Here is a 55,009-nt window from a genome sequence, read left to right on the forward strand (position 1 = left end):
GGGCCAGGAGGTCAAGGAAGGCGATCTCATCGTCGTCCTGGAGGCCATGAAGATGGAACAGCCCCTCAACGCCCACCGCTCCGGCACCGTCAAGGGCCTGAGCGCCGAGGTCGGCGCCTCCGTCACCTCCGGCGCCGTCATCTGCGACATCAAGGACTGACCGGCACACCGAGTACGGTACGAAGGGCCCGCAGGCAGCCGCCTGCGGGCCCTTCGTCGAGGGGAGGCGACTCACCAGCCATGCGAGCCGACGCACGCCGCAACCACGAACGACTGCTCACCGAAGCCCGTGTCACCTTCTCCGAGCAGGGCGCCGACGCGCCCCTTGAGGAGATCGCCCGCCGCGCGGGCGTGGGCATCGGCACCCTCTACCGCCACTTCCCCACCCGGGCCGAGCTGCTGAGCGCCGTCTTCCAGGAGGCCCTGGCGGAGCTACTGCGCCGCTCGGGAGAGCTCGCCGAGGCCGAGGAGCCGTGCCGGGCGCTCGTGGAGTGGCTGCGGGCCCTGATCGCCCACGCGGGCGAGTACCGGGGGCTCGCGCACGCGCTGATGTCCGCCTCGTACGACCGGAGTTCGGCGCTCGCCCAGTGCAGCGAACCGCTGCGCGCGGCGGGCGAGCGGCTGCTCGGGCGTGCCAGGGAGGCGGGCCAGGTGCGCGCCGACGTGTCGATCGGCGATCTGATGCAGCTGACCAACGCGATCGCGCTGGCGGCGGAGCAGTGCCCGGAGGACACGGAGCTGGCGGACCGTCTGCTCGCGCTGACGCTCCGGGGAATCAAGGACTGAGCGGGAGGCGCCGCCAGGGCGCCGGGTGTCCGGCGGGCGGCACACGGGACCCCTGGGGGAGGGTCCCTCGTGGCTGGGGGACGTCGGAACCCACGAACCGCGCCGACGGCCGGCCGGCTCAGCGGCGGCGCATGTCCGCGACCCGCGCCGTGCGCTCCAGTGTCTCGGCGGCCATCCCTCCGCCCGGTCCCCGGAACTGACCGGCCGCCATCCGGCCGCGCTGGACCGGAAGCGGCATGTCACGGCGGGGCCGGGCGCCCGGGGGGACGTGGTCTCCTCCCGTGGGGCCGGTGGCACCGCCCGTACCGGCGACGGCGATCTGTACGCCCTGGTCGGCGAGGGCCTGGAGCTCGGTGGCCGCCCGGTCGTCGTGGGCGGGCGGTTCGTCGGTCACCAGGCGGGTGATGACGTCCGTGGGCACCGTCTGGAACATGGTGTCGGAGCCGAGCTTGGTGTGGTCGGCGAGGACCACGACCTCCGCGGCCGCCTGGACGAGTGCCCGGTCCACGCTCGCGGAGAGCATGTTGGACGTGGACAGGCCGCGCTCGGCGGTCAGTCCGCTCCCGGAGAGGAAGGCGCGGGAGACCCGGAGGCCCTGGAGGGACTGCTCGGCACCGCTGCCCACGAGGGCGTAGTTGGAGCCGCGCAGGGTGCCCCCGGTCATGACGACCTCGACCCGGTTGGCATGGGCGAGGGCCTGGGCGACCAGGAGCGAGTTGGTGACCACGGTCAGACCGGGCACGCGGGCGAGCCGGCGTGCCAGCTCCTGCGTGGTCGTCCCGGCGCCGACGACGATGGCCTCGCCTTCTTCGACGAGGCTCGCGGCGACGTCGGCGATGGCCGTCTTCTCCGCGGTCGCGAGATGGGATTTCTGCGGGAAGCCGGATTCTCGCGTGAATCCGCCCGGCAACACCGCACCGCCGTGCCGGCGGTCGAGGAGTCCTTCTGCCTCAAGGGCCCGTACGTCTCTCCGTACGGTCACTTCCGAGGTCTGGACGACGCGGGCGAGCTCGCGGAGCGACACGGCCCCATTGGCTCGCACCATTTCGAGGATCAACTGGCGACGTTCTGCAGCGAACACGAAACTGACAGTAACGTGACCGGCCGATAGTTTTCAGCAGTATGCGCCGAATTGCAGAAGATGCACACAGACGGGGCCCCCAACTGATATAGGGAGCCCCGCCTTTGGCCCGACCCGCGTCAGGGCTTGCCCTGCCTTGCCGGGGGTTGTCCGAGTCGGCGAACCGTTCCCGCAGGCGGGAGCCGCACACCGGCCGGGTGTTACGCCTCGCCCGCGGACTTCCGGGTGTGCAACTGCCGTGCCACTTCCGCGATCGATCCCGACAGGGAGGGGTACACGGTGAAAGCGTTTGCGATCTGTTCGACCGTCAGATTGTTGTCGACCGCGATCGAGATCGGATGGATCAGCTCGCTCGCCTTCGGGGCGACGACACAGCCGCCGACCACGATGCCGGTGCCCGGACGGCAGAAGATCTTGACGAAGCCGTCCCGGATGCCCTGCATCTTCGCGCGCGGGTTGCGCAGCAGCGGCAGCTTGACGACCTTGGCGTCGATCTTGCCCGCGTCCACGTCGGCCTGCGTGTAGCCGACGGTGGCGATCTCGGGGTCGGTGAAGACGTTCGACGAGACCGTCTTCAGGTTGAGCGGGGCCACCGCGTCGCCGAGGAAGTGGTACATCGCGATACGGCCCTGCATGGCGGCCACCGAGGCGAGCGCGAAGACGCCGGTGACGTCACCGGCCGCGTACACGCCGGGGGCGCTCGTGCGGGAGACCCGGTCGGTCCAGATGTGACCGGAGTCCTTCAGCCTGATCCCGGCCTCCTCCAGACCCATTCCGGCCGAGTTCGGAATCGCGCCGACCGCCATCAGGCAGTGCGTGCCGGAGATGACCCGGCCGTCCGCCAGGGTGACCTCGACCCGGTCGCCGACCCGCTTGGCGGACTCGGCGCGGGAGCGGGCCATGACGTTCATGCCGCGGCGGCGGAAGACGTCCTCCAGGACGGCGGCGGCGTCCGGGTCCTCGCCCGGCAGCACCCGGTCGCGGGAGGAGACGAGGGTGACCCGGGAGCCGAGGGCCTGGTAGGCACCGGCGAACTCGGCGCCGGTGACACCGGAGCCGACCACGATGAGCTCCTCCGGGAGCTCCTTGAGGTCGTAGACCTGGGTCCAGTTCAGGATGCGCTCGCCGTCCGGCTTGGCGTCCGGCACCTCGCGCGGGTGGCCGCCCGTCGCGATCAGCACGGCGTCCGCGGTCAGCGTCTCCTCCGTGCCGTCGGCGGCGGTGACGATCACCTGGCGGGAGCCGTCCATCGCCTGCCGGCCGGAGAGCCGGCCGCGGCCGCGCAGCACCCGGGCGCCGGCCCGGGTGACGGAGGCGGTGATGTCGTGCGACTGGGCCAGCGCGAGGCGCTTCACCCGTCGGTTGACCTTGCCGAGGTCCACGCCGACGACACGGGCGGCCTGCTCCACGTGCGGGGTGTCGTCCGCGACGATGATGCCCAGCTCCTCGTAGGAGGAGTCGAAGGTGGTCATCACCTCGGCCGTGGCGATCAGGGTCTTGGAGGGGACGCAGTCGGTCAGGACGGACGCGCCGCCGAGGCCGTCGCAGTCGACGACGGTCACCTCCGCGCCGAGTTGGGCGCCCACCAGGGCCGCCTCGTATCCGCCGGGTCCGCCGCCGATGATCACGATCCGGGTCACTGGGATCTACGCCTCGCGCTCTCGTTCTGCCGGGGGGTCCCCCCGCTGGGATGCAGTGCGTACGCCATTGTCCCGCACGCTTCAAGTGCGTACCCCATTCTCCCGCACGCCCGGCGCGGTCTCACGCCGGGGCCTCCGAAGGGGGCAATCCGCCGCTCCGGCCCCCCGCGGCACCCACCCCGCGGTCCCCACCTCGGAGTTCGCCGGACACCCCGCCCCCTCCCGTACCCTCGGTCCCATGTCGCTCTACGCCGCTTTCGCCGGCAACCTCGACGCGCGGCTGATGAGCCGCCGCGCACCGCACTCCCCGCTGCGCGGCACCGGCTGGCTGAACGGCTGGCGGCTCACCTTCGGCGGAGAGCAGATGGGCTGGGAGGGAGCGCTCGCCACGATCGTGGAGGCCCCCCGCTCCCAGGTCTTCGTGGCGCTGTACGACGTCGCGCCGATGGACGAGGACTCCATGGACCGGTGGGAGGGCGTGGGGCTGGACATCTACCGCCGGATGCGGGTCCGGGTGCACACCCTGGACGGCGAGGAGCCGGCCTGGGTCTACGTCCTCAACGCCTACGAGGGCGGGCTGCCCTCCGCGCGGTATCTGGGCGAGGTCGCCGACGCCGCCGAGTCGGCGGGCGCGCCGCACGACTACGTGATGGAGTTGCGCAAGCGCCCCTGCTGACGGTGCCCGCCGGGGGTGTACGAACTGCCGACGCGCGGGACGGGGGTGAGCGTGCGCCATTCGTCGGAAACGACAAGACAACGATCGCATGTCCGTCGGCATCGTCATCTACGCGCGTAGGCAAACTCCGGATACGCTTCTGCGCGTATCAAATCCGTCCGGGGCCCGCCTCGGACCCCCCTCCCCGAGGCGAGAGAGTCAGTGAACGCAACTGCCACCCCGTACGAGGCCGCCGAGGCCGCTGCCGCACGTCTTCGCGAGCTGACCGGAGTCGAGAACCACGACGTCGCCCTGGTCATGGGCTCGGGCTGGGCGCCCGCCGTCGACGCGCTCGGAGCCCCCGAGGCCGAGTTCCCGGTCACCGACCTGCCCGGCTTCCCGCCGCCCGCCGTCGAGGGCCACGGCGGCAAGATCCGCTCGTACAAGATCGGCGAGAAGCGCGCGCTGGTCTTCCTCGGCCGCACCCACTTCTACGAGGGCCGGGGCGTCGCATCCGTCGCCCACGGCGTCCGCACGGCCGTCGCCGCCGGCTGCGAGACGATCATCCTCACCAACGGCTGCGGCGGCCTGCGCGAGGGCATGCGCCCGGGCCAGCCGGTCCTCATCAGCGACCACCTCAACCTGACGGCCGCCTCCCCGATCGTCGGCGCGAACTTCGTCGACCTCACCGACCTGTACTCGCCGCGGCTGCGCGCGCTGTGCAAGGAGGTCGACGAGACCCTCGAAGAGGGCGTCTACGTCCAGTTCCCCGGGCCGCACTACGAGACCCCGGCCGAGATCAACATGGTCCGCGTGCTCGGCGGCGACCTCGTCGGCATGTCCACCGTCCTGGAGGCCATCGCCGCGCGCGAGGCCGGCGCGGAGGTCCTCGGCATCTCCCTGGTCACCAACCTGGCGGCGGGGCTCTCGGGCGAGCCGCTGAACCACGAGGAGGTCCTCCAGGCGGGCCGCGACTCCGCGGCGCGGATGGGTGAGCTGCTGACCCGGGTCCTCGACCGGATCTGAGTCCTGACCGCGCCCCTCGCACCGCTCGGCCCCCGGGCCGAGGAGGCTTCGGGGCGCTGCGGCGGCCTCCGGCCGACGGGGTGGTCGACGACCGCCCGTCGGCCGGTCCGCCGCGCGGGGCGTCTTCCCCGCCCCGCCCCTTCCCGGACCGGGATCCCGCACCGGACCCCGCGCCTCGATCACCGTCGGGGCCGAGACGGCCGCCCGGGCGGACCGTCGGCCCGCCCGGCGTTCGAGGGGCACGGCCGCGGACCGTACGGGGTCCGGGGGCCCGCCCCCGGTTTCGGGAAGGGGTGGGGCGGGGGAAGGCTCCGCGCGGCGGCGCCTTCCCCCGCCCCACCCGCACCCACCCCTCCCCCGCCGACTCCCCGAAAGGCACACCGTGACGCAGGACGATCTCCTCGCCCAGGCCCAGGCATGGCTCGCCGAGGACCCCGACCCGGAGACCCGGGAGGAGCTGGCCGCGCTCCTCGACCGCGGCGCGACCGACGAGCTCACGGCCCGTTTCGCCGGCACCCTCCAGTTCGGCACCGCCGGGCTCCGAGGCGAGCTGGGCGCCGGGCCCATGCGGATGAACCGCTCGGTGGTCGTCCGGGCCGCCGCCGGCCTCGCCGCCTACCTCAGGGCCAAGGGCCAGGAGGGCGGCCTCGTCGTCATCGGCTACGACGCGCGCTACAAGTCCGCGGACTTCGCCCGCGACACCGCCGCCGTGATGACCGGCGCCGGGCTGCGCGCCGCGCTGCTCCCGCGCCCGCTGCCGACGCCCGTCCTCGCGTTCGCCATAAGGCATCTGGGCGCCGTCGCCGGTGTCGAGGTGACCGCCAGCCACAACCCGCCGCGCGACAACGGCTACAAGGTCTATCTGGGCGACGGCTCCCAGATCGTGCCGCCCGCCGACGCGGAGATCGCCGCCGAGATCGACGCGATCCGCTCGCTGCACGACGTGCCCCGCCCGGAGACCGGCTGGGAGACCCTCGGCGACGAGGTCCTGGAGGCGTACCTGGCGCGTACGGACGCCGTCCTGACCCCCGGCTCCCCCCGCACCGCGCGGACCGTCTACACGGCCATGCACGGCGTCGGCAAGGACGTCCTGACCGCCGCGTTCGCCCGCGCGGGCTTCCCGCCGCCGGCGCTCGTCGCCGCGCAGGCCGAGCCGGACCCGGCCTTCCCGACGGTCGCGTTCCCGAACCCGGAGGAGCCGGGCGCCATGGACCTCGCCTTCGAGGCGGCCCGGGCCGTGGACCCCGACCTGGTCATCGCCAACGACCCGGACGCCGACCGCTGCGCCGTGGCCGTGCCCGACCCGACGATCGTGGGCGGCTGGCGGATGCTCCGGGGCGACGAGGTGGGCGCGCTGCTCGCCGCGCACCTGGTGCACAAGGGCGCGACGGGTGTGTTCGCCGAGTCGATCGTGTCGTCCTCGCTGCTGGGCCGGATCGCGGAGGCCGCGGGCGTCGGGTACGAGGAGACGCTGACCGGCTTCAAGTGGATCGCCCGCGTCGAGGGCCTGCGGTACGGGTACGAGGAGGCGCTCGGCTACTGCGTCGACCCCGAGGGCGTCCGCGACAAGGACGGCATCACGGCCGCGCTGCTCGTGACCGAGCTGGCGTCGGTGCTCAAGGAGCGGGACCGGACGCTGACCGACCTGCTCGACGACCTGGCCGTCGAGCACGGGCTGCACGCCACGGACCAGCTGTCGGTGCGGGTCGAGGACCTGAGCGTCATCGCGAACGCCATGACGGCGCTGCGCGAGCGTCCGCCGGTCTCGCTGGCCGGTCTGACGGTGGTCACCGCGGAGGACCTGACGAAGGGCACGGAGTCGCTGCCCCCGACGGACGGGCTCCGCTACCACCTGGAGGGCACCTACAAGGCCCGGGTGATCGTCCGCCCGAGCGGCACCGAGCCCAAGCTCAAGTGCTACCTGGAGGTCGTGGTGCCGGTCGCCGCGGCGGTCGACCTGGCTCCGGCGCGGGCGACGGCCGCGGACGTACTCGTCTCGATCAAGCGGGACCTGTCGGCGGCCGCGGGGCTCTGAGCTCTGGGCGGCAGCCGTGAAGGGCCGGTACGGGATCTTCCGTACCGGCCCTTCCGTGTGTTCCCGCCCCGTTCACCCGTTCACCCGTCCGGGTGAGGTCGGCGCGGGGCGTCGTCATGCGCGCCGGGGTGCGTCAGCCCGTCGCCATCAGGATCACGAGGAGCAGCAGCCCGGCCACGGCGGGGCCGACGATCTCGTACGCCCAGCGCACCCGCGCCTCGCCCTGCGCGCCCGGGGTCCCCCCGCGGCGCTCGGCCAGCTCGCGCAGATCGGCGACGGTCTGGTCGGTGGGCGCGGTCCGTGAGGCGCTGTCCCGGACGTTGGCGGACACCGAGGTACGGCCGTGCGGGTCGTCCTGGGAGGCGCGGGCGGCCTTGCGGGCGGCCCTCTTGCGCTGGCGCAGCGAGACGGGCACGGCCCACAGCTGGTACTTCGTGCCGTCCTGGGTGAAGACCTCGCTGGAGTAGCCGGCGCGGACGTCGGCGACCGACGCCCAGGGCAGCGTGATCGACCGGAACGGGTTGCGGATCCGGAGCCGGTCGTCGTTCGCGTACACGGCGGGCCGGATCGTGAAGGCGACGATCAGCGGCACAGCGAGGACGAGACCCGCGAGCGCGAGCCAGGGCGACCGGCCCTCGCCGCGGAACATCACGTCACCGGCGAACAGGGCCGCGAGGATCAGCAGGAACACCCCGCTCGCGATCCCGAGCGGCGACCGGAAGACCCGGTCGGGGGACTGCTTCCCTGCGGACGGCTGCTCGGGGGTCGACTCGCGGCTCGGCTCGTGGCTGGGCTCGGGGGTCGGCTCGGGGGTCGTCATGGGGCCGATTGTGCCTCAGCGGGCCGGTGGAGACTCAGGCGCCCCGCGTGGCCACCAGATCCGCGTACAGAATGATGTTGTCGGGGCGGTGGCCGTCGACCAGTTCGCCGCCGCAGGTGACGAGGCGCAGCTCCGGGCGCTCGGTGTCGCCGTACACCTTGGACGTCGGGAAGGTGTCCTTGTCGACCTGCTCCAGCTCCCTGACCCGGAAGACCGCGGCGGTGCCGTCGGCCCGGGTCACGGTGATCTCGTCGCCGATCCGGACCTTGGACACGTTCTTCAGTACGGCGGGGCCGCGGACGGTGTCGAAGTGCCCGATGAGGACGGCCGGGCCGGTCTGACCGGGCGTGACGCCCTTGTCGTACCAGCCGATGCGCTCGGCGTCCGCGACCGAGGGCACCTCGACGGTGCCGTCGGCGGCGAGCCCGAGCTCCAGGACGGGCCCGGTGGGCCCGGTGTCCACCCCGGCGGCGGGCACCTGGACGCGGACGGGCAGGGAGCGGGCGAGCGGTGTGACGGGCGCGGCGCTCGCGGTCGGGGCGGGCGCGGCGGTGGCCGCGGAGATCCGCGGGGGCGGGGTGACGGGCTCGGGCCCGGAGGCCGTCGAACAGCCGGTGAGCGCGGCGAGGGCCACCAGGAGGAGGACGGAGGCGGTACGGGTACGGGTTGGGGCGGCGGTTCACGGGCGGGCTCCGGACGGGCCAGCCGGCTTCGCGGCGCCCGGCGCGGCGGCGGCCGACGGGGCGGCGGCCGGGCCGTCGGCGGCGAAGGCGGCTCCGGCGGTGAGGGCCGGGGCGGTGATCGCGACACCCGTGACGAGGGCGACGGCGATGGCGGCGCGAAGGGCGGTGCGCATAACGACTCCTGTGAATTCAGGCAGTTGGATGGGAGAGTCGCATGCCGCTTTTTCTCGGTCCGACTGTTTCCGGTGAGGTCCGGCTGGCTGCAGGAAGAAATCTATTGATCTTGTATTCAGGACTTGTCCACTCCATGTCACGGCCTGTGACAGGGGTCACCACAGTGGCGGACGGGGCCCCTGGCACGGGTCACCACGCCGACCGCCCGCCTGTGACCTCGGGCTCTGCGAAGCCGGTCCCCTGTACAGGTCGCTACGCGCGTAGATATGCTCGACTGGTGACCATGCCCACCACTGCATCCGCAGCATCCGCATTCGCCGACGTGACCGCGTCCGACGGTGCGCTGCGCCGCTTCCTCCACGGGCTGCCCGGCGTCGACGCCGTCGGCCTGGAGGCGCGCGCCGCGTCCCTCGGCACCCGCTCGATCAAGACCACGTCCAAGGCGTACGCCATCGACCTGGCCATTTCCATGATCGACCTGACGACGCTCGAAGGCGCGGACACCCCGGGCAAGGTCCGGGCGCTCGCCGCCAAGGCCGTCCGTCCCGATCCGACCGACCGCACGACCCCGACGACCGCCGCCGTCTGCGTCTATCCGGACATGGTGGCCACCGCCAAGGCCACCCTCGCGGGCTCCGGCGTCAAGGTCGCCTCGGTCGCGACCGCCTTCCCGGCCGGCCGCGCCGCGCTCCCGGTGAAGCTCGCCGACACGGCGGACGCCATCGCGGCGGGCGCCGACGAGATCGACATGGTCATCGACCGTGGCGCCTTCCTCGCCGGCCACTACCTCCAGGTCTTCGAGCAGATCGCCGCGATCAAGGCCGAGTGCGGTGACCGCGCCCGCCTCAAGGTGATCTTCGAGACCGGCGAGCTGTCCACGTACGACAACATCCGCCGCGCCTCCTGGCTCGGCATGATGGCCGGCGCGGACTTCATCAAGACCTCGACCGGCAAGGTCGCGGTCAACGCCACCCCGGCCAACACGCTCCTCATGCTGGAGGCCGTGCGCGACTTCCGCGCCCAGACCGGCGTGCAGATCGGCGTGAAGCCGGCCGGCGGCATCCGCAACACCAAGGAAGCCATCAAGTTCCTGGTCCTCGTCAACGAGACCGTGGGCGAGGACTGGCTGGACAACCACTGGTTCCGCTTCGGCGCTTCCAGCCTGCTCAACGACCTGCTGATGCAGCGCCAGAAGCTGGCGACCGGCCGTTACTCCGGCCCCGATTACGTGACGGTGGACTGATCAACATGGCATCTGCATTCGAGTACGCACCGGCGCCCGAGTCCCGGTCCGTCGTCGACATCGCCCCCAACTACGGCCTGTTCATCGACGGCGAGTTCGTCGAGGCGGCCGACGGCAAGGTCTTCAAGACCGTCTCCCCGTCCTCCGAGGAGGTCCTCTCCGAGATCGCCCAGGCGGGCGCCGAGGACGTCGACCGTGCGGTGAAGGCGGCGCGGAAGGCCTTCGAGAAGTGGTCGGCGCTGCCCGGCTCCGAGCGCGCCAAGTACCTCTTCCGCATCGCCCGGATCATCCAGGAGCGCAGCCGTGAGCTGGCCGTCCTGGAGACCCTGGACAACGGCAAGCCGATCAAGGAGACCCGCGACGCGGACCTCCCCCTGGTCGCCGCGCACTTCTTCTACTACGCGGGCTGGGCCGACAAGCTCGACCACGCGGGCTACGGGGCGAACCCGAAGCCGCTGGGCGTGGCCGGTCAGGTCATCCCGTGGAACTTCCCGCTGCTGATGCTGGCGTGGAAGATCGCCCCGGCGCTCGCGACCGGCAACACGGTCGTCCTGAAGCCGGCCGAGACGACCCCGCTGACCGCCCTGTTCTTCGCGGACATCTGCCGCCAGGCCGGGCTGCCGAAGGGCGTCGTCAACATCCTTCCCGGGTACGGGGAGACGGGCGCCGCGCTCGTCGCGCACCCGGACGTGAACAAGGTCGCCTTCACCGGTTCGACCGCCGTCGGCAAGGCCATCGCCCGGTCGATCGCGGGCACGGACAAGAAGGCCACCCTGGAGCTGGGCGGCAAGGGCGCGAACATCGTCTTCGACGACGCCCCCATCGACCAGGCCGTCGAGGGCATCGTCAACGGCATCTTCTTCAACCAGGGCCAGGTCTGCTGCGCGGGCTCGCGCCTCCTCGTCCAGGAGTCGATCCAGGACGAGCTGCTCGACTCGCTCAAGCGCCGGCTGAACACCCTGCGCCTCGGCGACCCGCTGGACAAGAACACCGACATCGGCGCCATCAACTCCTCGGAGCAGCTGGCCCGCATCACCTCGCTGGTGGCGCAGGGCGAGGCGGAGGGCGCCGAGCGCTGGACCGCGGCCTGCGACATCCCCGAGGCCGGTTACTGGTTCGCCCCGACGCTCTTCACGAACGTCACGCAGGCGCACACGGTCGCCCGCGACGAGATCTTCGGCCCGGTCCTGTCGGTGCTGACCTTCCGTACGCCCGACGAGGCGGTCGCGAAGGCCAACAACAGCCAGTACGGACTGTCCGCCGGCATCTGGTCGGAGAAGGGCTCCCGCATCCTCGCGGTCGCCAACAAGCTCCGCGCGGGTGTCGTCTGGGCCAACACGTTCAACAAGTTCGACCCGACCTCGCCGTTCGGCGGATACAAGGAGTCGGGCTTCGGCCGCGAGGGCGGCCGTCACGGTCTGGAGGCCTACCTCGATGTCTGAATCGGCGACGCGGCTGAGCGTCTTCAAGACCTACAAGCTGTACGTCGGGGGCAAGTTCCCCCGCTCCGAGAGCGGCCGGGTGTACGAGGTGACGGACTCCAAGGGCAAGTGGCTGGCGAACGTACCGCTGTCCTCCCGCAAGGACGCCCGTGACGCGGTCGTCGCCGCCCGCAAGGCCTTCGGCGGCTGGGCCGGTGCCACCGCGTACAACCGCGGCCAGGTCCTCTACCGCGTCGCCGAGATGCTGGAGGGCCGCCGGGACCAGTTCGTCCGCGAGGTCGCCGAGGCGGAGGGCCTGTCGAAGTCGAAGGCGGCCGTCGTCGTCGACGCGGCGATCGACCGCTGGGTCTGGTACGCGGGCTGGACGGACAAGATCGCCCAGGTCGTCGGCGGTGCCAACCCGGTGGCGGGCCCGTACTTCAACCTCTCCACGCCCGAGCCGACCGGTGTCGTCACGGTCGTGGCCCCGCAGGACTCGTCCTTCCTCGGGCTGATCTCCGTGATCGCCCCGGTGATCGCGACGGGCAACACGGCGGTCGTGATCGCCTCGGAGAAGTCCCCGCTCCCCGCCCTCTCCCTGGGCGAGGTGCTCGCGACCTCCGACCTGCCGGGCGGTGTCGTGAACATCCTCTCCGGCAAGGCCTCCGAGATGGGCCCGCACCTGGCGGCCCACCAGGACGTCAACGCGATCGACCTGACGGGCGCGACCGAGGGCGACCTCGCCCGCGACCTGGAGATCGCGGCGGCGGACAACCTGAAGCGCGTCCTGCGCCCGCGCACCGAGGACTTCGCGGAGTCCCCGGGCACGGACCGCATGACCGCGTTCCTGGAGACGAAGACGGTCTGGCACCCGACGGGTTCGCTGGGCGCGAGCGGCTCCGCGTACTAGTACCGAAACATCGGACGGCCCCTCAGGTGCACGCACCCAGGGGGCCGTTCCCCGTTTTCGCGCCTCCTCCGGCCCTTGCCCCGCGGAGCCGGTCGACCGCAAGATCCAGTGGTGATCGATCTCGGAGGGGACATGAAGGGACGGGTCGGTACGTCATGAGTGGACTGATCAAGGGGGACAACGCCTACGTCCCGACGGTGCCGCTGCGCGTCGCCGTACGGAACGGTGTCGACGTCGCGGCGCTGCTGGTGACGGAGCAGGGCAGGGTGCGGGGGGACGGGGACATCGTGTTCCACGGCGCTCCCGTCCATCCGTCGGGCGCCGTGGTGCTGACCGAGGGCGAGGACGGCACGGTGTGGCTGGAGACCGGCCTCACGGCGATCGAGGAGGCGGTCTCCCGTGTGCTCGTCGTCGCGTCGACGGAGAACGGCGCGCTGCGGGACGTGGACGGACTGTCCGTGGAGGCGTTCGCGCCGGACGGCACCGCGGTCGTGCGGTACGCCGTGACCGACGCCGGCGGCGAGACGGCGATGGTGCTCGCCGAGCTGTACCGGCGGGCGGGCGGCTGGAAGTTCCGCGCGGTGGGCCAGGGTTACCTGGACGGCCTCGAAGGGCTGGCCGTGGACCACGGCGTGGACGTGGCGGACGAGGCCCCGGCCGCCGTACCGGCCCCGGCCGCGTCACCGGCCCCGGCCCCGGCCCCAACCCCGACGCCGGACTCTGCCCCGGCCTCTGGCCCTGCCACGTCACCGGGCCCCGCGCCGGCTGACGCACCGGCCCCCGGCCAGTTCCCGACCGTCGTCCAGGGCCCGCCCCTCGTCCAGGCCCCGCCGGCCGTCCAGGCCCCGTCGGCCTTCGAAGCGCCACCGGCCGTCCAGGCCCCGGGCCCTGTGTACGCCCGGCCGACCGTCCACCCCCAGCCGGGTGGCCCGGCCTTCGCGCCGCCTCCCGGTCCCGCCCCTCTCGGGACGGTTCCCCTGCCGGTGCCGGAGCCGAGCCCGCCGGCGTGGACGTTCGGGTCCGTCTTCGAGCCGCGCGAGCTCAGCGGCCGACAGAACGACGTCATCAGCGAGGAGGGCCTTCCGCCCGGCCCGGTGCTGGTCGAACTCGCCGTCGACAGTGACGGTTACACCGGCCTGTGGCCCCTCGACCGGTTCAACAAGGAGGGCAGCAGCCTGGTCAACAGCACGCGGGACAACTTCCGGGGCCGCCTGCTCACCGACGTCCCCAAAAACGGGCGGCTGCGCCTGAAGCTGAGGGCGGACGGACCCTGGCGGATGCGGATCCTGCCGCTGTCGGAGGCCCGGCTCCTGGCGGAGGACACCCTGGAGTGCGAGGGCCCGGACGTCCTGCTGCACACCGGAGGGACGGCCGACGCCGCCTTCCACTACCGCGGCGACAGCAACTTCATCGTCTACCTCTACGAGCTGGCGGACCACGACGACCCCACCACCCTGCCCGAGCCCGGGTCGACCCGCGTCAACGAGATCGGCAGGCGCCAGGAGACCGTGCCGCTGCCCGAGGGCCCCCTGCTCGTCCATCTGATGCGGGCGGACGGTCCGTGGCGGGCGCGTCTGAAGCACCTGGAGCCGCACAGCGGCTGGGTGAGCGGCGGATGGGCGCAGGGCGCGGGCACCCCGGTGAAGCAGCCCGAGCTCCGCAGGGCGCAGGGCTGGCTCCGGCGGCGCGGGCGCTGAGCCTCCGCCCGCCGTCCCCCGCTCCCCCACCTCCCGGCCCCGTCAAGGAAGCAGGGCCCCGGATCGACGGCTCCGCTACGGAAGCGGATCCCGGTTCAACGGCCCCGTTACGGAAGCAGGCCCTGGGTCAGCGGTCCCGCCACCGGCAGATCGGCCACCGCGCCGCCCTTGGTGAGGTGGTCGGTCACCAGATTGGTGCCCACCGGCTTGAAGTCGGAGACCTGGGTGCCGAGGCCGTTGTCGAGCGGGTCGACGCCGGTGTTGGCCAGCGGGTCGAGCTGAAGCCGGGTCAGCGGCCCCAGGCCCTGCGTGACGCCGGACAGCGCGCCCGCGCCGGCCGCTCCGGCGTCCGTCCTGGTCAGCGAGTCGACGGGCAGCGGCACCGGGGCCGCGGCCTGGGCCGCGGCACCCGCTCCGAGCATCGCCGCACCCGCCGCCGTGACGGTGAGACCGGCCTTGAGCAGGGCGCTGCGGCGGGGGTTGCGGGGTTCTGCGTGACGCGCCATGACGATCCTTCCGAGGGGTGAGCGAGCGGACACCGACAGTAGTTGAGGTGTGATGCTCGATACCAACGGGCTTCCTCGGGGGTCCCCTGCACGGGGGAATGGTTCACACTGGTGTCCCGTGAGTTCCCTACCGATTCCGACCCGTGTCGTCCTGCTCGCGGGCCCCTCCGGCTCCGGCAAGTCGTCCCTCGCCGCCGTCGCCGGCCTCCCGGTCCTGCGCCTCGACGACTTCTACAAGGAAGCCGACGATCCGTCCCTCCCTCTCGTCGAGGGCAGCGCGGACATCGACTGGGACTCCCCACTGTCCTGGGACGCGGACGCCGCCGTGGCCGCCGTCGTCGAGCTGTGCCGTACGGGGCGGACGGACGTCCCCGTGTACGACATCGCCACCAGTTCCCGGGTCGGCCGTGAGCGGCTCGACATCGAGCGGACGCCGCTCTTCGTGGCGGAGGGGATCTTCGCCGCGGAGATCGTGAACCGCTGCCGTGAGCTGGACGTGCTGGCCGACGCGATCTGTCTGCGGGGCCGTCCCTCGACGACGTTCCGCCGGCGGCTCGCCCGCGACCTCCGCGAGGGCCGCAAGTCGGTGCCGTTCCTGCTGCGCCGCGGCTGGCGCCTGATGCGCGCCGAGCGCGCGATCGTGGCCCGGCAGGCCGCGCTGGGCGCGCACCCCTGCGCCAAACCGGAGGCCCTGGGCCGCCTGGCCGCCGCGGCGGCGGGCCGCCACCGCACACCGGCGACGAACCGGTAAAGACGAACGGGTAAACACGACGCGGGTCGTACAAGCCCCCCGGCTTGTGCGACCCGCACCGTTTTCCCCGTACCCCCGTACGGTCCCCCCTTGTTCCCCCGTGCTCCCCCTGCGGGCCCCGTTTCCCCCGTGGGCCCTTGTGGGTCTTTCCCCCCGCCTTCAGGCCACCAGCTCGCCGAAGGACTCCTCCTCGTCACGGCCGAAGCTGAGCACCTCGTCCTCGCGCAGCCGCCGCAGCGACCGCCAGATGCTCGACTTCACCGTGCCGACACTGATGTCCAGGATCTCCGCGATCTCCGGATCGGTCCGGCCCTCGTAGTAGCGCAGCACCAGCATCGTCCGCTGGAGCTCGGGCAGCCGGGCGAGGGCCTGCCACAGCACCGCGCGCAGCTCCGTGCCGCGCATCGCGTCCGTCTCGCCCACCGTCTCCGGGAGCTCCTCGGTCGGGTACTCGTTGAGCTTGCGCCGGCGCCAGGCGCTGATGTGCAGGTTGGTCATGGTGCGGCGGAGGTATCCGCCGACCGCGGCCTTGTCGCTGATCCGCTCCCAGGCGCGGTACGTGGAGAACAGCGCGCTCTGGAGGAGGTCCTCGGCCTCGAAACGGTCACCGGTGAGGTGGTAGGCGGTGGCGTACAGGGAGGCACGACGCTCCTGGACGTAAGCCGTGAACTCGGCTTCCGAGCAGTTGCGCTCCCCCGTGACCTCCCCGTACGCCGCTCCCCCGTCAGCAATGGCGACCATGTACGGCGCCTTGCGCTGACGCCCGACGCTGCGAACGCACCCCCGCCCGTTCACCGCGCCGGACTTCTCCGTGCTCCGTACGACGTCGTGGAGACGCGTGACTACTGCGCTTGAGGTGGTGCTGTGCAGTGCGTTCATCTCGCGCCCCCCGTCGGTTGGAGTGTGTTTCGGTCCGTGTGCCAAGAAGCTTGCCCATCGGACTTCATGGCGTTGTCCGCCGACTGTCACAGGCGTGTCACAGGGCCCCTCGCAGAAGCGAGCCTCCCAGCGGTCGAACTCGGACGGCCGAATGCGACAGAATGTTGCCCGTGCCTTTTCTGTTGCTGATCGAGGACGACGACGCCATCCGCACGGCCCTCGAACTCTCCCTGTCGCGGCAGGGCCACCGGGTGGCCACTGCCGCGACCGGTGAGGACGGCCTCCAGCTGTTGCGCGAGCAGCGGCCGGACCTGGTCGTGCTCGACGTCATGCTGCCCGGCATCGACGGCTTCGAGGTCTGCCGGCGCATCCGCCGCACGGACCAGTTGCCGATCATTCTGCTGACCGCGCGCAGTGACGACATCGACGTGGTCGTGGGCCTGGAGTCCGGAGCCGACGACTATGTCGTCAAGCCGGTGCAGGGCCGCGTCCTCGACGCCCGGATCCGGGCCGTACTGCGGCGCGGTGAGCGGGAGTCGACGGACTCGGCGACCTACGGGTCCCTCGTGATCGACCGTTCCGCGATGACGGTCACCAAGAACGGCGAGGACCTCCAACTCACCCCGACCGAGCTGCGGCTGCTCCTGGAGCTGAGCCGCCGGCCCGGACAGGCGCTCTCCCGGCAGCAGTTGCTGCGACTCGTGTGGGAGCACGACTACCTGGGCGACTCGCGGCTCGTCGACGCCTGTGTGCAGCGGCTGCGCGCCAAGGTGGAGGACGTCCCGTCCTCGCCGACGCTCATCCGTACCGTGCGCGGGGTCGGCTACCGGCTGGACGTCCCTGCGTGAGCAAAGGGATCCTCACGCGGCTGCGCCTTTCGAGCCTCCGGCTGCGTCTTGTCGTCGTCTTCGCCCTCGTCGCGCTCACCGCTGCCGTCTCCGCCTCCGGCATCGCGTACTGGCTGAACCGTGAGGCGGTGCTGACGCGTACCCAGGACGGGGCGCTCAACGACTTCCGCCAGGAGATGCAGAACCGGGCGGCGACGCTGCCGCTGCGGCCCACCCAGGACGATCTGCGGCGGACCGCCGAGCAGATGGCGACCGGCAGCGCCGACTACCAGGTGCTGCTGCTGGGTGAGCGGGCGGCGGGCAAGCCGATCGTCGGCGCCTCCGACCCGGACGACTTCACCCTGGCCGACGTGCCGCGCTCGCTGATGGTCGCGGTGGACACGGAGCGGCCGGTGACGGAGGCCAACCCGTACCCGTACCACCTGTTCTGGCAGCGTACGGAGCGGAACGGGACGCCGTACCTGGTCGGCGGGACGCGGATCGACGGCGGTGGACCCGCCGGCTACATGTTCAAGTCGCTGGCCGCGGAGAAGGCCGACCTGAACTCGCTCGCCTGGTCGCTGGGGATCGCCACCGCGCTCGCGGTGGCCGGCTCGGTGCTGCTCGCGCAGGTCGCGGCGACGACCGTGCTGCGTCCGGTGCACCGGCTCGGGGAGGCCGCCAAGCAGCTCGGCGAGGGCAAGTTCGACACCCGGCTCCGGGTCACCGGCGCCGACGAACTGGCCGATCTCACCCGCACCTTCAACAGCGCGGCCGAGTCCCTGCAGAAGAAGGTCGCGGACATGAGCGCCCGGGAGGAGTCCTCCCGCCGGTTCGTGGCCGACATGTCGCACGAGCTGCGGACCCCGCTGACCGCGCTCACCGCCGTCACCGAGGTCCTGGAGGACGAGCAGGACTCCCTCGACCCGATGATCGCCCCCGCGGTGGCGCTGGTGGTCAGCGAGACCCACCGTCTCAACAACCTGGTGGAGAACCTGATGGAGGTGACCCGCTTCGACGCGGGCACCGCGCGGCTCGTCCTCGACGAGGTGGACATCGCCGACCAGATCACCGCGTGCATCGACGCGCGGGCCTGGCTGGACGCGGTCGACCTGGACGCCGAGCGCGGGATCGTGGCACCGCTCGACCCGCGCCGCCTCGACGTGATCCTGGCGAACCTGATCGGGAACGCGCTGAAGCACGGCGGTTCGCCGGTCCGGGTCTCGGTGCGCACCGAGGACGACGAACTGGTCATCGCGGTACGGGACCACGGCCCCGGCATCCCCGAGGAGGTGCTGCCGCATGTCTTCGACCGCTTCTACAAGGCGAGCGCGTCGCGGCCGCGGTCCGACGGCAGCGGTCTCGGTCTGTCGATCGCGATGGAGAACGCGCTGATCCACGGCGGTTCGATCACCGCCGCCAACTCGGTCGGCGAGGACGGGGCGGTGGACGGCGCGGTGTTCGTGCTGCGGCTGCCGCTGGACGCGTCGGGGATCACGCGCGAGGTGCAGACCCGCAGCAGCCAGGGCGAGGTGGAGGAAGCGTGAGGCGCCGCACCTTCGGGCGTACGGCCGGTACGGGAGCCCTGGTGGCCGCCGCGCTCACCGCGCTGGTCACCGGCTGCGGGATCAGGACCACCTCGGTTCCGGTGGACGCGGGCGCGGCCCCGTCGCGGGTGCCGTGCAGCGTGACCGAGGACGGGGCGACGGGGGCGCCGGCGCAGGGCGTCCCGGTCCGGGTGTTCCTGGTCTGCGGTTCCCAGCTGGAGGCGGTGGACCGGCGTACGCCGCTGCCGGAGGAGAAGGCGGGCGGCGACCCGGTGCGCACGGCGAACGGGCTGCTCGCGCAGCTGCTCGCCGAGCCCTCGGGGAGCGAGAAGGAGGCCGGCTTCACGACGGCGGTGCGCGGGCCGCTGGTGGTGAGCGGCGGCCGCCGGGTCGACCCGGCGGGCACGCTGCGGCTGAGCCGCCAGCCGGAGGACCTGGCGCCGACGGCCCTGTCCCAGCTGGTCTGCACGTTCGCGGCGAGTTCGGCGGGCGCGGGCGAGCACACGGTGCTGCTCGGCGGCCCGGGAGCGTACGCCCCGAAGCGCTACCGCTGCACGACGGAGCTGCGTGAACGCCCCGAGTCGACGCCGCCGACGGCGCCCGCGCCGACGGCGGGCTGAGGGCGCCCGCCCCGCCCTCCGGGAGGACCGCCCGCACGGCGGGGCCGGGGGCGGAGGTTCCGGTCTCGCGGGGTCCGTCCCGTCCCGGCGGAACCGATTCCGCCGCCGCGGGCGTCTTGGGGGGCGTGCAGCGTCAAGGTTCGGGCGGCAGTGCCGCCGTGGTCGTCCGCGTGGCGGGGTTCGTCCTCGTCCTCACGCATCTGCTGCTCGTCGCCTGGGTCAGCCTGCGCCCACGGGACGTGGCCTGGGTGACCGCGCCGAACATCGTCCCGCTGAACGGCCTCCGGGCCGATCTCGCCCTCGGCACCGTCGAGGCCGCCCGGCTGATCGGCGAGGGGCTGCTGCTCCTCGCACCGCTCGGGGTGCTGCTGCCGATGGCCGACGGACGCCTCCATGTGTCCCGGTGGGCCTCGCTGGCCCGTACGACCGCCGCCGGGGCCCTGGTGTCGCTCGCCGTGGAACTGCTGCAGACCGCCGTACCGGGTCAGGTCGTGGACGTGGACTCGGTCCTCCTGAACACCGCCGGGGTGGCGCTCGCCCATCTCCTCTTCGTCCCCGCGGGACGGACCTGGCTGCGTCGCAGGTCGGACGCGGGGCGGTCGGACTCCACCGTGGGTACCGTGCCGGGTCGGGGTTCCGCCCTGCTGCGGAACGAGGCGTCTCAGGGTGCGACCCCGACGATTACCAGGGTTCCGATCGCCCGGTAGACCGACGCCCCGGACCCCCGTCCGGGGGCAGTATGGAGTCATCGGGAGCCCGACGGAGCGGCTCCCGGACCGACTCCGAAGGAGCCCACCATGGCCGCACTGACCCGCCCCCGTGACGGACGCGTGATCGGCGGAGTGTGCGCGGGCCTGGCCCGGCGCTTCGGCATCTCCTCGAACACGATGCGTCTGATCTTCCTGGTCTCGTGCCTGCTGCCCGGCCCGCAGTTCCTGATCTACATCGGCCTGTGGATCTTCATGCCGGACGAGCGGAAGGCCACCACGGCCTGGTAGTCACCGCCGCGAACGACCCACGCCGAAGGGGCGCGTGCCCGGGAGACCGGGTGCGCGCCCCTTCGGCGTACGGAGAGCCTGGTACGGCCCCCGGGGGTCAGCCGAGCGGCAGGCCCTGCAGCGGCAGACCGCCGAGGAGGCCGCCCAGCGGGGTGGCGCCGAGGCCACCGGCGGCGGCGTCGAGCGGGAGGCTCTGGGTGGCCTGGCCGGCGGCGGCCGGGAGGGTCTTCACACCCTGGTCGAGGCCCTGGCCGAGGGCGCCCTGGCCGGCACCGAGGGACTCGGCGGCGCCGTCGGGGAGCTTGGTGAGGTCGTCACCCACCGGCACGGTCTGGGTGACCAGGCCGAGCGCGTCGGGGGTGGCGGGCACGGCCGGGGCGGCGGAGGCCGTGCCGGCGGCGGCAGCGGCGAAAGCGGCACCGAGAGCGGCGACACCGAGCTTCTTGGCGGCAGACTGCTTCATCTGAAAATCTTCCTTGGGGAATCCGGGGGCTTCCGGGAAAGCCGGGCGGGGAAATCCTGGGAATGCAGAGCGGCTCTGCAACCTAACCAGTGAACGACCCCTCCGCAAACACCGGAAAGCGGCCGGGTGTCGCGCTTTCCCGGCCGCTCCGTTCCCCGTGACGGGGTGCTGTTCAGCCCGCCGTGCGGGAAGACTCCCTGGTCGTGGCGGTCTGCTGGAACAGCCATTCGGACTTCAGCTCGGCATATCCGGGCTTGATGACCTCGTTGATCATGGCCAGGCGTTCATCGAAAGGAATGAACGCTGATTTCATCGCATTGACAGTGAACCACTGCATGTCGTCGAGCGTGTAATCGAATGCCTCGGTCAGGAGCTCGAATTCCCGGCTCATGCTGGTCCCGCTCATGAGCCGGTTGTCGGTGTTGACCGTGGCCCGGAAGTGCAGCTTGCGGAGCAGACCGATGGGGTGCTCGGCGAACGAGGCGGCGGCGCCGGTCTGGAGGTTGGAGGAGGGGCACATCTCCAGCGGGATCCGCTTGTCGCGGACGTAGGCGGCGAGCCGGCCGAGGCGCACCGAGCCGTCGTCGGCGACCTCGATGTCGTCGATGATCCGGACGCCGTGCCCGAGCCGGTCGGCGCCGCACCACTGGAGCGCCTGCCAGATCGAGGGCAGCCCGAAGGCCTCGCCCGCGTGGATGGTGAAGTGGTTGTTCTCCCGCTTGAGGTACTCGAAGGCGTCGAGGTGACGGGTGGGCGGGTAGCCGGCCTCGGCGCCCGCGATGTCGAAGCCGACGACACCGGAGTCGCGGTAGCGGTTGGCGAGTTCGGCGATCTCCAGGGCGCGCGCGGCGTGCCGCATGGCGGTGAGCAGGGCGCCGACCCGGATGCGGTGACCGTTCTCCCTGGCCTGCCGCTCACCCTCCCGGAAGCCCTCGTTGACGGCCTCCACGACCTCTTCGAGGGTGAGGCCGGACTCCAGGTGCTGCTCCGGGGCGTAGCGCACCTCCGCGTACACGACGCCGTCCTCCGCGAGGTCGACGGCGCACTCCGCGGCGACGCGGAAGAGGGCGTCACGGGTCTGCATGACGGCGCAGGTGTGCGCGAAGGTCTCCAGGTAGCGCTCCAGGGACCCGGAGTCCGCGGCTTCGCGGAACCAGAGGCCGAGCTTGTCGGGCTCCGCCTCGGGGAGCTGCCGATAGCCCTGCTCCCGGGCGAGTTCGATGATCGTGCCGGGGCGCAGTCCGCCGTCGAGGTGGTCGTGGAGAAGCACCTTCGGGGCACGACGGATCTGGTCCGCGGTGGGGACGCTGGGGGTCTGGCTCGTCATTTCCGCACTCTAGCCCCTACGCGCGTAGAGCGCGCCTTGTGGCGCCGTGTCCGTCCCGGGGTATTTCGGATGCGTCCCGGAAACGCGAACACCTAGCGTGAGCCCATGACTTCCGCGACTTCCTCGGCCGAACTGCGGCGTATCCACGGTTCCCTGTCCGCCTTCCACCGACGTCAGGCGGGCCGGGTCGTCGACTTCCCCGGGGGTTTCGCCGCCCTCGACGACCTGTACACGCATTCCCGGGGCAACAACCACGTGCTGGTCGACGGCGAGACCGCCCCCGGGGCCCTGCCCGCGCGGGCCGAGGAACTGCTCGGCCATCTCCCGTACCGGCTCGTGTACGTCGTCGACGACGAGGTCGCGGCCGCCTGCCGGGGCCCGCTGGAGCGAGCCGGTTACACCCACACGGCCATCTACCTCATGCGGCACACCGGCCCCGTCCCGGCGCACGGCGGGGCTCGGCCGGTGGGTCTGGAGGAGCTGCGCGCACCGGCCGCGGCGGCCTGGCGCCGCTTCGTGCCGGGGGTGACCGACGAGGAGGTCCACCACCTGGTGGAGCGGCGGGCCGCCCGGCTCCGGGCCGCCGAGGACGTACGGTTCCTCGCCGTGCGCACCGAGGACGGCGAGGTGGCCTCGTGGGCCGACCTGTATCTCGACCCGTCGACCGGGGTCGCCCGCATCGAGGACCTGGTCACCGCCGAGAAGCACCTCGGACAGGGCCACGCGGGACGGGTCATCGACACGGCGCTGCACCTGGCGGCCGAGGCCGGCTGCGATCTCCGCTTCCTGAGCGCGAACGCGGCGAACTGGCCGCACCGCTGGTACGGGCGGAAGGGCTTCGCCGTCGCCGACACCCTCCACTACTTCCAGAAGGTGTAGCCCGATGCCGAACCCCGTGCACCCGCCCAAGCCCCGGCCCGGCGACAAGGTCGCGATCGTCTCTCCCTCGGGCGGTCTGCCCGGGCTCCTCCCGCTGCCCTACGAGTTGGGGCTCGACCGGCTGCGGGAGGAGTTCGGTCTGGTCCCCGTCGAGTACCCGACCACCCGCACCTGGGGCTCCACGCCCCGGGAGCGCGCGGCCGATCTGAACGCCGCGTTCGCCGACCCGGAGATCAAGGCCGTCATCGCGAGCATCGGCGGCGAGGACCAGATCACCGTGCTCCCACATCTGGACCGGGAGTTGATCCGCGCCCACCCGAAGCCGTTCTTCGGGTACAGCGACAACACCAACCTCCTGCTCTTCCTCCGGAACCTCGGTGTCGTGAGCTATCACGGCGGCTCGGTGATGGTGGAGCTCGGCAGGCCCGGGGCGCTCCACCCGCTGACGGCCCGCTCACTGCGGGCCGCGCTGCTCGGCTCCGGCCCGTACGAGCTGACGCCGTCGGCGGACGTCGGCGAGGTCGACAGGCCGTGGGAGGCGCCGGAGACCTTCGCGAGCGAACCGTCCATGGAGCCGGGCGAGGGCTGGTTCTGGCACAACGCCGACCGGGTGGTCACCGGCATCGGCTGGGGCGGCTGCCTGGAGATCCTGGCCTGGATGCTGATGGCCGACCGGGAGATCCGGCCGGTCGAGGAGTACGCCGGGCAGGTGCTCTTCCTGGAGACCTCCGAGGAGATGCCGGGCGCCGACGAGGTGTACCGGATCCTGCGGAACATGGGGGAGCGCGGGCTGCTGCGGCAGTTCCCGGCCGTCCTGGTGGCCCGGGCCAAGAGCTGGAGCTTCGGGCAGCCGCTGGAGAAGCCGGCCGGGGCCGCGTACCGCGAGGCCCAACGCGAGGCGGTGCTGAAGGCGTTGGGCGAGTACGCGCCCGAGGCCCTGGCGGTCTTCGACGTCGGCTTCGGGCACACCGACCCGCAGCAGGTGCTCCCCTGCGGCGGCCCGATCCGCGTCGACGGCCCCGCCCGCCGCATCACCGTCACCTACTGATTCCGGCCGAACGGCGGTGCCCCGCCGGGCGATACGTAACAGAGACCGCGCGTACGACTGGCGTACACCTCCGATTCTGAGACTGTTCTGTCATGGCGCACTTCGCACTCGTGGGGCCGCCCGACGCCCGGAGACCCCGGCTCGGTCGGCCTGTTGGAGGTTCCCGCACGTCGGCGGTGGGCGGCGTGGTGCTGCTGCTGCCGGACGGCGAGCCGGTGTCGGGGCGGCGCGCCTCCGCGCTGGCCCACGCGGCCGTGCTGCCGCTCGGACGCTCTCTCGTCCGGGCCGGCCGGGCCGAGGGCCTCGTCGCCCATGTGGTGCGCTACCGGGGGCGCGGCTGGAACGGCGCCGACGCGAATCTCGCGGAGGACGCCTCCTGGGCGATCGCCGAGGCCGTACGCCGCTACGGCGACGTGCCCGTCTGTCTCGTCGGCCACGGGCTCGGCGGCCGGGCGGCGCTGCGGGCCGCCGGGCACGGCGCGGTGAGCGCGGTCCTGGCGCTCGCCCCCTGGCTGCCGGAGCACGACATGGCGGCGGAGCCGGAGGCCGTACGGCAGCTGGTGGGGCGCCGGGTGCTGCTCGTCCACGGCACGAACGACGCCCGGACGGACCCCGAACTGTCGTTCCGGTTCGCCGAACGGGCCAAGAAGGCCAACCGGGACACCTGCCGGTTCGAGGTGCACTCGGACGGCCACGCTCTGCGTCAGTACGCGGCCGAGGTGCAGGCCCTCGCCGCCGACTTCGTCCTCGGCGCGCTCTTCGCCCGCCCGGTCACCCGCCCGGTGACCGACGCGATGGCCGCTCCCCCGCCGCTGGGCCTGCGGATGCCGCTCGCGGCGGGCTTCAGGGCATCACTCCGACGGTGAGGGTCCTTCGGGCCGCGAGGGGTCCTTCGGCAGCAGATGGCCCCTGCGGCTCAGCAGGAACTTCTTGAAGGCGGCCACCGGGGCCGTGTCCGGGTGGCCGTCCAGCCAGGCGACACCGATCTCGCGGACCGCGCGCGGGGCGGTGACGGTGAGTTCGACGACGCCGGGGCGCGGGACGGCCGGCGGGGGCAGCAGGGCGACGCCGAGACCGGCCGCGACCAGGCCGCGCAGGGTCTCGGCCTCCTCGCCCTCGAAGGCGACCCTGGGCTTGAACCCGGCCTCCGCGCAGAGGTCGTCGGTGATGCGGCGGAGCCCGTACCCCGGTTCCAGGGTCACGAAGGTCTCGTCGGCGGCCTCGGCGAGGCGGACGCGCTTGCGGCCCGCGAGCCGGTGGTCGTCGGGGACGACGAGCCGGAGCCGCTGTTCGTCGAGGCGCCGGGCGACCAGGTCGGGGGCGTCGGGCACCGGGGAGGTCAGGCAGAGGTCGAGGTCGCCCGCCCTGAGCCGTTCGATCATCGCCTCGCCGTAGTTCTGGACGAGGGTGAAGCGGATCCGCGGATGGTCGACGCGGAAGGCGCGGATGAGGCCGGGGACGGTCTCGGAGCCCATGGTGTGGAGGAAGCCGAAGGCGACGCGGCCCGCGGTGGGGTCGGCGTCGGCGCGTACGGTGTCGGCGGCCCGTTCCACCTCGGCGAGCGCCCGCTCGGCGGCGGTGAGGAAGCGCCGCCCGGCCGGGGTGAGGGAGACCGTGCGGCCGCGGCGGGCGAAGAGGGTGACGCCCAGGTCCTGTTCGAGCCTGACCATCGCCCGGGAGAGCGTGGACTGCGGGACGCCCATCTCGGCCGCGGCCCTGGTCACATGCTCGTGCCGGGCGACGGCGGCGAAGTACGCGAGCCGCGGCGCGAGCAGCAGTCCCATGTCTTCTTCGTTACTGTTCGGTGACAGCCGAGGCTGTGACCTGTACTCATGCACCATGGGAACGATTACAGCAGTTCCGTGCATTGGACGCATGAAACAGGGCGTCCTAGGTTCGTTGCATGCCTTCCGCCAGTACCAAGGCGGCCGCCACCCACGCGTCCGCCGACACCCGCCTCGCCCCTGCCGACACCCGCCTCACCCCCGGCGCCCCCGGTTACCGCCGCATGAGCCTCGCGCTCTTCGCCGCCGGCCTCGCCGCCTTCGCCCTCCTCTACTCCACGCAGGCCCTCCTCCCGGCCATCTCGGCCGAGTTCGGCGCCACCGCCTCCGCCGCCTCCTGGACGGTCTCGGCCGCGACCGCCGCCCTCGCCCTGTGCGTCCTGCCGCTCAGCGCCCTCTCGGAGCGCTTCGGCCGGCGCACGATGATGATCACCTCCCTCTCGGTCGCGGTCGGCATCGCGCTCCTCGTGCCGCTCGCCCCGAACCTGGAGTCCCTGATCGCCCTCCGCGCGATCCAGGGCGCGGCGCTCGCCGGTCTTCCGGCCTCCGCGATGGCCTTCCTCGCCGAGGAGGTCCGGCCCAAGGCGCTGGTCGCCGCGATCGGCCTGTTCGTGGCGGGCAACTCCATCGGCGGCATGAGCGGCCGCCTGGTGACCGGCTGGGTGGCCCAGATGTGGGGCTGGCGCGCGGGTCTGGCCGCCGTCGGTCTGACCTCCCTGCTGTGCGCGCTGGCCTTCCGGGCGCTGCTGCCGAAGGCACGGCACTTCACGCCCGGCACGCTCAACCCGAAGGCGCTCGCCCGGACCGTACGGACCCATCTCGCGGACCCGCTGCTCATGCGGCTGTATGTGATCGGCGCCCTGTTCATGACGGTGTTCGGCGCGGTCTACACCGTGATCGGCTACCGCCTGGTCGAGGCCCCGTTCTCCCTGCCGCAGGGCGTGATCGGCTCCATCTTCCTGATCTACCTGGTCGGCACGGTCTCCTCCGCCGCCGCCGGCCGGCTCGTCGGGCGGCTCGGCCGCCGCGGGGCGCTCTACCTGGCGGTCTCCACCACCGCAGCCGGCCTGCTGCTGTCGCTCTCCGACGCGCTGCCGGCGGTCCTCGCGGGCCTCGTCCTGATCACCGCCGGCTTCTTCGCCGGCCACGCGGTCGCCTCCTCCTCGGTGAGCCGTACGGCGAAGACGGGCCGCGCCCAGGCCTCGGCGCTCTACCAGTCCGCGTACTACCTCGGCAGCAGCGCGGGCGGCACGCTCGGCGCGATCGCCTTCCACGCGGGCGGCTGGGCGGGCACGGTCCTGATCGGTCTCGTCGCGGTCCTCGGCGTCGTCTCGGTCACCCTCTACGGCAGCCACAGCGCCCGCACCGAGGCGCGGCGGATCCAGCTCGCCGCGTCCTGCTGACTCGGCCCGGATCCGCTGCAACTGAGTCGCTCCCCCGGACGTCCTGAGTCATAGGACTCAAGGGGGAGTTGACGAAGATGAACAGAATCGTGGGCGGCATAGGCAAGAGGGCGGGCATCGCGGCCGGCCTCACCTCGCTGCTGGTACCCATGACGATCGCACTGGGTGCGGCTCCGGCGCAGGCGGCGTCCTGCAACGTGACGACGGGCCCGTACCAGAAGCAGGTGGAGAAGTTCCTCGGCCGGCCGGTCGACGGACGCCAGTCGTCCGCCGACTGCAAGGCCGTCCAGGCCTTCCAGAAGAAGCACGGCATCACCCCGGCCGCGGGGTACGCCGGGACGATCACCTGGCGCACGATGAACACGATGATCCAGCAGAAGGCGGCGGGGTCCAACCCCAACAAGGACCGCAGGTGTCCGACCAACAAGGGCCGGATCGCCTGTGTGGACCTCACCCGCCAGCTGACCTGGATCCAGGACGGTGCCCGTCTCAAGTACGGCCCCGTGCCGGTGCGTACGGGCAAGGACGGCACCGAGACCCGTACGGGCTCGAAGAAGATCTACTGGCGGAACATCAACCACTGGTCGACGCTCTACCACGTCTCCATGCCGTACTCGCAGTTCTTCGACGGCGGCCAGGCCTTCCACTCGACCACCAAGTCCATGTGGAACCCGCCGGGCTCGGGCGGCTGCGTCAACATGACGTCGAAGGACGCCAAGGCGTACTGGAGCCTGCTCCGGAACGGCGACGACGTCTTCATCTACGGACGCAAGCCGGGAACCTGACCCCGGCTGTCAGTCCCCTGCGGTAGCTTCCCTCTCACCGGCACCGAACGGGTGCCGGTGAGGGGTGAGTGGGGTGTGGACCCGATGAGTGACGCCGCGACCGCGACGACCGACGAACTCGACAAGTACCGCAGGGAGCTGACCGGTTACTGCTACCGGATGCTCGGATCCTCCTTCGAGGCGGAGGACGCGGTACAGGACACGATGGTCAGGGCCTGGAAGGCCATCGACTCCTTCGAGGGCCGCTCCTCACTGCGGTCCTGGCTCTACCGCATCGCCACCAACGTCTGCCTGGACGCGCTGAACGCGGGCAACCGGAGGGCACGGCCGATGGACCTCACCTCACCCACTCCCGTGGCCCAGGCGCAGCTCGTCAAGCAGCCCGAGATCACCTGGCTGGAGCCCGTCCCCGACGGGCGGGTCCTGCCCTCGGTCGCCGACCCGGCGGAGACGGCCGTCTCCCGGGAGACCGTGCGGCTCGCCTTCGTGGCCGCGCTCCAGCACCTGCCGCCCAAGCAGCGGGCGGTGCTCATCCTCCGCGAGGTCCTCGCCTGGAAGGCGAGCGAGGTCGCCGAGCTCCTCGACACCTCCGTCGCCTCGGTCAACAGCGCCCTCCAGCGGGCCCGCGCGACCCTGGCCGAGCAGGCACCGGCCGCCTCCGACACGGCGAACCCGCTCGACGAGGAGCAGAAGGCGCTCCTGGAGCGCTATGTCGCGGCCTTCGAGGGCTACGACATGAAGGCGCTGACCGCGCTCCTCCACGAGGACGCGACCATGTCCATGCCGCCGTACGACCTCTGGCTCCAGGGGCACGACGACATCGTCGGCTGGATGCTGGGCGTCGGCGAGGTGTGCGCCGGCTCCAAGCTGGTGCCGACCGTGGCGAACGGCTCCCCGGCCTTCGCCCAGTACCACCCGGACCCGGCGGGCGGCTTCAGCCCGTGGGCGCTCATCGTCCTGGAACTCCGCGAGGGCAAGGTCGCCGGGATGGACTTCTTCCTGGACACCGAGCGCTGGTTCCCGCTCTTCGACCTGCCGGCCCGCCTGGAGGCCTGACCCGCACGACACTCCCCGGAGGCTAGACCGGCAGCGTTCCGTCCAGTCCGGTCAGCAGGAGCAGGGCCCGCAGGTCGGGCCCTGCCCCGTGGAAGCGGATCCGGTGGCCGCGCCGCCCGGCGGCCAGCTTCAGCCGGGCGAGGGCGTCGACGGCGGCGAGATCGGCGCGCGCGAGGGCGCCGACCTCACAGACCACCTCGCCGGGCGGTGCGGCGCCGAGCTCGGCACAGAGCCGGGCCACCTCGTCCCCGGTGGGGCTGGCGGTCAGGGTCACGACGAACGGTTGACTGGTGTCCACATGCCTGGTGACCGGAGGGCGGACCGGAACTCATCGGTGCCGGACCACCGCATAGGCTCCCGATCATGACTCACGAGCCTGTCGAACTGGTGATCTTCGACTGTGACGGCGTCCTGGTGGACAGCGAGAAGATCTACTGCCGGGTGGACCGGGAGGTGTTCGCCGCCCTCGGGGCGGAGTTCACCGAGGCGGAGATCGTGGAGCGGTTCGTCGGCTCCTCGCACGAACTCCTCACCGCCATCGTGGAGGAGCGCAGGGGCCGCCCCCTCGAACCCGACTGGCACGCGCCGTTCCGGCAGCGGTACGAGGACGCCCTCGACGCCGAGCTGACCGCCGTGGAAGGCGTCACCGACGCCCTGGACGCGCTCTCCGTCCCGTACTGCCTCGCCTCGAACGGCAGCCACCCCACGATCCGCAGGAACCTCACCCGCGCGGGCCTCCTCGACCGCTTCGAGGACCGGATCTTCAGCGCCCGCGACGTCACCCGGGGCAAGCCTGCCCCCGACCTCTTCCTCCACGCGGCCGCCACCATCGGCGTGCCGCCCGAGCGCTGCGCCGTCGTCGAGGACAGCCCGTACGGCGTCCGGGCCGCCCGCTCGGCCGGCATGCGCGCCTTCGGCTACACCGGCGGCCTCACCCGCCCCGACCGACTGACGGGCCCCCGCACGGTCGTCTTCGACGACATGCGCGGGCTCCCGGAACTGCTCGGCGCGACGCAGTGACGCAGTGACGCAGTGACTCCGTGACGCGGGACGGGGCCGGTGGAGATCCACCGGCCCCGTCCTGGTGAGCGCGTCAGGGGCACCCGCCGAGGGTGACCGGCCCTAGGAGATCCGGTCCAGGACGATCGGGTTCGGGGTGAACGACGTGCCCTCGGGGGCGATGTCCCAGGTCTCCGCCAGGGACTTCAGGGCGTAGTCGAACTTCTCCGGGGTGTCCGTGTGGAGGGTCAGCAGGGGCTGGCCCGCCGTGACCGTGTCGCCCGGCTTGGCGTGGAGCTCGATGCCCGCGCCCGCCTGCACCGGGTCCTCCTTGCGGGCGCGGCCCGCGCCCAGGCGCCAGGCGGCGACGCCGATGTCGTAGGCGTCCAGGCGGGTCAGGACGCCGGAGGACGGGGCCGTCACGACGTGCTGCTCGCGGGCGACCGGGAGGGCCGCGTCCGGGTCGCCGCCCTGGGCCGCGATCATCCGGCGCCAGTGGTCCATCGCCGAGCCGTCGGCCAGGGCCTTCGCCGGGTCGGCGTCCTTGACGCCGGCCGCTTCGAGCATCTCGCGGGCCAGCGCGATCGTCAGCTCGACGACGTCCGCCGGGCCGCCGCCCGCGAGGACCTCGACCGACTCGCGGACCTCCAGGGCGTTGCCGGCGGTGAGGCCGAGCGGGGTGGACATGTCGGTGAGCAGCGCGACCGTCTTCACGCCGCTGTCGGTGCCGAGGCCGACCATCGTCGAGGCGAGCTCGCGGGCGTCCTCGATGTTCTTCATGAAGGCGCCGGTGCCGACCTTGACGTCGAGGACCAGGGAGCCGGTGCCCTCGGCGATCTTCTTCGACATGATCGAGGAGGCGATCAGCGGGATGGCCTCGACGGTGCCGGTGACGTCCCGGAGGGCGTACAGCTTCTTGTCGGCGGGGGCCAGGCCGTCGCCGGCCGCGCAGATGACCGCGCCCGTGGTGTCCAGGACGTGCAGCATCTCCTCGTTGGAGAGCAGGGCGCGCCAGCCGGGGATGGACTCCAGCTTGTCCAGGGTGCCGCCGGTGTGGCCGAGACCGCGGCCGGAGAGCTGCGGGACCGCCGCGCCGCAGGCCGCGACGAGCGGGGCGAGCGGGAGGGTGATCTTGTCGCCGACGCCGCCGGTGGAGTGCTTGTCGGCGGTGGGGCGGGAGAGCGAGTCGAAGTTCATGCGCTCGCCGGAGGCGATCATGGCCGCCGTCCAGCGGGCGATCTCCGCGCGGTTCATGCCGTTCAGCAGGATGGCCATGGCCAGGGCGGACATCTGCTCGTCGGCGACCGCACCGCGGGTGTAGGCGTCGATGACCCAGTCGATCTGCTCCGGGCTCAGCTCGCCCTTGTCCCGCTTCGTGCGGATGACGGAGATGACGTCCATGGTGGTGCCTCTTTCTACGCGCATAGAGGGGGAAAGGAGGAGCGGCCCTCCCATCGTGCCGGAAGGGCCGCTCCGAAGTGCTACTTGGCGAGGTGACCGGGGCCGAATGCCTGCGGAAGCATCTCGTCCAGGGTCAGGAAGCCGGCGGGCGTCTCCAGTACGAGCTCGGGGCCGCCGAACTCGTACAGCAGCTGCCGGCACCGGCCGCACGGCACCAGGGACTCGCCCCGGCCGTCCACGCAGACGAAGTGGGTCAGCCGGCCGCCGCCGGTCGCCTGGAGCTCCGAGACGAGGCCGCACTCGGCGCAGAGGCCGAGTCCGAAGGAGGCGTTCTCGACGTTGCAGCCGGAGACCACCCGCCCGTCGTCGACGCGGGCCGCGGCGCCGACCGGGTAGCCCGAGTACGGGGCGTACGCACGGGCCATGGCCTCGCGTGCCGTGACCCGCAGGGCCTCCCAGTCGGCCTCGGTCAGGGCCGTCGTCACTTGCCCTGGCCCTTGCGGTACGGCAGACCGTCCGCCTTCGGCATCCGCAGGCGCTGCGCCGAGAGGGCGAGTACGAGCAGCGTGGTGATGTACGGGGCCGCGTCGACGAACTGGCTCGGGACCTCGTCGGTGAGGAAGTACCAGAGGAAGAAGGCCGCGGAGAACGCCGCGGAGACGACCGCGACCACGTACTTCTTCTTGTACAGCTGCCAGAGGGCGGCGATCACCAGGAGCAGCGCGACGAGCAGCAGCAACGCGTGGACGTTCTCGGCGCCGCCGCGGAGCTTGAGGCTGTCGGTGAAGCCGAAGAGGCCGGCGCCGAGCGCCATGCCGCCGGGCATCCAGTTGCCGAAGATCATCGCGGCGAGACCGATGTAGCCGCGGCCGCCGGTCTGGCCCTCCTGGTAGATGCCGGTGGAGACGATCGCGAGGAACGCGCCGCCGAGGCCGGCGAGGCCGCCGGAGACTGCCACGGCGATGTACTTGTACTTGTAGACGTTCACGCCGAGGGACTCGGCGGCGACCGGGTTCTCACCGCAGGAGCGCAGCCGCAGGCCGAAGGCCGTGCGCCACAGCAGCCACCAGGTGGCCGGGACCAGCAGCAGGGCGACGAGCGTCAGCAGCGACAGGTTCGTGACCAGGCCGCCGAGGATGCCCGCCAGGTCCGAGATGAAGAACCAGTGCTTGGCCTGGAGATCCGCCAGCCAGTCGGAGAGCCCCGGGATCGTGATCTGGGTGATCTGGTCGATGCGCGGGGACTGCTTGGAGGAGCCGCCCTCGGCCTCGGCGAACGTGAAGTTCGACAGGTACTGGGTGAAGCCGACCGCGAGGATGTTGATCGCCACACCGGAGACGATGTGGTTCACGTTGAACGTGATGGTGATGATCGCGTGGAGCAGACCGCCGATCGCACCACCGAGGAGACCGAAGAGGACACCCACCCAGGGGCCCCACTGGTATCCGGCCCAGGCGCCGAACCAGGTGCCGAGCACCATCATGCCTTCGAGACCGATGTTGACGACGCCCGCGCGCTCGGACCACAGACCGCCGAGACCGGCGAGACCGATCGGCACGGCGAGCTGGAGCGCGCCGGAGACCTGACCCACCGAGGTGAGGTCGTTGGCCCCGGAGACGGCACGGACGAAGGAGAAGAGCAGGAGACCGGCCGCGACGATCAGCATGATCCACGGCCAGGTGAGCTTGCGGCGTCCGCCGCCCTTGGGCGCGGCGCTCGGCTTGGTGGCGGTGACGGTGCTCATGCCGAGACCTCCTTGTCGGTCTTGATGGCGCCGCCGGCGGCGAGTTCCTCGCCGACCTTCTGCTGCTGGCGACGGAGGCCGTAACGGCGGACGAGCTCGTACGAGACGACGACCGCGATCACGATGATGCCCTGCATGATCTTGGTGATCTCCTTCGGGTACCCGTACACGTCGAGGTTGCTGGACGCCTTGTCCAGGAACGCGAAGAGCAGGGCCGCGAAGAAGATGCCGACCGGGTGGTTCCGGCCGAGCAGCGCGATGGTGATGGCGGTGAAGCCGACACCGACGGGGAAGTCGAGGCTGTACGTGTGCGACTCGCCGAGCAGCGTCGGCATGCCGGAGAGACCGGCCAGCGCGCCCGAGAGCAGCATCGCGGTGAGGACCATCTTCTTGGCGTCGACGCCGCTGGCCTGGGCGGCGGACTCGCTGGCGCCGGTGGCGCGCAGGTCGAAGCCGAACCGGGTGCGGTTGAGGACGAACCAGTAGACGACGCCCAGGGCGAGCGCGACGAAGGTGAAGCCGTAGATGACTCCGTTGCCCTCGCCCATGTCGATGCCCGGGAACCAGCCGGACTCGGAGATCTCACCGGTGGTGAGGTTGTTCGAGCCCTCGGGCTGGACGCCGAAGTTCTTCGGCAGGATCAGCCAGGCCACCAGCGAGGTCGCGATGGCGTTCAGCATGATCGTCGAGACGACCTCCGAGACACCGCGGGTGGTCTTCAGGATGCCGGCGATGCCGGCCCAGAAGGCGCCGGTGAGCATCGCGACGAGCACGATCACCAGGATGTGCAGCGGGCCGGGCAGCTCGATCGAGGCACCGACGAGGGCCGAGACCATCGCCGCGAGCCGGTACTGGCCGTCGACACCGATGTTGAACAGGTTCATCCGGAAGCCGATGGCCACGGCCAGGGCTGCCAGATAGTAGATCCCGGTCTGGTTGACGATCAGGACCTGGATGTCGGCGAAGCCGGCGTTGTCGATCATCAGCCGGATCGGCTCGATCGGGTCGAGGCCCGTCGCGAGCAGCACCAGCACGGTGAGCACGAACGAGGTGACCAGGGCGAGCACGGGTCCCGCCGCGCCCAGGATCAGCTTGTCCTTGTCGAACTTCATCATCGGGCGTCACCGTCTTCGGGCTGCTCTGCGTCGCCTTCGAGCTGGCCGCTGGCCGCGCCGGTCATGGCGGAGCCGAGCTGCTCGGGCGTGATGGTGGCGGGGTCGGCGTCCGCGACGAGCTTGCCGCGGTACATGACCCGGAGGGTGTCGGAGAGGCCGATCAGCTCGTCGAGGTCGGCGGAGATCAGCAGCACCGCCAGACCGTCGCGGCGGGCGTCCCGGATCGCGTCCCAGATCTGCGCCTGCGCGCCGACGTCCACACCACGGGTGGGGTGGGCGGCGATCAGGAACTTGGGCGCGTGGCTCATCTCGCGGCCGACGATCAGCTTCTGCTGGTTGCCGCCGGAGAGGGAGGCCGCGGTGACGTCGATGCCGGGGGTGCGCACGTCGTACTCGCGCACGATCCGCTCGGTGTCCTTGCGGGCGGCCTTCGGGTCGAGGATGCCGCGCTTGGAGTTGGGCGCCTCGGAGACGTGGCCGAGGATGCGGTTCTCCCAGAGGGGGGACTCCAGGAGCAGGCCGTGGCGGTGCCGGTCCTCGGGGATGTAGCCGATGCCGCCCTCGCGGCGCTTGCGCACGGAGACCTTGGAGATGTCCTGGCCGTCGAGGGAGATGACGCCCGCGTCGGGGCTGGACATGCCCATGAGGGCCTCGATGAGCTCGGTCTGACCGTTGCCCTCGACGCCGGCGATCCCGAGGATCTCGCCCTTGTGGATCGTGAGGGAGATGTCGTCGAGGAGCTTGCGGCCGCCCGCTGCCTCCTCGTGGACGGTCGCCGCGCTCGACGGGTCGGCCGGGGCGGCGGTGGTCAGCGGCGCGGCCGCGACTCCGCTCTCGCTCAGCGTCAGGTTCTCGACCGTGAGCATCGGGACCTCGGTGACCGTGGACTCGCGGGTCTCCGGGGAGGGCAGCTCGCTGCCGACCATCAGCTCGGCGAGCTGCTTGGTGGTGGCGGTCTTCGGGTCGGCGGTGCCGACCGTGGTGCCCCGGCGGATGACCGTGATGTCGTCCGCGACCTTCAGGACCTCGCCCAGCTTGTGCGAGATGAAGATGACGGTCAGGCCCTCGGCCTTGAGCTCGCGCAGGTTGTCGAAGAGCGCGTCGACCTCCTGCGGGACGAGCACGGCGGTCGGCTCGTCGAGGATGAGGATCTTGGCGCCGCGGTAGAGGACCTTGAGGATCTCCACGCGCTGCCGGTCGGCGACGCCGAGGTCCTCGACCAGGGCGTCCGGTCGGACCCCGAGGCCGTACGCGCCGGAGATCTCCAGGATCTTCTTCCGCGCCTTGGCGCCGATGCCGTAGAGCTTCTCGCCGCCGAGGACGACGTTCTCCAGGACGGTGAGGTTGTCGGCGAGCATGAAGTGCTGGTGCACCATGCCGATGCCGCGCGCGATGGCGTCACCGGGGCTGGAGAAGGTGACCTGCTCGCCGTCGACGGCGATGGTGCCCTCGTCCGGCTTCTGCATGCCGTAGAGGATCTTCATGAGGGTCGACTTGCCGGCTCCGTTCTCGCCGATGAGGGCGTGCACGGTGCCCTTGCGGACCGTGATGGCGATGTCCCTGTTGGCGACGACGCCGGGGAATCGCTTGGTGATGCCGTGCAGTTCTACGGCAGGGGGGCTGGACGCGTTGATGACGCACTCTCCTTGGCCGGAAGGAGTGGGAGCGGGGAGGGGCAGGGCGGGGCGAAGTTATCGTGCCAGGGAGACATCTACACGCGTAGCGCTGCCGAAAAATGAAAACCCGTACGGGAATGGGCCCGGGGCCCGGTGCGATGGCGGGTGCCACCGCTCCGGGCCCGCGGGCTCAGGTCATGACCTGCTGGTCCTTACGGAGCGGTCTTGACCGTGATCTTGCCGTCGACGATGTCCTTCTTCGCCTTCTCCACGGCGGCGGTGACATCGGTCATCTTCTTGTACGCCGGGTTGGAGTCGGCCAGGCCGACGCCGTCCGTGGCGAGGCCGTAACGGATCTCGCCGCTCTGCGGCTTGCCGTCCTTGACCGACTTGATCACGTTGAAGACGGAGTCCGAGACATCCTTGGTGACCGAGGTCAGGATGTGCTCCTTGTAGGAGGCGAGACCCGCCTGGTTGTACTGGTCGGAGTCGACACCGATCGCCCACTTGCCGGCGGTCGCGGCGGCCTCGATCGAGCCGGAACCGGCCAGACCGGCGGCGGCGTAGATCACGTCGGCGCCCTTGTCGAGCTGGCCCTGCGCGGCGGCCTTGCCGAGGTCGGGCTTCGAGAAGCCGTCGAAGTTCGGCGGCTGGGTCAGGTACTGGACGAGCACCTTCGCCTTGGGGTTGGTGTCCTTGACGCCCTGCGCGAAGCCGGCCTCGAACTTCTTGATCAGCGGAACCTCGACACCGCCGATGAAGCCGACCGTGCCGGTCTTGGACGCCTTGGCGGCGGCGACGCCGGCCAGGTAGGAGCCCTGCTCCTCGTTGAAGACGAGGTTGGCGATGTTCGGGCCGGTCTTCGACGTGTCGTCGATGAGGCCGAAGGTGGTCTTCGGGTAGGCCTTGGCGACCTTCTCGATGGCCGGCGCGTAGGCGAAGCCGACACCGATGACCGGGTTGTTGCCGGCGCGGGCGAGAGCGGTGAGGCGCTGCACCTTGTCGGCGTCGCCCTCGCCCTCGGACGGCTCGGCCTCGGCACCCTTGACGCCGAGCTCGTCCTCGGCCTTCTTCAGGCCCGCGTAGGCGGCGTCGTTGAACGACTGGTCGCCGCGGCCACCGATGTCGTACGCGATGGCGGCCTTCGTCGCCTTCGAGTCCGAGCTCGGGCTGGAGCCGGAGTCCGTCGAAGACTTGCCACACGCGGTGGCGGAGAGGGCGAGCGCCGCGGAGGCGATGCCCACGGTCGTGATCCTGGTGATCCGGCGCAAGAGGAGGGTCCCTTCAAGACTGACCGAAAGCGCCTCTTCCGGCGCTGGTTTCGCGGCGATCGTAACGCGCGTAGATGTCAGTTAAAGACCCGTTCATGAGTCGTTATCGGATCGTCGCGAACCGGCCAGCCGAGGCGACCGGGGGCGTTCGGCCCGGTACCGCCGGTTATACCGCCGGGAAGGGGTGGCGGGACAGGGGGCGGGCGCGCGCCACGCCGGGCGCTGGGCCGAACGGGGGACAGCCCTCGGCCGGACGGACGAGGGGTCCGCCCGGCCGGGAATCGGCGCCGCCCGGCGGCGCGCGTCAGTGCTGCTGCGGCGCGGCGTCGAGCAGGGCGGCCGCCGTGAAGAGCTCCACCGCGGCCTCGATGCAGCGCTCGTCCACGTCGAAGTCACCGGCGTGCAGATCGCGGACCCGGGTGTCACCGGGGGTGCGGACCCCGAGGCGGGCCATCGCGCCGGGGACGTGCTCCAGGTACCAGGAGAAGTCCTCGCCGCCGAGGCTCTGCTCGGTGTCCTCGATCGCGTACGGTCCGCGGCGGGCGGTCATCGCGGCCTGGAGGAGGTCGGTGACGGCGGGGTCGTTGACGACCGGGGGGACGCCCCGGACGTAGGTGACGGTCGACTTGGCGCGGTGCAGGGTCGCGATCTCGTCGATGGCGGCGTGCACCAGGTCGGGCGCCTCCCGCCAGGTGGGCAGGTCGAGGCAGCGGACGGTGCCGGAGAGCTCGGCGTGCTGCGGGATGACGTTGCAGGCGTGGCCGGCCTCGATACGGCCCCAGGTGACCGAGAGCCCGGAGCGGGCGTCGACGCGGCGGGCGAGGACGGCGGGGACGTCGGTGGCGACCCGGGCGGCGGCGGTGACGAGGTCGGTGGTGAGGTGCGGGCGGGCGGTGTGACCGCCCGGGCCGTCGAGGGTGACTTCGAGGCGGTCGCAGGCGGAGGTGATGGGGCCGGCGCGCAGCCCGATCTTCCCGGCGTCCACCCTGGGGTCGCAGTGGACGGCGATGATCCGTCCGACGCCGTCCAGCACGCCGGCCTCGACGGCGTCGGCGGCGCCGCCGGGGAGGACCTCCTCGGCGGGCTGGAAGACCAGCCGTACGGCGTTCGGGAGGAGGCCCTCCCGGTCGAGCTCGGCGAGGACGAGTCCGGCGCCGAGGACGGTGGTGGTGTGGACGTCGTGTCCGCAGGCGTGGGCGCGGTTGGCCACGGTGGAGCGGTAGGCGACGGTCTTGACGTCGGGGATGGGCAGCGCGTCGAGGTCGGCGCGGATCGCGAGCATGGGCCGGTCGCGGTCCGGGGTGCCGATGTCACAGATGAGTCCGGTGCCGCCCGGCAGGACCTTCGGCGCGAGGCCGGCCGCCTCCAGGCGGGCCTTGAGCGCGGCGGTCGTACGGAACTCCTGGTTCCCCAGCTCCGGGTGCATGTGCAAGTCCCTGCGGAAGGCGATCAGTTCGACGCGCAGGGGTTCGGACAGCGTTCCGGGCAGGGTGACGGAGCCTGGCTCACGGGACTTCAACTGGTTCACCCTTTGAAGGGTAGGCCTCCGGAGAGGTCAACTGCCCGTTGATCACCAAAAGTTCAGCCCGTTAGGGGAAAGAATCTCGGTTTGGCAGGCATGAAGGCCACTCCATGTGGGTACGCTCAGCCGAATTCGAGCCGGTCCGTCGGATTCGTCACCCTCGCGGTGAGCCGGTCCACCTCGTGGGCCGCCGTCCCCGCCACCCCGGACAGGAAACCCTGCGCACGCGGTGAGGCACTCGCCCGCAGCCACTCGGGCGCTATCTCGCACACCGCGACCTTCACCCCGGTCCCGGCGAGGGCCAGCGGCAGGGTGTGCACGACCGTGGACGGGAAGCTGACGACCGTACGGCCGATGGGACCGCGCCGGGCGATCAGCTCCAGCGGCAGCTCGGGCCGGACCACCTGGAGGCCCGTCTCGACCGCGATCCGGTGCAGCTTCTCCGCGCTCTCCCTGCGGTGCGCGAAGTAACGGGTGGCGCCGTGGGTCCGGGCGAGCTCGCCCACCACCCGGTCGTAATGGGCGGCGTCGACCACCCCCGTCTCGACCAGCGAGGTGCCGACCAGGTCCGCACCGCCCGTGAGCAGCGGCGGGCCGAAGCGGGACCGCGTCCAGGCGAAGGAGTTCCCGGTGACCGTGACGCCCTCGGGGGCCTCCACGGGCAGCGAGGTGAAGATCTCGACCGTACGGCCCCGGGCCGGGGCGAGGCGCCGCTTGGCCAGGGAGGTCACCGGGGCGAGGACCAGCTCGCGCGGGCCCAGACTGCCCTTGCGGTGCCAGCGCACCAGACGCTCGCCCCGGCCGAGCTGCGCGGCGAACTCCATCGTCGCGGTGCCGTCGTCGACGACGGTGAGGTGCCGGGGGCCGAAGAGGGTCAGGAGCAGCTGGACGTACCGGGAGAACGGGTCACCGATGATCACCCGCTCCGCCGAGCGCAGCGGCCCGGCGAGCTCCCGCAGGGTGCGGACGAGCGCGCCCCGGCCGCCCCGGGCCTCCTGCCAGCGGACGGCGAAGCCCTCGTCGCGGGCCAGCTGGGCCATCCGGCGCAACTGGCCGCGCGACATGGGGTCGGTCGGCGAGAGGACGACGACCGTGAGGCCGGATGCGGCGGGTGCCGCACCCGGTATGGCGTCCGTCGAGGGCAGCGCCCTCGCGGACGCAGCGGCGCCCGCGGGGCCGGCCGTGCCCGGGGGCACGGCGGAGGGCGCTTCCGGGGCCGTCGCCCGGGTGTGCGCCCATTCCAGGACGTTGAGGAGCTGGACCGGGCTCTCGACGAACGCCAGCTGCCCGGTCATGCGGCGACGAGCCCCTGGACCCGGCGGAGCTTCTTCATCGGGCCGAGCTCCGACTCGTAGACCTTCTTGACGCCGTCGCCGAGGGCGGCCTCGATGGTGCGGATGTCGCGGACCAGGCGCTGCAGGCCCTGGGGCTCGACGGAGGCGGCCTGGTCGGAGCCCCACATGGCGCGGTCGAGGGTGATGTGGCGCTCGACGAAGGTGGCGCCGAGGGCGACGGCGGCCAGCGTGGTCTGGAGGCCGGTCTCGTGGCCGGAGTAGCCGATCGGGACGTTCGGGAACTCCTCCTGGAGCGTCTGGATGACGCGCAGGTTGAGCTCCTCGGCCTTGGCCGGGTAGGTCGAGGTGGCGTGGCAGAGCAGGATGTTCGCGCTGCCGAGGACCTCGACGGCGTGACGGATCTGCGCCGGCGTCGACATGCCGGTGGAGAGGATGACCGTACGGCCGGTGGCGCGCAGCGAGCGGAGCAGCTCGTCGTCGGTGAGGGAGGCCGAGGCGACCTTGTGGGCCGGGACGTCGAACTTCTCCAGGAAGGCGACGGCCTCGGTGTCCCACGGGGAGGCGAACCAGTCGATGCCGCGCTTCTTGCAGTGCTCGTCGATGGCGCGGTACTGGGTCTCGTCGAACTCGACGCGGTGGCGGTAGTCGATGTACGTCATCCGGCCCCAGGGGGTGTCCCGCTCGATGTCCCACTGGTCGCGCGGGGTGCAGATCTCGGGCGTGCGCTTCTGGAACTTGACGGCGTCGCAGCCGGCCTCGGCGGCCACGTCGATGAGGGCGAAGGCGTTGTCGAGGTCGCCGTTGTGGTTGATGCCGATCTCGCCGGTGATGTAGACGGAGTGGCCCGGGCCTGCGGTCTTGTCGCCGAGGGTGCGGATACGGGTGTTCATGGTGCCGGTCCTTAGGAGTTGGGGGTGTCGAGCTCGGGTCCGAGGAGCCAGGCGGCGATCTCGCGGATCGCCCCCGAACCACCCGGGGTGACGGTGACCGCGCGGGCCGCGGCCCGTACGGAGTCGTGGGCGCTGCTCACCGCGACGGGCCAGCCGACGAGGTGGAAGCAGGGCAGGTCGTTGACGTCGTTTCCGGCGTAGAGCACGCGCTGCGGGTCGATGCCCTCGGCCTCGCACCACTCCTTGAGGGCCCGGTCCTTGCGGTCGATGCCGTGCAGGACGGGGATCTTGAGCTTGCGGGCGCGGGCGGCGACGACGGCGTTCTGCTCGGTGGAGAGGATGAGGACCGGGAGTCCGGCGCGGCGCAGGGCCGCGATGCCGAGACCGTCGCCGCGGTGCGCGGAGACGAACTCCCGTCCCTCGGAGTCCAGGTGGACCCGGTCGTCGGTCTGGGTGCCGTCGAAGTCGAGGACGACGGCGTCGACGTCGGCGAAGCCGGGGGTGGCCGGGGTGTCGAGGAGCGGCGCGAGCGCGCGGGCGCGGGCCAGGTCGTGCGGGTCGTCGATCTCCAGGACCCGGGCGGGGTCGGTGACGACGAGCGAGGTGCGGCCGAAGAAGCGGTGCTCGTGGGTACGGAAGCCGGCCGCGTCCATGGCGTAGACGGCGCCGGTCTCCAGGTACTCGGGCTCCCGGTCCTGGCGGCGGGGGCGGTGGGCCTTGTCGTGGTTGACGCCCTCGGCGCCCGTCCCCGTCTCGCGCCAGAGGAAGCCGTGCGACGGGGCGGCCGTGAAGGCGGTGTCCGCGGCGCCGGAGGTGATCCGCCCGGCGGTCTCGGCGATCTCGGCGGAGGTGAGGAAGGGGCTCGTGCACTGGACGAGGAGGACCACGTCGGCCGGGCGGCCGTGGGAGGCCTCGAAGGCGTCCATGGCGTGCAGGACGGCCGCCTCGCTGGTGGCGGTGTCGCCCGCGATCACGGCGGGGCGCCGCACGGCCTCGGCGCCGGCGGTGCGGGCGGCCGCGGCGATGGCCTCGTCGTCGGTGGACACCACGACGTGGGTGACCGGGCGGGCACCGAGGCAGGCGTGGACGGCGCGGGCCACCAGGGGGACTCCGGCCACCGGGGCGAGGTTCTTGGCGGGGACGCCCTTGGAGCCGCCCCTCGCGGGGATCACGGCGAGCACGGTGGCGGGCTCCGTGGCCGGGTTCTCGGCCGGCGTGGCGGTGGCGGTCATCAGAGTTCTCCCAGGCGGCGGATGACGGGCGCGACGCGTTGCACGCCATGGCGGTACGAGGCCCGCGCGGCCTCCCGGACGACACGGCGGAGCCCGCTCTCGCGGGGCTCCGGCGCGGTGACGTCCAGGCGGTGGCGGGCGAGGATCCCGGGCAGGTAGCCGGGGGCCGTCTCCGCGGTGTAGTAGGGGGCGATCGGGGGCAGCGCGGGGAGCGCCAGGAGTGCGGCGACCCGGTCCCGGGCCGTGTCGAAGGCGGCCTCGTACGGACTGTCGGAGGCGACGCCCTGCCGGGCGAGCCAGGTCTCGTCGGGCGTCGGGGCGAGCCCCTTGTCGAGCCGGTCGAAGGAGGCCAGCAGCCCCGAGCCGACGAAGTGGTGGTTGCCGAGTGCCTCGCGGACCCCGAGGTCGGTGAGGATCGCGGTGGGGATCCGCCGGTGGAGGGCTTCGAGGGCGGCCGTGGAGGAGACCGTGACCAGGAGGTCGGTGCGGTCGAGGACCTCGCCCATGTGCCCGTACACAAGACGGAAGTTGGCCGGCGGGTCGAGCTCGCGGACCAGCTTCTGGAACGGGAACTCCTCCAGGTGCGTGGTGTGTTCGCCCGGCTTGGAGCGGAGCTTGAGGAGCACCTCGCGGCCGGGGTGGAGGCGGGCGTGCTCGATGAGGCGCCGCAGCACGTAGGCGCGTTCGGCCCGGGTGGCCGGCACGGACGGCTGGGCCGCGAAGACCAGGGTGTCGCGGCCGGCCTCGGGACGGTGCGGGGCACCGCCCAGGAAGGGCAGCGCCGCCTCGACGACCGAGTCGGCTCCGGCGCCCACCCCCTCGTACACGGCGCGGAACCGCTCCGCGTCGTGGCGGGAGTTGGCGAGGACGATGTCGGCGCCGTGGCGCAGCAGCAGTCCGTCGGTCAGCTTCTCGTAGACGACGCCGACATAGCCGGTGACGATCACGGGGCGCCGTTCGAGGCCCAGGTCGGCGAGGCCCTGGAGGACCGCCCGGACGGTGCCGCCGACGAGGGCGAGCACGAGGACGTCGTATCCCTCGCCGCGCTTCTCCGCGTCCCGTACCGCGCGCAGGAACTCCGCCCCGGTCACCTCGCGCGGGGTGGTCGTGGACACCCCGGTCTCGGCGAGCTGGCGTTCGGTGGGCGTGGCCCGTCCGCGCAGGACGAATCCGGTGGGTTCGGCGGTCGCCGTGGTGATGCGGCGCGCCGTGAGGGCGCCCCATTTCCACCGGGTGTCGGAGTCGGCGAGTACGGCGACCCGTACCGCTTCTCTGGTACTTGCTGGCACGCCGAGGACGCTAGAAGGGCATTCCGCTTTCCGGCCCAACTGGGCCACAACAAACGGTGAACAGAGCCTCTCCGCCTGCTGAAGCGGGGCGCGAAACGGGCGTACGGGAGCCGATTTCCCTCTCGGGTAAAGGCGGTTAATCGGCCCGCCGCTTGGTGTTCACCGAAGGGTTGCCCACCGGTCGGTGGGAATGCCGGGGCGGCGCCTAGCGTCGGCCGGGTGGTCAAGCTCTCCGTCGTCGTGCCGTTCTTCAACGTGCAGACATACGCCCCCGACACCCTCACGAGCCTGCGGGCCAACGCCCGCGAGGACTTCGAGTTCCTGCTTGTCGACGACTGCTCGTCGGACGGGACCCCGGAGCTCCTCGAACGGGCCGCGCGCGAGATCCCGGGTGCCGTCCTCATCAGGCACGAGCACAACGAGGGCCTCGCCACGGCCCGGAACACCGGCCTCGACGCCGCCCGCGGCGAGTACCTCACCTTCCTCGACGGGGACGACTGGCTCGCCCCCGGCTACTACTCCCGCCTGGTCGCCGCCGCCGAGGACCTCGGCTGCGACTTCCTCCGCACCGACCACGTCTCCGTCACCGGCAGGAACCGCGCCGTCCGCCGCGCGCCGGTCCCCCCGCGCGGCGAGGTGCTGAACCCGCGCGAGGCGATCCTGCCGGCGCACCGGACGACCTCGGTCGACTACCCGTACGCCTGGGCGGGGATCTACCACCGCCGGCTCCTGGACCGCGGCCTGCTGCACTTCCCGCACGGGCTGCGGACGGCCGAGGACCGGCCGTGGATCTGGAAACTGCACCGCGAGGCGAAATCGTTCGCCGCGATCGGTGAACTCGGAGTCTTCTACCGGCGCGGAGTGGCGACCTCACTCACCCAGATCGGCGATGTACGGCAATTGGATTTCATCCGCGCATTCGACCTGGTGATCGAGGAAACGGCGAAGGACGCGGACGCGGATCTTCTTCTTCCGAAGGCCGTCCGCACCTATTGCGCGGTGATTTCCCATCACATCGGTTCGATGGACCGATTCGAACCCGAGGTGGCCCGCCGGCTGAAGGCGATGAGCGCGGGCGCGCTGCGGCGGATGCCGCAGGACGTCCTCGACGAGGCCCTCGCGGCGATGGGCGGGGACCGGGCGACGATGCTCCGCAAGCTCCGGCGACGCCGTCCGGCGCCTCCGCCGACCCCGGGCGCGGGTCCGGGCGCGGGTCCGGGCGCGGGTCCGGGCGCCGGGGCCGGCCGCGGCGCCGCGGAGGTGGCCGCGTGAGCTCCCGCCGCACCACCCAGATCTTCTGCGCCTCCACCCTGTACGGGGCGGTGACGCTCGCCGCCGCCCTGGACAGCGGCGCCTTCGGCCCCGCCGACCGCCGGATCCTCCTCGTCACCAACAACGCGGCCGTGCCGGAGACCACCCCGCCCCTGGACGAGGCGGAGGGCTTCGCACGGCTCCGCGGCCGCTTCGACTCCGTCCTGTCGTGGAACGAGACGATCTCCCCGCTCCACCCGGGCGGCTGGACCCCCCGGCCGAGCGACCTGCCGCTCCTCCAGCGCCATCTGCGCACGCTCTGGGACCTCGGCGACGACCGTGTCGAACTCGCCCTGGAGTCGCTCCAGGTGACGCCCGCGCTCGCGATCGCCCAGCTGCTGCCCGACGCGCCGATCACCGTGTACGCGGACGGTCTGATGAGCTACGGGCCGACCCGGAACAAGATCGACCCGCTGATCGGCGGACGCGTCGGCCGGCTGCTCCACCTGGACCTCGTCCCCGGGCTCGCGCCGCTGCTGCTCGCCGAGTTCGGCGCGGCGGCGCAGGCCGTGCCGACGGAGGCGTTCACGAAGTGCGTCGACGAGCTGGCCGGGCCCGCCGCCGCGGCCGGCGCGGACGACGGGCCCGCGCTGCTCCTCGGCCAGTACCTGGCGGCGCTCGACCTGCTGACCACCGCCGAGGAGGAGGAACTGCATCTGCGGATGGTCCGGGGCGCGGTCGCCCGGGGCCACCGGCGGCTCGTCTTCAAGCCGCACCCGACGGCACCCGACGCCTGGTCGAAGGCGCTGGTGCGCGCGGCGGAGGCGCTCGGCGCCGAGCTGACCGTCGAGGACCGCCCGGTGCTCGCCGAGGTGCTCTACCGCGAGCTGCGGCCCGCTCTCGTCGTCGGCTGCTTCTCCACGGCGCTGCTCACGGCGCGGACCTTCTACGGGCTGCCGGTCGCCCGGGTCGGGACACGTGCCCTGCTGGAACGGCTCACCCCGTTCCAGAACAGCAACCGCATCCCCCTCACGGTCGTCGACGCGGTCCTGCCGCCCCTTGAGGACGGCGCGGAGGACGGCTCGGAGGACGGCGCGGAGGCCGGTGCGGGGGCCGGCGGGCAGGACGGTGGCACGGTCGGTACGGCGGAGCTGAACGACCTGGTCGCGGCGGTCGGCTTCGCGATGCAGCCGAAGATCCGGCCGGAGCTGCGGGAGGCGGCCGTACGGCATCTGTCGGGCCCGCTCGCCGAGCGCACCCGGCACCACTTCACCCGCCGCCGCCTCACCGTCCTGAGCCTGCCCGGAGGCCTGCCGCTCCCCCGGCACCCGGGCGTGCGCCGTCTCGCGCGGCGCGCGCTGCGGCTGCGCAGGGTGCTGAAGAGGTAGCGGCGCCCGGGCCTCGGCGGGAACGCGCCGGGCCCGGGTCCCGGGCGGGGGTCCCGGGCCGAGGCGTTCCCGCCGGGCGAGCGCCCGTGCCGGAGCCCGGGCGCGGACGACCCGCGCCCGGGCTCAGGCGCGGACGATGGCCTCCTGGATCTCGGTGACCCACTGCGAGCGGTCCTCCGGGCACTCCAGGTAGAGCTCGCGCGCGTACCGCCGCGACACGTAGCCGTTGGCCTCGATCCAGTGGGCCAGGGTCTGCGCGGTCGGCAGGATGGTGTCCATGGAGCCCCGGTGGACGACGGTCGCCGCCTCCTCGATGCCGGGCAGCACGTGCACCTCGACACCCTCCACGGCCGTCCCCTCCGGGACGGTCATGCCCGCGTGCACGCGGACCGAGCCGTCCCCCTCGCCCGCGTCCTCGTAGTACGCGATCCCCGGGCCGAACCCGGTGAGCCCCGCGGCCTCCAGGCGCCCGCACAGCTCGTCGTACAGCGGCCCGATGACCGGGCTGATGTCGTGCGGGCCGAAGCTCGCGGCGACCGCGCTCAGCTCGGCGATCCGGACGGCGGGGATCTTCTTGACGACGACGTCCTGAGTGGACATGCGTCCCTCGCTCTCGATGGCTCGGAGCCGCGCGCCGACCTGGGCGAGCCGTGCCCGCGCCTCCGCCAGGGCCGCTTCCAGCTCGGCCTGGCGCAGACGCAGCATGCCCCGCAGCTCGTCCGCGTCGAACTTCTCGTCGAGGATCGCCCCCACCTGTTCGAGGGTGAAGCCGAGGTCCTTGAGCGCGATGACACGGTTGAGCAGGGCGAGCTGGTCCGCGGTGTAGAAGCGGTAGCCCGTGTGCGGGTCGACCCGGGCCGGGCGCAGCAGTCCGATGGCGTCGTAATGGCGCAGCATCCGGACCGACACCCGCCCGTGCCGGGCGAAGTCTCCGATGGTGAACATGACGACTCCTACGACACGGCCTCACACGGTGTCAGGGTCAAGCGGCGCTGCTGAGGGAGAGCTTCGCAGCGAAGCCGAGGAAGAGGGCGCCGGCGGCGGAGGTGGCTCCCGCCGAGAGGCGCCTGCGGCGCCGGAACGTGGCGGCGAGGCGGGTGCCGCCGAATATCAGCATCGTGAGGTAGAGGAAGCTGCCGATCTCGAGGAGCGTGCCGAGCACCAGGAAGGAGAGGGCCGGGTAGGCGTACGAGGGGTCCACGAACTGCACGAAGAACGAGATGAGGAAGAGGATCGCCTTCGGGTTGAACAGGCTGATGACGAGCGCCCTGCGGTACGGGTTCTCCCCCGGCGCCGCCTGGGCCCGCTCGGGTTCCTCGGCCGCCGTCTCCCCGCGGGAGCGCCACATCTCGCGGGCCGACCGCAGCATCCCGTAGGCCATCCAGGCCAGATAGCCCGCGCCCGCGTACTTCACGATCATGAAGAGCAGGGGGGTGGTCTGGAGCAGCGAGGCCGCGCCGAGCGCGGCCAGCGTCATCAGGACCGCGTCGCCGGTGAAGACGCCGGCGGCGGCCCGGTATCCGGTCCGGGTGCCCTTGCGGGCGGCGACGGACAGGACGTAGAGGGAGTTCGGCCCCGGCAGGAGGATGATGAGGACGAGGCCCACGAGATAGGTCGGAAGATCGGTGACACCCAGCATGAAGCGGAGTGTCGCATGTCAGTACGACACTCCGCCTGTGTGTTTCGTATCGCGGAAGATCAGAAGGCGTCGGTCGGGACGTAGGTGCCCCAGACCTCGCGCAGCGCGTCGCAGACCTCACCGACCGTGGCCCGTGCCTTGAGCGCGTCCTTCATCGGGTACAGGACGTTGTCCGTGCCCCCGGCCGCCTTCTTCAGCTCCACGAGCGCCGCGTCCACGGCCCGCTGGTCCCGCTCGGCCCGCAGCCTCGTGAGGCGTTCGGCCTGCTGGGCCTCGATCGCCGGGTCGACGCGGAGCGGCTCGTAGGGCTCCTCGACGTCGATCGTGTAGCGGTTGACGCCGACGACGACCCGCTCGCCGCTGTCGGTCTCCTGGGCGATCCGGTAGGCGGAGCGCTCGATCTCGCTCTTCTGGAAGCCGCGCTCGATCGCGTTGACCGCGCCGCCCATGTCCTCGACCCGGCCCATCAGCTCCAGGGCGGCGGCCTCGACGTCGTCGGTCATCCTCTCGACGACGTAGCTGCCGGCGAAGGGGTCGACGGTGGCGGTGACGTCCGTCTCGTAGGCGAGGACCTGCTGGGTGCGCAGGGCGAGGCGGGCGGACTTGTCCGTCGGCAGGGCGATGGCCTCGTCGAAGGAGTTGGTGTGCAGCGACTGCGTGCCGCCGAGGACGGCCGCGAGGCCCTGGACGGCGACGCGCACCAGGTTGACCTCGGGCTGCTGGGCGGTGAGCTGGACGCCCGCGGTCTGGGTGTGGAAGCGGAGCATCAGCGACTTGGGGTTCTTCGCGCCGAACTCCTCCTTCATGACCCGCGCCCAGATCCGGCGGGCGGCCCGGAACTTGGCGACCTCCTCCAGGATCGTCGTACGGGCCACGAAGAAGAAGGAGAGGCGGGGCGCGAAGTCGTCCACGTCCATGCCGGCGGCGACGGCGGTCCGCACGTACTCGATGCCGTCGGCGAGGGTGAACGCGATCTCCTGCGCGGGCGAGGCACCGGCCTCGGCCATGTGGTAGCCGGAGATCGAGATGGTGTTCCACTTGGGGATCTCGGCCCGGCAGTACTTGAAGATGTCCGCGATCAGCCGCAGCGAGGGCTTCGGCGGGAAGATGTACGTGCCCCGCGCGATGTACTCCTTCAGCACGTCGTTCTGGATCGTGCCGGTCAGCCGGTCGGCCGGGACGCCCTGCTCCTCGCCGACGAGCTGGTAGAGCAGGAGCAGCAGGGCGCCGGGGGCGTTGATGGTCATCGAGGTGGAGACCTTGTCCAGCGGGATGCCGTCGAACAGGATCCGCATGTCGTCGATCGAGTCGATCGCGACGCCGACCTTGCCGACCTCGCCGGAGGAGATCGGGGCGTCGGAGTCGTGGCCCATCTGCGTCGGCAGGTCGAAGGCGACGGAGAGGCCCATCGTGCCGTTGGCGATGAGCTGCTTGTAGCGGGCGTTGGACTCCACGGCGGTGCCGAAGCCAGCGTACTGGCGCATGGTCCAGGGCCGGCCGGTGTACATGGACGGGTACACACCACGGGTGAAGGGGTACGCACCCGGCTCGCCCAGCTTCTCGGCGGGGTCCCACCCGTCCAGGGCGTCCGGTCCGTAGACCGGCTCGACGGGCAGCCCCGACTCCGACTCGCGCGCCATTGGTTGTGCCTCCCGATACCTGTTGCTCAGCAGTACGGACCTTCGTCGCCCAGCGGTGAGGACCTCGTTACTCGGCGGTACCGACCCCTCGCGACGGACTGTAGCGGCGGGTGTCCGGAGGATGGAGAGCAGCACGCTGGGACCTTCCTCACAGCATGCGCGGATCGTGACCTTCGCGCGCAACCGCACACGCGCGGGAAGCATCCCTACGTACACACACACGTCTCGGGGGGGCAACAATGAAGCGGTCTTCTTCCGTCATACGCAGAGCGGTACTCGCAGCGGCCTCGGTGGCTCTCGCCGCCGGCTGTACGGCCCAGGCGGCCGGGGGCACGGGTACCTCCGCGAATCCGACGAAGGCGCCGTCGAGCGGCTCCTCCGCACCGGCCGCGACCGGTTCCCCCACCGATGCTCCGACCGAGGACGGCAAGGCACCGTCGCCCTCGGCCACGACGGCGGCGCCCAGCGAGACTTCCACCGGGGCGCCGAAGCCCGCGGCCCTGATGGGCGACGGGGACGAGAGCGAGCAGGTCCGCGAGCTGCAGGCCCGGCTGCGGCAGCTCGGCCACTTCGACCGGGCGCCCACCGGTTTCTACGGGACGATGACGGCCGGCTCGGTGAAGGCCTTCCAGCGGAAGCAGGGCCTGCCCCGGACGGGCTCGGTCGACGGGGCGACCTGGCAGCAGCTGCTCGGCGCGAGCCGGAAGCCGACCGCCGACGAGCTGAAGCCCTCCACCACCAACCAGTTGGACACCCCCGACGCCCGGTGCATGACCGGCCGGGTGCTGTGCGTCAGCAAGGAGAGCCGGACCCTCGCCTGGATGATCGACGGCAAGGTCGTCTCGGCCATGGACGTCCGCTTCGGCTCGGAGAACACCCCGACCCGGGAGGGCATCTTCACCGTCGAGCGCAAGGTCCGTCAGGACTGGTCGCGGCTCTACCACACGCCGATGCCGCTCTCGATGTACTTCAGCCGCGGCCAGGCGGTGCACTACTCGGCGGACTTCGCGGCCCGCGGCTACAACGGGGCCTCGCACGGCTGCGTCAACGTCCGGGACAAGGCCAAGCTCACGGCGCTCTTCGACCAGGTGAAGGTCGGCGACAAGGTCGTCGTCCACTGGTGATCCACCGGCGATCCGCCTGGCGCCCCGGAGGGGGACGACCGGGAGGAGAGAGGGCGCGGGTGGGACCGGGGGAACGTGTCCCACCCGCGCCGGGTGCGCGGAGCCGTAGGTACGGGGGGAACCCCGGCTCACTGCGCGGCCGATGACCAGTCGGCTCACTCAGTACTGCGCCGACGGGTCGAGAAGTGTTACACCGGGAGCGGAACGCGGGTGGTGACGGCGATCCCGAGGGGGAACGCGACCTCGGTGGAGAGCCGGGCGGCCGCGCGGACGGAGTCCACCGCCGAGGAGCGGGTCAGGTCGCGGCGGTCACTGTCGCCGGTGCCGGTGCCGGTGCGCGGGAAGTCCAGGTCGCCGTCGCTCCCGTCCCCGGGGAGACCGTCGCCCGTGGGGTCGCCGTCGGAGTCGCCTTCGGCCCCGCCCTTTCCGCTGTCCTTGTTCCCGTCCTGGGGTGCTCCCGTGGCGGTGCCGAGGATCCGGTCGCAGTAGCGGCGCAGGGTCTCGCCGTCGCGCAGGGTGCGGGTGAGCCCCTTGCGGGTCGTGGCGTCGAGCTTGCCCGCGCGGTACGCCTGGCAGGCCTTGACGGCCTTCTCCCGGAGGGTCGTAGCGCCCGGGTCGCCGCCCGTACCGTCGGGTTCCTTCTCCGGGCCGCCCGTGGACGTACCCGTGCCGGCCGTGCTCCTGCCCGGCGTCCGGGTGCCCGGCTCCGAGGTGCCCGTGCCGTTCCCGTCCGGACCGCCGGTGGGCGGGGCCGTGGTGCCGCCGCTCGCCGAGGGGGACACACCGGGCGTGCCGCCGGAGTCGCCGCCCGGTTCGGTCGGGGACGCCTCGGGCTCCTCGCGTATGCCGGACTCCTCCGAGACGAGCGGTGCGACGGTCTCCCCCGCCGTGACGGAGCTGGCGGGCGCGGGACCCACGATCGGCAGCACACCCGTTCCCGCGGCGACGGCGACCCCTCCGACGGTGACGGCGGCGACCGCGGCGGCGAGTCCGTACCGCACGGAGCGTCCCCAGCGGCGGCGCGGGGCGGCGCCGGCCGCGAGCCGCACCCGGCCGAGTTCGGCGTGTTCGGTGCGGCCGGCGGCGGTCGTCGTCACCGCGGCGGAGGCCCGCTCGGCGGTGGCCTTCCGGAAGGCGGCGAGCGCGGCGGCCTCGCCGGGCAGTTCGGTGCGCGCGGCCGGGACGACGGCGGGCGGACGGGCCGCGTCGAGGGCTCCGGCGAGTCGCTCGGCCTGGGAACGCGCGCGGTCGTCGGCGGCGTCGACCGGCTCGCCGCGGAGCAGCCGCTCCGCGGCCTCCTGGTCGAGCCACTGGTACCGCTCGTCGGCCATCACATGTCCTTCTGCGTACGCGGACGCGAATGCGTCACACCGCCGGGGGTCACGGACCCCGGCCCGCGCCCGCGTTGCGGAGGCACACCGTCCAGGGGGACGACGGCCTCGCCGGTGTCGTCGGGACCGGCCGTCCCGCCGTCGGCACCGAGGAGTTCGGCGAGCCTCTTGAGGCCGCGATGGGCGGCGGTGCGTACGGCGCCGGGGCGTTTGCCCAGGGTGTCGGCGGCGCTCTTGGCGTCCAGGCCGACGACGACGCGCAGGACGACGGCCTCGGCCTGGTCCTGGGGGAGCTGGGAGATCAGTTGCATGGTGTGGCCGGTGGCCAGCGCCTCCAGGGCTTCGCCCGCGGTGTCGGACGCGGCGGGCTTGTCGGTGAGTTCGGTCTCGTCGGCGCCGACGGCGGGGCGCCTGCCGCGCATCCGGACGTGGTCGAGGGCGCGGTTGCGGGCGATCCGGGCCGCCCAGCCGCGGAAGCGGTCCGCGTCGCCGTCGAAGCGGTCGAGGTCGCGGGCGATCTGGAGCCAGGCCTCCGAGGCGACGTCCTCCGCCTCGGTGTCACCGACCAGTGTGCGTATGTAGCCGAGCAACCGTGGATGCACGGCGCGATACACAGTACGGAACGCGTTCTCGTTCCCGTCCTGCGCAGCGAGCACCGCGGCCGTCAGCTCCGCGTCGTCCCCCAGCACTCCCCAAACCCTGTTCGTCGGTCGCGTCGTCGCTTCATCGCGGCTGGTCACCGCCGCCACGCTGCCTCGCGCACCTGCACGCTACGTCGTGTCGCGGCGCCGCGTCCACGCGATCCGGGGTCTTTGTACAACTTGCAACCTTCGGGCGCCGGTACGGGGCCGCCGCCGGCGGGGCCGCGGCGCGAGGGGGCGGTGCGAGGGGGCGGCGCGGTCACGGTGCGACAGGCCGCCCGGTCATGGCCCGAGGGGCCGCGCGGTGACACGTGAGGGGCCGCGCTGCCGCGGTGTGACAGAAACCGCACTCCCGGCGCTGAATGGAGTACGGAGCCGTGCTGCGGCTCCGTGGACGACGGCCGGGGTCTCTCCTGTGGGGGGTGGCGACCCCGGCCGTCTCCCTTTTCCGCCTCCTTCCTCCCTTTTCCCCTCCCGCCAGAGTGTCAACCAATGGTTGACAGTGGAGAGGTGTCAACCTAGGGTTGCCTCATGACGAATCCAGTCGGTCTGCACATCCCTGTCCGCCTCGACGAGCTCATCGAATCGATCAAGAAGGTCCACCCCGACGCCCTGGATCAGCTCTCGGGCGCGGTCATCGCGGCGGACCACCTCGGCGATGTCGCCGACCACCTCATCGGCCACTTCGTGGACCAGGCCCGCCGCTCCGGCGCCTCCTGGACCGACATCGGCCGCAGCATGGGCGTCACCCGCCAGGCGGCCCAGAAGCGGTTCGTGCCCAAGGACCCGGACGCGGAGAAGATGGACCCCAGCGCGGGCTTCGGCCGCTTCACCCCCCGGGCGCGGAACGTGATCGTCTCCTCCCAGAACGAGGCCAAGGCCGCCGGGAACGACGAGATCGGCACCGCCCACCTGGCGCTCGGCCTGCTCGCCGAGCCCGAGGGGCTCGCCGTGCGCTGGATCGCCTCCCAGGGCGTGTCCGCGGAACAGGTCCGCGAGGCCCTCACGGCGACCCTGCCTGCGGCCGCCGCCGAGGTGCCGGCGCTCGTCCCGTACGACGCGGCGGCGAAGAAGGTCCTGGAGCTGACGTTCCGCGAGGCGCTGCGCCTCGGGCACAACTACGTCGGCACCGAACACGTCCTCCTCGCGCTCCTGGAGCACGAGGACGGTACGGGCGCACTGAGCGGCCTCGGCCTCGACAAGACCACGGCGGAGCGGCAGATCGCCGAGGCGATCGCCTCGGCGACGATCGAGGCACCGGCCGACGCGCAGAGCGGGCCGTCGGCCGGACCGTCGGCCGACGCGCCGGAGCAGGGGGCCTGAGCGACGGGCCTCAGGCGGTGCGGGCCCGGCGCGAGACGACCGCGCGCAGCACCCGGCCGCCCTCGACGGAGAGTTCACGGGCCCGGCGCAGACCGGTCGGGCCGTGGGCGACCGTTTCGAGGACGGCCTGCTGCCGGCGGAGCTCCCCGGCGAGCAGCGGGCCCGCGCCGTCCGCGTCCCCGGCCCGGCAGCGCTCGACGAGTCCGTCGGGCACGTCGGCCGCGTCGTACCGGCCGTGCAGGGCGAGGGCGGTGCCGGAGCAGGCGCCGGCCCAGGCGCGCAGGGCCTCGGCAGTCCAGGCGGCCGGGGCCTCCGCCAGCATTGCGCGTACGGCCCGGGCCTCCTCGGTGCCGTCGGCGTCGTGCGTGACGTCCAGTTCGACGCGGGCCTTGGCGACGGCCTCGCTCCAGGCCGCGCCGTCGCCGCGCGCGACGGCCGCCCACACGGGGCGCAGGACGTCGCCCCGGTCGCCGGCGAGCAGCGGGAGGCAGCGGTCGAGGCAGGCGAGACCGGCCGCGGCCAGACCTCGCTCGTCGGCCCCGTCGATCAGTTCCAGCAGGTTCCGGCCGGTCGCCGATGCCATGGACGCCTCCTTGCCACCCGATGCGGACTCACTACGTCCACTACTGCGCCGAGGGGCGCTATTTCGTCACCGTGCGGCCGGAATCATGCCAGTGGCCTTGGCGTGCTGCATAGAGGTGAGACGCCGCACGAAGAGGATCGCGAGGACGGCGGCGACGAGGTCGACGACGCTCCACGCCATGAGCAGTCCGGCGCCCGCCTCGAACTCATCGGCCCGGTCGGCGTCGTCGTACACGGCGCCCGCGAACTCGCCGAGGAACACGGAGGCGACCCAGAACGCCCACCACCAGTTGAGCAGGGCGGTCGACTCCCCCTTGCCGTCGCCGTACGGGTCCCGCCGGCTCGCCCGCCAGGTGCCGGCCGCCACGCTCCGCGGCCACCAGAGGTTGGCGACCGGCACGAACCAGGCGCCGATGGCCCAGCCGGGGCCGCCGCGGTGAAGGTCGGGCGCGAAGACCCCGGCGTTCCGCCTGACCCGGAAGAACCAGACGATGAAGACGACCATGGTCGGCAGCAGCACCACCGACTGGACCCACGAGGCGGTGTCGACGCCCGGGTGCGAGAACCCGGCCGCGTCCGTGCCGTCGGCCATCAGGAGCCGCACCCGGAACGACGAGAGGAACAGGAACACGTCCACCAGGGCCGTCGACCCGAGCAGCGCCACCACGGCGT

Annotated in this window: 55 protein-coding genes (1 of these 55 cut by a window edge); 26 read left to right on the top strand and 29 right to left on the bottom strand. The window is 72.2% G+C overall.

The window, feature by feature from the left end; all coding sequences use genetic code 11:
• Both ACH4MY_RS30185 and ACH4MY_RS30190 read left to right on the top strand, forming a co-directional pair.
• Window positions 1-160: acetyl-CoA carboxylase biotin carboxyl carrier protein subunit (locus ACH4MY_RS30185; RefSeq protein ID WP_398007095.1), on the top strand; the 160-nt coding region annotated here is incomplete at its 5' end.
• 80 nt (window positions 161-240) lie between these two features.
• On the top strand, window positions 241-786 hold the full coding sequence (locus ACH4MY_RS30190) for a TetR/AcrR family transcriptional regulator (protein WP_398006897.1): 546 nt from the start codon (window positions 241-243) through the stop codon (window positions 784-786).
• A gap of 118 nt (window positions 787-904) precedes the next feature.
• Here ACH4MY_RS30190 and ACH4MY_RS30195 read toward each other — a convergent pair whose 3' ends face one another.
• The gene (locus ACH4MY_RS30195; RefSeq protein WP_398007097.1) at window positions 905-1,831 is read right to left on the bottom strand and encodes a DeoR/GlpR family DNA-binding transcription regulator; all 927 of its coding nucleotides are present in this window, start codon (window positions 1,829-1,831) and stop codon (window positions 905-907) included.
• Window positions 1,832-2,067: 236 nt separating this feature from the next.
• Window positions 2,068-3,507 carry an NAD(P)H-quinone dehydrogenase gene (locus tag ACH4MY_RS30200; RefSeq protein ID WP_398006898.1) on the bottom strand — a complete coding sequence of 480 codons (1,440 nt, stop codon included), beginning with the start codon at window positions 3,505-3,507 and terminating at the stop codon, window positions 2,068-2,070.
• 238 nt (window positions 3,508-3,745) lie between these two features.
• On the opposite strand from ACH4MY_RS30200, the gene ACH4MY_RS30205 reads away from it, so the two are divergent.
• From ACH4MY_RS30205 to ACH4MY_RS30215, 3 genes are all read left to right on the top strand, one after another.
• Complete coding sequence (locus tag ACH4MY_RS30205; RefSeq protein ID WP_366036145.1) at window positions 3,746-4,183, top strand: gamma-glutamylcyclotransferase; 438 nt, start codon at window positions 3,746-3,748, stop codon at window positions 4,181-4,183.
• 201 nt (window positions 4,184-4,384) lie between these two features.
• The gene (locus ACH4MY_RS30210; protein WP_398006899.1) at window positions 4,385-5,188 is read left to right on the top strand and encodes a purine-nucleoside phosphorylase; all 804 of its coding nucleotides are present in this window, start codon (window positions 4,385-4,387) and stop codon (window positions 5,186-5,188) included.
• A gap of 382 nt (window positions 5,189-5,570) precedes the next feature.
• The gene (locus ACH4MY_RS30215; RefSeq protein WP_398006900.1) at window positions 5,571-7,223 is read left to right on the top strand and encodes a phospho-sugar mutase; all 1,653 of its coding nucleotides are present in this window, start codon (window positions 5,571-5,573) and stop codon (window positions 7,221-7,223) included.
• A gap of 133 nt (window positions 7,224-7,356) precedes the next feature.
• Here ACH4MY_RS30215 and ACH4MY_RS30220 read toward each other — a convergent pair whose 3' ends face one another.
• Genes ACH4MY_RS30220 through ACH4MY_RS30230 form a run of 3 tightly spaced genes read right to left on the bottom strand, consistent with a single transcriptional unit; the run spans window position 7,357 to window position 8,899 of the window.
• Entirely contained in the window at window positions 7,357-8,043 is a 687-nt protein-coding gene (locus ACH4MY_RS30220) for a PH domain-containing protein (protein WP_398006901.1), read from the bottom strand.
• A gap of 34 nt (window positions 8,044-8,077) precedes the next feature.
• Complete coding sequence (locus tag ACH4MY_RS30225) at window positions 8,078-8,680, bottom strand: class F sortase (RefSeq protein ID WP_398007099.1); 603 nt, start codon at window positions 8,678-8,680, stop codon at window positions 8,078-8,080.
• Between the two features lie 42 nt (window positions 8,681-8,722).
• A complete protein-coding gene (locus tag ACH4MY_RS30230) occupies window positions 8,723-8,899 on the bottom strand; it encodes a hypothetical protein (RefSeq protein ID WP_398006902.1) in 177 nt (58 codons plus the stop codon).
• A gap of 284 nt (window positions 8,900-9,183) precedes the next feature.
• On the opposite strand from ACH4MY_RS30230, the gene deoC reads away from it, so the two are divergent.
• From deoC to ACH4MY_RS30250, 4 genes are all read left to right on the top strand, one after another.
• Complete coding sequence (gene deoC / locus ACH4MY_RS30235) at window positions 9,184-10,143, top strand: deoxyribose-phosphate aldolase (RefSeq protein ID WP_189832824.1); 960 nt, start codon at window positions 9,184-9,186, stop codon at window positions 10,141-10,143.
• Window positions 10,144-10,148: 5 nt separating this feature from the next.
• A complete protein-coding gene (locus ACH4MY_RS30240; RefSeq protein WP_398006903.1) occupies window positions 10,149-11,585 on the top strand; it encodes an aldehyde dehydrogenase family protein in 1,437 nt (478 codons plus the stop codon).
• Window positions 11,578-12,474, top strand: coding sequence for an aldehyde dehydrogenase family protein (locus ACH4MY_RS30245; protein ID WP_398006904.1), 897 nt, complete (start codon window positions 11,578-11,580; stop codon window positions 12,472-12,474). Before ACH4MY_RS30240 ends, ACH4MY_RS30245 begins: the two co-directional genes overlap by 8 nt.
• Window positions 12,475-12,629: 155 nt before the next feature.
• Complete coding sequence (locus ACH4MY_RS30250) at window positions 12,630-14,171, top strand: TerD family protein (protein WP_398006905.1); 1,542 nt, start codon at window positions 12,630-12,632, stop codon at window positions 14,169-14,171.
• A 107-nt stretch (window positions 14,172-14,278) separates the two neighbouring features.
• On the opposite strand, the gene ACH4MY_RS30255 is transcribed toward ACH4MY_RS30250, so the two are convergent.
• Window positions 14,279-14,677 carry a hypothetical protein gene (locus tag ACH4MY_RS30255; protein WP_398006906.1) on the bottom strand — a complete coding sequence of 133 codons (399 nt, stop codon included), beginning with the start codon at window positions 14,675-14,677 and terminating at the stop codon, window positions 14,279-14,281.
• A gap of 52 nt (window positions 14,678-14,729) precedes the next feature.
• On the opposite strand from ACH4MY_RS30255, the gene ACH4MY_RS30260 reads away from it, so the two are divergent.
• Window positions 14,730-15,428, top strand: coding sequence for a uridine kinase (locus ACH4MY_RS30260; RefSeq protein ID WP_398006907.1), 699 nt, complete (start codon window positions 14,730-14,732; stop codon window positions 15,426-15,428).
• 159 nt (window positions 15,429-15,587) lie between these two features.
• Here the strand turns inward: ACH4MY_RS30260 and ACH4MY_RS30265 are convergent, their stop codons facing one another.
• The gene (locus ACH4MY_RS30265) at window positions 15,588-16,307 is read right to left on the bottom strand and encodes a SigE family RNA polymerase sigma factor (RefSeq protein ID WP_030318346.1); all 720 of its coding nucleotides are present in this window, start codon (window positions 16,305-16,307) and stop codon (window positions 15,588-15,590) included.
• A 170-nt stretch (window positions 16,308-16,477) separates the two neighbouring features.
• Between ACH4MY_RS30265 and afsQ1 the strand changes: the two genes are divergently transcribed.
• The 5 genes from afsQ1 (at window position 16,478) to ACH4MY_RS30290 (ending at window position 20,299) form a co-directional block, all read left to right on the top strand.
• Complete coding sequence (gene afsQ1, locus ACH4MY_RS30270; protein WP_017239746.1) at window positions 16,478-17,155, top strand: two-component system response regulator AfsQ1; 678 nt, start codon at window positions 16,478-16,480, stop codon at window positions 17,153-17,155.
• Window positions 17,152-18,681, top strand: a complete 1,530-nt coding sequence (locus ACH4MY_RS30275; RefSeq protein ID WP_398006908.1) for an ATP-binding protein — start codon at window positions 17,152-17,154, stop codon at window positions 18,679-18,681. The genes afsQ1 and ACH4MY_RS30275 overlap by 4 nt, the downstream gene beginning before the upstream one ends.
• Complete coding sequence (locus tag ACH4MY_RS30280; protein ID WP_398006909.1) at window positions 18,678-19,301, top strand: hypothetical protein; 624 nt, start codon at window positions 18,678-18,680, stop codon at window positions 19,299-19,301. Before ACH4MY_RS30275 ends, ACH4MY_RS30280 begins: the two co-directional genes overlap by 4 nt.
• Window positions 19,302-19,426: 125 nt before the next feature.
• The gene (locus ACH4MY_RS30285; RefSeq protein ID WP_398006910.1) at window positions 19,427-20,008 is read left to right on the top strand and encodes a VanZ family protein; all 582 of its coding nucleotides are present in this window, start codon (window positions 19,427-19,429) and stop codon (window positions 20,006-20,008) included.
• A gap of 90 nt (window positions 20,009-20,098) precedes the next feature.
• Entirely contained in the window at window positions 20,099-20,299 is a 201-nt protein-coding gene (locus ACH4MY_RS30290) for a PspC domain-containing protein (RefSeq protein WP_398006911.1), read from the top strand.
• A 97-nt stretch (window positions 20,300-20,396) separates the two neighbouring features.
• Here the strand turns inward: ACH4MY_RS30290 and ACH4MY_RS30295 are convergent, their stop codons facing one another.
• Together ACH4MY_RS30295 and ACH4MY_RS30300 are read right to left on the bottom strand one after the other, a co-directional pair.
• Complete coding sequence (locus ACH4MY_RS30295) at window positions 20,397-20,762, bottom strand: hypothetical protein (protein WP_398006912.1); 366 nt, start codon at window positions 20,760-20,762, stop codon at window positions 20,397-20,399.
• 172 nt (window positions 20,763-20,934) lie between these two features.
• On the bottom strand, window positions 20,935-22,089 hold the full coding sequence (locus tag ACH4MY_RS30300) for an adenosine deaminase (protein WP_398006913.1): 1,155 nt from the start codon (window positions 22,087-22,089) through the stop codon (window positions 20,935-20,937).
• Window positions 22,090-22,194: 105 nt separating this feature from the next.
• Between ACH4MY_RS30300 and ACH4MY_RS30305 the strand changes: the two genes are divergently transcribed.
• The 3 genes from ACH4MY_RS30305 (at window position 22,195) to ACH4MY_RS30315 (ending at window position 24,882) form a co-directional block, all read left to right on the top strand.
• Window positions 22,195-22,968: a GNAT family N-acetyltransferase gene (locus ACH4MY_RS30305; RefSeq protein ID WP_398006914.1), complete on the top strand. Its 774-nt coding sequence runs from the start codon at window positions 22,195-22,197 to the stop codon at window positions 22,966-22,968.
• Between the two features lie 4 nt (window positions 22,969-22,972).
• A complete protein-coding gene (locus ACH4MY_RS30310) occupies window positions 22,973-24,016 on the top strand; it encodes a S66 peptidase family protein (protein WP_398006915.1) in 1,044 nt (347 codons plus the stop codon).
• Window positions 24,017-24,108: 92 nt separating this feature from the next.
• Window positions 24,109-24,882: an alpha/beta hydrolase gene (locus ACH4MY_RS30315; RefSeq protein WP_398006916.1), complete on the top strand. Its 774-nt coding sequence runs from the start codon at window positions 24,109-24,111 to the stop codon at window positions 24,880-24,882.
• On the opposite strand, the gene ACH4MY_RS30320 is transcribed toward ACH4MY_RS30315, so the two are convergent.
• A complete protein-coding gene (locus tag ACH4MY_RS30320; protein ID WP_398006917.1) occupies window positions 24,868-25,857 on the bottom strand; it encodes a LysR family transcriptional regulator in 990 nt (329 codons plus the stop codon). The genes ACH4MY_RS30315 and ACH4MY_RS30320 overlap by 15 nt on opposite strands.
• A gap of 62 nt (window positions 25,858-25,919) precedes the next feature.
• Between ACH4MY_RS30320 and ACH4MY_RS30325 the strand changes: the two genes are divergently transcribed.
• The 3 genes from ACH4MY_RS30325 (at window position 25,920) to ACH4MY_RS30335 (ending at window position 29,044) form a co-directional block, all read left to right on the top strand.
• Window positions 25,920-27,203: an MFS transporter gene (locus ACH4MY_RS30325; protein WP_398006918.1), complete on the top strand. Its 1,284-nt coding sequence runs from the start codon at window positions 25,920-25,922 to the stop codon at window positions 27,201-27,203.
• Window positions 27,204-27,280: 77 nt separating this feature from the next.
• The gene (locus ACH4MY_RS30330) at window positions 27,281-27,988 is read left to right on the top strand and encodes a L,D-transpeptidase family protein (protein ID WP_398006919.1); all 708 of its coding nucleotides are present in this window, start codon (window positions 27,281-27,283) and stop codon (window positions 27,986-27,988) included.
• An 84-nt stretch (window positions 27,989-28,072) separates the two neighbouring features.
• Window positions 28,073-29,044 carry a sigma-70 family RNA polymerase sigma factor gene (locus ACH4MY_RS30335; protein WP_398006920.1) on the top strand — a complete coding sequence of 324 codons (972 nt, stop codon included), beginning with the start codon at window positions 28,073-28,075 and terminating at the stop codon, window positions 29,042-29,044.
• Between the two features lie 22 nt (window positions 29,045-29,066).
• On the opposite strand, the gene ACH4MY_RS30340 is transcribed toward ACH4MY_RS30335, so the two are convergent.
• Window positions 29,067-29,318 carry an STAS domain-containing protein gene (locus tag ACH4MY_RS30340; RefSeq protein WP_398006921.1) on the bottom strand — a complete coding sequence of 84 codons (252 nt, stop codon included), beginning with the start codon at window positions 29,316-29,318 and terminating at the stop codon, window positions 29,067-29,069.
• An 89-nt stretch (window positions 29,319-29,407) separates the two neighbouring features.
• On the opposite strand from ACH4MY_RS30340, the gene ACH4MY_RS30345 reads away from it, so the two are divergent.
• On the top strand, window positions 29,408-30,064 hold the full coding sequence (locus ACH4MY_RS30345) for an HAD family hydrolase (protein WP_398006922.1): 657 nt from the start codon (window positions 29,408-29,410) through the stop codon (window positions 30,062-30,064).
• 102 nt (window positions 30,065-30,166) lie between these two features.
• On the opposite strand, the gene ACH4MY_RS30350 is transcribed toward ACH4MY_RS30345, so the two are convergent.
• The 11 genes from ACH4MY_RS30350 to ACH4MY_RS30400 form a co-directional block, all read right to left on the bottom strand.
• A complete protein-coding gene (locus tag ACH4MY_RS30350) occupies window positions 30,167-31,444 on the bottom strand; it encodes a thymidine phosphorylase (protein WP_398006923.1) in 1,278 nt (425 codons plus the stop codon).
• Window positions 31,445-31,524: 80 nt separating this feature from the next.
• Window positions 31,525-31,929: a cytidine deaminase gene (locus ACH4MY_RS30355; RefSeq protein ID WP_398006924.1), complete on the bottom strand. Its 405-nt coding sequence runs from the start codon at window positions 31,927-31,929 to the stop codon at window positions 31,525-31,527.
• Window positions 31,926-33,188: an ABC transporter permease gene (locus tag ACH4MY_RS30360; RefSeq protein WP_398006925.1), complete on the bottom strand. Its 1,263-nt coding sequence runs from the start codon at window positions 33,186-33,188 to the stop codon at window positions 31,926-31,928. Before ACH4MY_RS30360 ends, ACH4MY_RS30355 begins: the two co-directional genes overlap by 4 nt.
• On the bottom strand, window positions 33,185-34,303 hold the full coding sequence (locus tag ACH4MY_RS30365) for an ABC transporter permease (protein ID WP_398006926.1): 1,119 nt from the start codon (window positions 34,301-34,303) through the stop codon (window positions 33,185-33,187). The genes ACH4MY_RS30360 and ACH4MY_RS30365 overlap by 4 nt, the downstream gene beginning before the upstream one ends.
• Window positions 34,300-35,937: an ABC transporter ATP-binding protein gene (locus tag ACH4MY_RS30370; RefSeq protein WP_398007101.1), complete on the bottom strand. Its 1,638-nt coding sequence runs from the start codon at window positions 35,935-35,937 to the stop codon at window positions 34,300-34,302. Before ACH4MY_RS30370 ends, ACH4MY_RS30365 begins: the two co-directional genes overlap by 4 nt.
• Before the next feature lie 194 nt (window positions 35,938-36,131).
• Window positions 36,132-37,190 carry a BMP family protein gene (locus tag ACH4MY_RS30375; RefSeq protein WP_398006927.1) on the bottom strand — a complete coding sequence of 353 codons (1,059 nt, stop codon included), beginning with the start codon at window positions 37,188-37,190 and terminating at the stop codon, window positions 36,132-36,134.
• Window positions 37,191-37,494: 304 nt separating this feature from the next.
• Window positions 37,495-38,718, bottom strand: coding sequence for an amidohydrolase (locus tag ACH4MY_RS30380; protein ID WP_398006928.1), 1,224 nt, complete (start codon window positions 38,716-38,718; stop codon window positions 37,495-37,497).
• Between the two features lie 116 nt (window positions 38,719-38,834).
• Complete coding sequence (locus tag ACH4MY_RS30385; protein ID WP_398006929.1) at window positions 38,835-40,007, bottom strand: hypothetical protein; 1,173 nt, start codon at window positions 40,005-40,007, stop codon at window positions 38,835-38,837.
• A complete protein-coding gene (locus ACH4MY_RS30390; RefSeq protein WP_398006930.1) occupies window positions 40,004-40,897 on the bottom strand; it encodes an N-acetylneuraminate synthase family protein in 894 nt (297 codons plus the stop codon). Before ACH4MY_RS30390 ends, ACH4MY_RS30385 begins: the two co-directional genes overlap by 4 nt.
• Window positions 40,898-40,908: 11 nt before the next feature.
• Window positions 40,909-42,129, bottom strand: a complete 1,221-nt coding sequence (locus ACH4MY_RS30395; protein ID WP_398006931.1) for a cytidylyltransferase domain-containing protein — start codon at window positions 42,127-42,129, stop codon at window positions 40,909-40,911.
• Entirely contained in the window at window positions 42,129-43,418 is a 1,290-nt protein-coding gene (locus ACH4MY_RS30400; RefSeq protein ID WP_398006932.1) for a DUF6716 putative glycosyltransferase, read from the bottom strand. The genes ACH4MY_RS30395 and ACH4MY_RS30400 overlap by 1 nt, the downstream gene beginning before the upstream one ends.
• A gap of 219 nt (window positions 43,419-43,637) precedes the next feature.
• Between ACH4MY_RS30400 and ACH4MY_RS30405 the strand changes: the two genes are divergently transcribed.
• Both ACH4MY_RS30405 and ACH4MY_RS30410 read left to right on the top strand, forming a co-directional pair.
• Complete coding sequence (locus ACH4MY_RS30405; protein WP_398006933.1) at window positions 43,638-44,690, top strand: glycosyltransferase family 2 protein; 1,053 nt, start codon at window positions 43,638-43,640, stop codon at window positions 44,688-44,690.
• Window positions 44,687-46,057, top strand: a complete 1,371-nt coding sequence (locus tag ACH4MY_RS30410) for an alpha-2,8-polysialyltransferase family protein (RefSeq protein ID WP_398006934.1) — start codon at window positions 44,687-44,689, stop codon at window positions 46,055-46,057. Before ACH4MY_RS30405 ends, ACH4MY_RS30410 begins: the two co-directional genes overlap by 4 nt.
• A gap of 123 nt (window positions 46,058-46,180) precedes the next feature.
• Here ACH4MY_RS30410 and ACH4MY_RS30415 read toward each other — a convergent pair whose 3' ends face one another.
• Genes ACH4MY_RS30415 through ACH4MY_RS30425 form a run of 3 tightly spaced genes read right to left on the bottom strand, consistent with a single transcriptional unit; the run spans window position 46,181 to window position 49,336 of the window.
• A complete protein-coding gene (locus tag ACH4MY_RS30415; protein ID WP_398006935.1) occupies window positions 46,181-47,002 on the bottom strand; it encodes a MerR family transcriptional regulator in 822 nt (273 codons plus the stop codon).
• Between the two features lie 37 nt (window positions 47,003-47,039).
• Window positions 47,040-47,696, bottom strand: coding sequence for a leucine efflux protein LeuE (gene leuE, locus ACH4MY_RS30420; RefSeq protein WP_398006936.1), 657 nt, complete (start codon window positions 47,694-47,696; stop codon window positions 47,040-47,042).
• A 59-nt stretch (window positions 47,697-47,755) separates the two neighbouring features.
• Window positions 47,756-49,336 carry a methylmalonyl-CoA mutase gene (locus ACH4MY_RS30425; RefSeq protein ID WP_398006937.1) on the bottom strand — a complete coding sequence of 527 codons (1,581 nt, stop codon included), beginning with the start codon at window positions 49,334-49,336 and terminating at the stop codon, window positions 47,756-47,758.
• Between the two features lie 239 nt (window positions 49,337-49,575).
• Here ACH4MY_RS30425 and ACH4MY_RS30430 point away from each other — a divergent pair, with 239 nt between their 5' ends.
• Window positions 49,576-50,460, top strand: coding sequence for a L,D-transpeptidase family protein (locus ACH4MY_RS30430; RefSeq protein ID WP_398006938.1), 885 nt, complete (start codon window positions 49,576-49,578; stop codon window positions 50,458-50,460).
• Between the two features lie 188 nt (window positions 50,461-50,648).
• Here the strand turns inward: ACH4MY_RS30430 and ACH4MY_RS30435 are convergent, their stop codons facing one another.
• Together ACH4MY_RS30435 and ACH4MY_RS30440 are read right to left on the bottom strand one after the other, a co-directional pair.
• Window positions 50,649-51,791 carry a hypothetical protein gene (locus ACH4MY_RS30435; protein WP_398006939.1) on the bottom strand — a complete coding sequence of 381 codons (1,143 nt, stop codon included), beginning with the start codon at window positions 51,789-51,791 and terminating at the stop codon, window positions 50,649-50,651.
• Window positions 51,791-52,480: an RNA polymerase sigma factor gene (locus ACH4MY_RS30440; protein WP_398006940.1), complete on the bottom strand. Its 690-nt coding sequence runs from the start codon at window positions 52,478-52,480 to the stop codon at window positions 51,791-51,793. Before ACH4MY_RS30440 ends, ACH4MY_RS30435 begins: the two co-directional genes overlap by 1 nt.
• A 483-nt stretch (window positions 52,481-52,963) precedes the next feature.
• Between ACH4MY_RS30440 and ACH4MY_RS30445 the strand changes: the two genes are divergently transcribed.
• The gene (locus ACH4MY_RS30445; RefSeq protein WP_398006941.1) at window positions 52,964-53,755 is read left to right on the top strand and encodes a Clp protease N-terminal domain-containing protein; all 792 of its coding nucleotides are present in this window, start codon (window positions 52,964-52,966) and stop codon (window positions 53,753-53,755) included.
• Between the two features lie 10 nt (window positions 53,756-53,765).
• On the opposite strand, the gene ACH4MY_RS30450 is transcribed toward ACH4MY_RS30445, so the two are convergent.
• Both ACH4MY_RS30450 and ACH4MY_RS30455 read right to left on the bottom strand, forming a co-directional pair.
• A complete protein-coding gene (locus ACH4MY_RS30450; RefSeq protein WP_398006942.1) occupies window positions 53,766-54,338 on the bottom strand; it encodes a hypothetical protein in 573 nt (190 codons plus the stop codon).
• A gap of 66 nt (window positions 54,339-54,404) precedes the next feature.
• Window positions 54,405-55,009, bottom strand: the 3' portion of a protein-coding gene (locus ACH4MY_RS30455) for a DUF4328 domain-containing protein (RefSeq protein ID WP_398006943.1). It continues 28 nt past the right edge of the window; only the last 605 of its 633 coding nucleotides appear in the window; its start codon lies off the right edge, out of view; it ends in the stop codon at window positions 54,405-54,407.

Source organism: Streptomyces sp. NPDC017246, assembly GCF_044331325.1.
Taxonomy (GTDB): Bacteria; Actinomycetota; Actinomycetes; order Streptomycetales; family Streptomycetaceae; genus Streptomyces.

What these genes read in the sequence shown, in the direction of transcription:
- ACH4MY_RS30190 (WP_398006897.1), top strand. Translation starts at nt 241, where the DNA reads ATGCGAGCCGACGCACGCCGCAACCACGAACGACTGCTCACCGAAGCC.
- ACH4MY_RS30195 (WP_398007097.1), bottom strand. Translation starts at nt 1,831, where the DNA reads ATGGTGCGAGCCAATGGGGCCGTGTCGCTCCGCGAGCTCGCCCGCGTC.
- ACH4MY_RS30205 (WP_366036145.1), top strand. Translation starts at nt 3,746, where the DNA reads ATGTCGCTCTACGCCGCTTTCGCCGGCAACCTCGACGCGCGGCTGATG.
- ACH4MY_RS30220 (WP_398006901.1), bottom strand. Translation starts at nt 8,043, where the DNA reads ATGACGACCCCCGAGCCGACCCCCGAGCCCAGCCACGAGCCGAGCCGC.
- ACH4MY_RS30230 (WP_398006902.1), bottom strand. Translation starts at nt 8,899, where the DNA reads ATGCGCACCGCCCTTCGCGCCGCCATCGCCGTCGCCCTCGTCACGGGT.
- deoC (WP_189832824.1), top strand. Translation starts at nt 9,184, where the DNA reads ATGCCCACCACTGCATCCGCAGCATCCGCATTCGCCGACGTGACCGCG.
- ACH4MY_RS30240 (WP_398006903.1), top strand. Translation starts at nt 10,149, where the DNA reads ATGGCATCTGCATTCGAGTACGCACCGGCGCCCGAGTCCCGGTCCGTC.
- ACH4MY_RS30245 (WP_398006904.1), top strand. Translation starts at nt 11,578, where the DNA reads ATGTCTGAATCGGCGACGCGGCTGAGCGTCTTCAAGACCTACAAGCTG.
- ACH4MY_RS30250 (WP_398006905.1), top strand. Translation starts at nt 12,630, where the DNA reads ATGAGTGGACTGATCAAGGGGGACAACGCCTACGTCCCGACGGTGCCG.
- ACH4MY_RS30255 (WP_398006906.1), bottom strand. Translation starts at nt 14,677, where the DNA reads ATGGCGCGTCACGCAGAACCCCGCAACCCCCGCCGCAGCGCCCTGCTC.
- ACH4MY_RS30260 (WP_398006907.1), top strand. Translation starts at nt 14,730, where the DNA reads ATGCTCGATACCAACGGGCTTCCTCGGGGGTCCCCTGCACGGGGGAAT.
- ACH4MY_RS30265 (WP_030318346.1), bottom strand. Translation starts at nt 16,307, where the DNA reads ATGAACGCACTGCACAGCACCACCTCAAGCGCAGTAGTCACGCGTCTC.
- ACH4MY_RS30290 (WP_398006911.1), top strand. Translation starts at nt 20,099, where the DNA reads ATGGCCGCACTGACCCGCCCCCGTGACGGACGCGTGATCGGCGGAGTG.
- ACH4MY_RS30295 (WP_398006912.1), bottom strand. Translation starts at nt 20,762, where the DNA reads ATGAAGCAGTCTGCCGCCAAGAAGCTCGGTGTCGCCGCTCTCGGTGCC.
- ACH4MY_RS30300 (WP_398006913.1), bottom strand. Translation starts at nt 22,089, where the DNA reads ATGACGAGCCAGACCCCCAGCGTCCCCACCGCGGACCAGATCCGTCGT.
- ACH4MY_RS30305 (WP_398006914.1), top strand. Translation starts at nt 22,195, where the DNA reads ATGACTTCCGCGACTTCCTCGGCCGAACTGCGGCGTATCCACGGTTCC.
- ACH4MY_RS30310 (WP_398006915.1), top strand. Translation starts at nt 22,973, where the DNA reads ATGCCGAACCCCGTGCACCCGCCCAAGCCCCGGCCCGGCGACAAGGTC.
- ACH4MY_RS30315 (WP_398006916.1), top strand. Translation starts at nt 24,109, where the DNA reads ATGGCGCACTTCGCACTCGTGGGGCCGCCCGACGCCCGGAGACCCCGG.
- ACH4MY_RS30320 (WP_398006917.1), bottom strand. Translation starts at nt 25,857, where the DNA reads ATGGTGCATGAGTACAGGTCACAGCCTCGGCTGTCACCGAACAGTAAC.
- ACH4MY_RS30325 (WP_398006918.1), top strand. Translation starts at nt 25,920, where the DNA reads ATGCCTTCCGCCAGTACCAAGGCGGCCGCCACCCACGCGTCCGCCGAC.
- ACH4MY_RS30330 (WP_398006919.1), top strand. Translation starts at nt 27,281, where the DNA reads ATGAACAGAATCGTGGGCGGCATAGGCAAGAGGGCGGGCATCGCGGCC.
- ACH4MY_RS30335 (WP_398006920.1), top strand. Translation starts at nt 28,073, where the DNA reads ATGAGTGACGCCGCGACCGCGACGACCGACGAACTCGACAAGTACCGC.
- ACH4MY_RS30345 (WP_398006922.1), top strand. Translation starts at nt 29,408, where the DNA reads ATGACTCACGAGCCTGTCGAACTGGTGATCTTCGACTGTGACGGCGTC.
- ACH4MY_RS30350 (WP_398006923.1), bottom strand. Translation starts at nt 31,444, where the DNA reads ATGGACGTCATCTCCGTCATCCGCACGAAGCGGGACAAGGGCGAGCTG.
- ACH4MY_RS30360 (WP_398006925.1), bottom strand. Translation starts at nt 33,188, where the DNA reads ATGAGCACCGTCACCGCCACCAAGCCGAGCGCCGCGCCCAAGGGCGGC.
- ACH4MY_RS30365 (WP_398006926.1), bottom strand. Translation starts at nt 34,303, where the DNA reads ATGATGAAGTTCGACAAGGACAAGCTGATCCTGGGCGCGGCGGGACCC.
- ACH4MY_RS30385 (WP_398006929.1), bottom strand. Translation starts at nt 40,007, where the DNA reads ATGACCGGGCAGCTGGCGTTCGTCGAGAGCCCGGTCCAGCTCCTCAAC.
- ACH4MY_RS30390 (WP_398006930.1), bottom strand. Translation starts at nt 40,897, where the DNA reads ATGAACACCCGTATCCGCACCCTCGGCGACAAGACCGCAGGCCCGGGC.
- ACH4MY_RS30395 (WP_398006931.1), bottom strand. Translation starts at nt 42,129, where the DNA reads ATGACCGCCACCGCCACGCCGGCCGAGAACCCGGCCACGGAGCCCGCC.
- ACH4MY_RS30415 (WP_398006935.1), bottom strand. Translation starts at nt 47,002, where the DNA reads ATGTTCACCATCGGAGACTTCGCCCGGCACGGGCGGGTGTCGGTCCGG.
- leuE (WP_398006936.1), bottom strand. Translation starts at nt 47,696, where the DNA reads ATGCTGGGTGTCACCGATCTTCCGACCTATCTCGTGGGCCTCGTCCTC.
- ACH4MY_RS30425 (WP_398006937.1), bottom strand. Translation starts at nt 49,336, where the DNA reads ATGGCGCGCGAGTCGGAGTCGGGGCTGCCCGTCGAGCCGGTCTACGGA.
- ACH4MY_RS30430 (WP_398006938.1), top strand. Translation starts at nt 49,576, where the DNA reads ATGAAGCGGTCTTCTTCCGTCATACGCAGAGCGGTACTCGCAGCGGCC.
- ACH4MY_RS30435 (WP_398006939.1), bottom strand. Translation starts at nt 51,791, where the DNA reads ATGGCCGACGAGCGGTACCAGTGGCTCGACCAGGAGGCCGCGGAGCGG.
- ACH4MY_RS30445 (WP_398006941.1), top strand. Translation starts at nt 52,964, where the DNA reads ATGACGAATCCAGTCGGTCTGCACATCCCTGTCCGCCTCGACGAGCTC.
- ACH4MY_RS30450 (WP_398006942.1), bottom strand. Translation starts at nt 54,338, where the DNA reads ATGGCATCGGCGACCGGCCGGAACCTGCTGGAACTGATCGACGGGGCC.